49 protein-coding genes and 1 pseudogene (1 of these 50 running past the window's edge) are annotated in these 57,671 nt (G+C 49.1%); 37 read left to right on the forward strand and 13 right to left on the reverse strand.

What is annotated here, in order from left to right; all coding sequences use genetic code 11:
* From KP806_RS00005 to KP806_RS27895, 3 genes are all read left to right on the forward strand, one after another.
* On the forward strand, window positions 1–427 hold a 427-nt coding region (locus KP806_RS00005; RefSeq protein WP_224721514.1), incomplete at its 5' end, for an S-layer homology domain-containing protein.
* Between the two features lie 260 nt (window positions 428–687).
* On the forward strand, window positions 688–927 hold the full coding sequence (locus KP806_RS27890; protein ID WP_397376348.1) for a polysaccharide deacetylase family protein: 240 nt from the start codon (window positions 688–690) through the stop codon (window positions 925–927).
* Complete coding sequence (locus KP806_RS27895; RefSeq protein ID WP_397376337.1) at window positions 917–1,288, forward strand: hypothetical protein; 372 nt, start codon at window positions 917–919, stop codon at window positions 1,286–1,288. Before KP806_RS27890 ends, KP806_RS27895 begins: the two co-directional genes overlap by 11 nt.
* Window positions 1,289–1,736: 448 nt before the next feature.
* Here the strand turns inward: KP806_RS27895 and KP806_RS00015 are convergent, their stop codons facing one another.
* The 3 genes from KP806_RS00015 to KP806_RS00025 form a co-directional block, all read right to left on the reverse strand.
* Window positions 1,737–3,404 (reverse strand): cellulase family glycosylhydrolase, encoded by a 1,668-nt coding sequence (locus KP806_RS00015; RefSeq protein WP_224721515.1) that lies wholly within the window; start codon window positions 3,402–3,404, stop codon window positions 1,737–1,739.
* A 502-nt stretch (window positions 3,405–3,906) separates the two neighbouring features.
* The gene (locus tag KP806_RS00020) at window positions 3,907–4,710 is read right to left on the reverse strand and encodes a rhodanese-like domain-containing protein (RefSeq protein ID WP_224721516.1); all 804 of its coding nucleotides are present in this window, start codon (window positions 4,708–4,710) and stop codon (window positions 3,907–3,909) included.
* Between the two features lie 35 nt (window positions 4,711–4,745).
* Window positions 4,746–6,560, reverse strand: coding sequence for an alpha-galactosidase (locus KP806_RS00025; RefSeq protein ID WP_224721517.1), 1,815 nt, complete (start codon window positions 6,558–6,560; stop codon window positions 4,746–4,748).
* A 124-nt stretch (window positions 6,561–6,684) separates the two neighbouring features.
* On the opposite strand from KP806_RS00025, the gene KP806_RS00030 reads away from it, so the two are divergent.
* Window positions 6,685–7,509, forward strand: a complete 825-nt coding sequence (locus tag KP806_RS00030; protein WP_224721518.1) for an AraC family transcriptional regulator — start codon at window positions 6,685–6,687, stop codon at window positions 7,507–7,509.
* A gap of 36 nt (window positions 7,510–7,545) precedes the next feature.
* Here KP806_RS00030 and KP806_RS00035 read toward each other — a convergent pair whose 3' ends face one another.
* Window positions 7,546–8,337, reverse strand: coding sequence for an AraC family transcriptional regulator (locus KP806_RS00035; RefSeq protein ID WP_224721519.1), 792 nt, complete (start codon window positions 8,335–8,337; stop codon window positions 7,546–7,548).
* Between the two features lie 205 nt (window positions 8,338–8,542).
* On the opposite strand from KP806_RS00035, the gene KP806_RS00040 reads away from it, so the two are divergent.
* The 3 genes from KP806_RS00040 (at window position 8,543) to KP806_RS00050 (ending at window position 13,557) form a co-directional block, all read left to right on the forward strand.
* The gene (locus KP806_RS00040) at window positions 8,543–9,664 is read left to right on the forward strand and encodes a glycoside hydrolase family 5 protein (protein ID WP_224721520.1); all 1,122 of its coding nucleotides are present in this window, start codon (window positions 8,543–8,545) and stop codon (window positions 9,662–9,664) included.
* Between the two features lie 169 nt (window positions 9,665–9,833).
* Window positions 9,834–11,840 carry a beta-galactosidase gene (locus tag KP806_RS00045; RefSeq protein WP_224722388.1) on the forward strand — a complete coding sequence of 669 codons (2,007 nt, stop codon included), beginning with the start codon at window positions 9,834–9,836 and terminating at the stop codon, window positions 11,838–11,840.
* Window positions 11,824–13,557: a glycoside hydrolase family 2 protein gene (locus KP806_RS00050; RefSeq protein WP_224721521.1), complete on the forward strand. Its 1,734-nt coding sequence runs from the start codon at window positions 11,824–11,826 to the stop codon at window positions 13,555–13,557. The genes KP806_RS00045 and KP806_RS00050 overlap by 17 nt, the downstream gene beginning before the upstream one ends.
* A 342-nt stretch (window positions 13,558–13,899) precedes the next feature.
* Here KP806_RS00050 and KP806_RS00055 read toward each other — a convergent pair whose 3' ends face one another.
* Window positions 13,900–14,772: an AraC family transcriptional regulator gene (locus KP806_RS00055; protein ID WP_224721522.1), complete on the reverse strand. Its 873-nt coding sequence runs from the start codon at window positions 14,770–14,772 to the stop codon at window positions 13,900–13,902.
* Between the two features lie 199 nt (window positions 14,773–14,971).
* Here KP806_RS00055 and KP806_RS00060 point away from each other — a divergent pair, with 199 nt between their 5' ends.
* The gene (locus KP806_RS00060) at window positions 14,972–17,686 is read left to right on the forward strand and encodes a glycosyl hydrolase family 95 catalytic domain-containing protein (RefSeq protein WP_224721523.1); all 2,715 of its coding nucleotides are present in this window, start codon (window positions 14,972–14,974) and stop codon (window positions 17,684–17,686) included.
* Window positions 17,687–17,786: 100 nt separating this feature from the next.
* Here the strand turns inward: KP806_RS00060 and KP806_RS00065 are convergent, their stop codons facing one another.
* From KP806_RS00065 to KP806_RS00075, 3 genes are all read right to left on the reverse strand, one after another.
* Window positions 17,787–19,283 (reverse strand): alpha-L-fucosidase, encoded by a 1,497-nt coding sequence (locus KP806_RS00065; RefSeq protein WP_224721524.1) that lies wholly within the window; start codon window positions 19,281–19,283, stop codon window positions 17,787–17,789.
* 131 nt (window positions 19,284–19,414) lie between these two features.
* Window positions 19,415–20,062: an SGNH/GDSL hydrolase family protein gene (locus tag KP806_RS00070; protein ID WP_224721525.1), complete on the reverse strand. Its 648-nt coding sequence runs from the start codon at window positions 20,060–20,062 to the stop codon at window positions 19,415–19,417.
* A 104-nt stretch (window positions 20,063–20,166) separates the two neighbouring features.
* Complete coding sequence (locus KP806_RS00075; RefSeq protein WP_224721526.1) at window positions 20,167–20,328, reverse strand: hypothetical protein; 162 nt, start codon at window positions 20,326–20,328, stop codon at window positions 20,167–20,169.
* 1,174 nt (window positions 20,329–21,502) lie between these two features.
* Here KP806_RS00075 and KP806_RS00080 point away from each other — a divergent pair.
* The 5 genes from KP806_RS00080 to KP806_RS00100 all read left to right on the forward strand — a co-directional run bounded on the left by KP806_RS00080 (window position 21,503) and on the right by KP806_RS00100 (window position 27,647).
* Complete coding sequence (locus KP806_RS00080; RefSeq protein WP_224721527.1) at window positions 21,503–22,453, forward strand: ABC transporter permease; 951 nt, start codon at window positions 21,503–21,505, stop codon at window positions 22,451–22,453.
* Window positions 22,454–22,485: 32 nt separating this feature from the next.
* On the forward strand, window positions 22,486–23,367 hold the full coding sequence (locus tag KP806_RS00085; protein WP_224721528.1) for a carbohydrate ABC transporter permease: 882 nt from the start codon (window positions 22,486–22,488) through the stop codon (window positions 23,365–23,367).
* 83 nt (window positions 23,368–23,450) lie between these two features.
* Window positions 23,451–25,016: an extracellular solute-binding protein gene (locus tag KP806_RS00090; RefSeq protein ID WP_224721529.1), complete on the forward strand. Its 1,566-nt coding sequence runs from the start codon at window positions 23,451–23,453 to the stop codon at window positions 25,014–25,016.
* 101 nt (window positions 25,017–25,117) lie between these two features.
* Complete coding sequence (locus KP806_RS27730; RefSeq protein ID WP_224721530.1) at window positions 25,118–26,881, forward strand: sensor histidine kinase; 1,764 nt, start codon at window positions 25,118–25,120, stop codon at window positions 26,879–26,881.
* On the forward strand, window positions 26,856–27,647 hold the full coding sequence (locus KP806_RS00100) for a response regulator transcription factor (protein WP_224721531.1): 792 nt from the start codon (window positions 26,856–26,858) through the stop codon (window positions 27,645–27,647). The genes KP806_RS27730 and KP806_RS00100 overlap by 26 nt, the downstream gene beginning before the upstream one ends.
* On the opposite strand, the gene KP806_RS00105 is transcribed toward KP806_RS00100, so the two are convergent.
* Complete coding sequence (locus KP806_RS00105; RefSeq protein ID WP_224721532.1) at window positions 27,632–28,525, reverse strand: helix-turn-helix domain-containing protein; 894 nt, start codon at window positions 28,523–28,525, stop codon at window positions 27,632–27,634. The genes KP806_RS00100 and KP806_RS00105 overlap by 16 nt on opposite strands.
* A 574-nt stretch (window positions 28,526–29,099) precedes the next feature.
* On the opposite strand from KP806_RS00105, the gene KP806_RS00110 reads away from it, so the two are divergent.
* Window positions 29,100–29,612: a response regulator gene (locus KP806_RS00110; protein ID WP_224722389.1), complete on the forward strand. Its 513-nt coding sequence runs from the start codon at window positions 29,100–29,102 to the stop codon at window positions 29,610–29,612.
* Between the two features lie 204 nt (window positions 29,613–29,816).
* Here the strand turns inward: KP806_RS00110 and KP806_RS00115 are convergent, their stop codons facing one another.
* Window positions 29,817–31,352, reverse strand: a complete 1,536-nt coding sequence (locus tag KP806_RS00115; protein ID WP_224721533.1) for a sulfatase family protein — start codon at window positions 31,350–31,352, stop codon at window positions 29,817–29,819.
* Window positions 31,353–31,457: 105 nt separating this feature from the next.
* On the opposite strand from KP806_RS00115, the gene KP806_RS00120 reads away from it, so the two are divergent.
* Window positions 31,458–32,345 carry an AraC family transcriptional regulator gene (locus tag KP806_RS00120; RefSeq protein ID WP_224721534.1) on the forward strand — a complete coding sequence of 296 codons (888 nt, stop codon included), beginning with the start codon at window positions 31,458–31,460 and terminating at the stop codon, window positions 32,343–32,345.
* Here KP806_RS00120 and KP806_RS00125 read toward each other — a convergent pair.
* The 3 genes from KP806_RS00125 to KP806_RS00135 are packed head-to-tail and all read right to left on the reverse strand — an operon-like array spanning window position 32,340 to window position 33,217.
* Entirely contained in the window at window positions 32,340–32,834 is a 495-nt protein-coding gene (locus KP806_RS00125) for a response regulator transcription factor (RefSeq protein ID WP_224721535.1), read from the reverse strand. The genes KP806_RS00120 and KP806_RS00125 overlap by 6 nt on opposite strands.
* Window positions 32,758–32,961: a response regulator gene (locus tag KP806_RS27900; protein WP_397376349.1), complete on the reverse strand. Its 204-nt coding sequence runs from the start codon at window positions 32,959–32,961 to the stop codon at window positions 32,758–32,760. The genes KP806_RS00125 and KP806_RS27900 overlap by 77 nt, the downstream gene beginning before the upstream one ends.
* A complete protein-coding gene (locus KP806_RS00135; RefSeq protein ID WP_318153453.1) occupies window positions 32,870–33,217 on the reverse strand; it encodes a sulfatase-like hydrolase/transferase in 348 nt (115 codons plus the stop codon). The genes KP806_RS27900 and KP806_RS00135 overlap by 92 nt, the downstream gene beginning before the upstream one ends.
* Window positions 33,218–33,410: 193 nt before the next feature.
* Between KP806_RS00135 and KP806_RS00140 the strand changes: the two genes are divergently transcribed.
* The 22 genes and pseudogenes from KP806_RS00140 to KP806_RS00245 form a co-directional block, all read left to right on the forward strand.
* Window positions 33,411–34,019, forward strand: a complete 609-nt coding sequence (locus tag KP806_RS00140; RefSeq protein WP_224722391.1) for a helix-turn-helix transcriptional regulator — start codon at window positions 33,411–33,413, stop codon at window positions 34,017–34,019.
* A 233-nt stretch (window positions 34,020–34,252) separates the two neighbouring features.
* A complete protein-coding gene (locus KP806_RS00145; protein ID WP_224721536.1) occupies window positions 34,253–36,019 on the forward strand; it encodes a sensor histidine kinase in 1,767 nt (588 codons plus the stop codon).
* A gap of 217 nt (window positions 36,020–36,236) precedes the next feature.
* Window positions 36,237–37,229, forward strand: a complete 993-nt coding sequence (locus tag KP806_RS00150) for an ABC transporter permease (protein WP_224721537.1) — start codon at window positions 36,237–36,239, stop codon at window positions 37,227–37,229.
* A gap of 19 nt (window positions 37,230–37,248) precedes the next feature.
* Window positions 37,249–38,130 carry a carbohydrate ABC transporter permease gene (locus KP806_RS00155; RefSeq protein WP_224721538.1) on the forward strand — a complete coding sequence of 294 codons (882 nt, stop codon included), beginning with the start codon at window positions 37,249–37,251 and terminating at the stop codon, window positions 38,128–38,130.
* Between the two features lie 132 nt (window positions 38,131–38,262).
* Window positions 38,263–39,837 (forward strand): extracellular solute-binding protein, encoded by a 1,575-nt coding sequence (locus KP806_RS00160; RefSeq protein WP_224721539.1) that lies wholly within the window; start codon window positions 38,263–38,265, stop codon window positions 39,835–39,837.
* Window positions 39,838–39,939: 102 nt separating this feature from the next.
* Window positions 39,940–40,896: a response regulator transcription factor gene (locus tag KP806_RS00165; RefSeq protein WP_224721540.1), complete on the forward strand. Its 957-nt coding sequence runs from the start codon at window positions 39,940–39,942 to the stop codon at window positions 40,894–40,896.
* 272 nt (window positions 40,897–41,168) lie between these two features.
* Window positions 41,169–41,438: pseudogene (locus KP806_RS00170) on the forward strand (oxidoreductase C-terminal domain-containing protein); the annotation flags it as partial.
* 315 nt (window positions 41,439–41,753) lie between these two features.
* The gene (gene iolD / locus KP806_RS00175) at window positions 41,754–43,619 is read left to right on the forward strand and encodes a 3D-(3,5/4)-trihydroxycyclohexane-1,2-dione acylhydrolase (decyclizing) (protein ID WP_224721542.1); all 1,866 of its coding nucleotides are present in this window, start codon (window positions 41,754–41,756) and stop codon (window positions 43,617–43,619) included.
* A gap of 12 nt (window positions 43,620–43,631) precedes the next feature.
* Complete coding sequence (iolE, locus tag KP806_RS00180) at window positions 43,632–44,543, forward strand: myo-inosose-2 dehydratase (RefSeq protein WP_224721543.1); 912 nt, start codon at window positions 43,632–43,634, stop codon at window positions 44,541–44,543.
* Between the two features lies 1 nt (window position 44,544).
* Window positions 44,545–45,555: a 5-dehydro-2-deoxygluconokinase gene (gene iolC, locus KP806_RS00185; RefSeq protein WP_224721544.1), complete on the forward strand. Its 1,011-nt coding sequence runs from the start codon at window positions 44,545–44,547 to the stop codon at window positions 45,553–45,555.
* 52 nt (window positions 45,556–45,607) lie between these two features.
* On the forward strand, window positions 45,608–47,053 hold the full coding sequence (locus tag KP806_RS00190; protein WP_224721545.1) for a CoA-acylating methylmalonate-semialdehyde dehydrogenase: 1,446 nt from the start codon (window positions 45,608–45,610) through the stop codon (window positions 47,051–47,053).
* Window positions 47,054–47,082: 29 nt separating this feature from the next.
* On the forward strand, window positions 47,083–47,205 hold the full coding sequence (locus KP806_RS00195) for a hypothetical protein (protein WP_397376338.1): 123 nt from the start codon (window positions 47,083–47,085) through the stop codon (window positions 47,203–47,205).
* Window positions 47,202–48,233: an inositol 2-dehydrogenase gene (gene iolG, locus KP806_RS00200; protein WP_224721546.1), complete on the forward strand. Its 1,032-nt coding sequence runs from the start codon at window positions 47,202–47,204 to the stop codon at window positions 48,231–48,233. The genes KP806_RS00195 and iolG overlap by 4 nt, the downstream gene beginning before the upstream one ends.
* A 4-nt stretch (window positions 48,234–48,237) precedes the next feature.
* Window positions 48,238–49,053, forward strand: coding sequence for a 5-deoxy-glucuronate isomerase (gene iolB, locus KP806_RS00205; RefSeq protein WP_224721547.1), 816 nt, complete (start codon window positions 48,238–48,240; stop codon window positions 49,051–49,053).
* A gap of 111 nt (window positions 49,054–49,164) precedes the next feature.
* Window positions 49,165–50,169: a LacI family DNA-binding transcriptional regulator gene (locus KP806_RS00210; RefSeq protein WP_224722392.1), complete on the forward strand. Its 1,005-nt coding sequence runs from the start codon at window positions 49,165–49,167 to the stop codon at window positions 50,167–50,169.
* A gap of 312 nt (window positions 50,170–50,481) precedes the next feature.
* A complete protein-coding gene (locus KP806_RS00215; RefSeq protein ID WP_224721548.1) occupies window positions 50,482–51,414 on the forward strand; it encodes a nucleoside hydrolase in 933 nt (310 codons plus the stop codon).
* An 81-nt stretch (window positions 51,415–51,495) separates the two neighbouring features.
* Window positions 51,496–53,628 carry a GMC family oxidoreductase gene (locus KP806_RS00220; RefSeq protein ID WP_224721549.1) on the forward strand — a complete coding sequence of 711 codons (2,133 nt, stop codon included), beginning with the start codon at window positions 51,496–51,498 and terminating at the stop codon, window positions 53,626–53,628.
* A gap of 333 nt (window positions 53,629–53,961) precedes the next feature.
* Window positions 53,962–54,531 carry an SF0329 family protein gene (locus KP806_RS00225; protein ID WP_224721550.1) on the forward strand — a complete coding sequence of 190 codons (570 nt, stop codon included), beginning with the start codon at window positions 53,962–53,964 and terminating at the stop codon, window positions 54,529–54,531.
* Between the two features lie 116 nt (window positions 54,532–54,647).
* A complete protein-coding gene (locus KP806_RS00230) occupies window positions 54,648–55,073 on the forward strand; it encodes a MarR family winged helix-turn-helix transcriptional regulator (RefSeq protein WP_224721551.1) in 426 nt (141 codons plus the stop codon).
* A 58-nt stretch (window positions 55,074–55,131) separates the two neighbouring features.
* The gene (locus KP806_RS00235) at window positions 55,132–56,388 is read left to right on the forward strand and encodes an MFS transporter (RefSeq protein WP_224721552.1); all 1,257 of its coding nucleotides are present in this window, start codon (window positions 55,132–55,134) and stop codon (window positions 56,386–56,388) included.
* Between the two features lie 231 nt (window positions 56,389–56,619).
* On the forward strand, window positions 56,620–56,982 hold the full coding sequence (locus KP806_RS00240; protein WP_224721553.1) for a hypothetical protein: 363 nt from the start codon (window positions 56,620–56,622) through the stop codon (window positions 56,980–56,982).
* Between the two features lie 37 nt (window positions 56,983–57,019).
* On the forward strand, window positions 57,020–57,671 hold the 5' portion of the coding sequence (locus KP806_RS00245; protein ID WP_224721554.1) for an electron transfer flavoprotein subunit beta/FixA family protein. It continues 182 nt past the right edge of the window; the window shows 652 of its 834 coding nt (coding positions 1–652); it begins with the start codon at window positions 57,020–57,022; its stop codon lies beyond the right edge, outside the window.

Consider the following 57,671-nt stretch of genomic DNA (forward strand, 5'->3'; position numbering starts at 1 on the left):
TTATTTGCTGATGCTGATGCGCGCCCTGGAGCTGGATAACGCTGCAGAGGGCCAAGAGGCAACAGCGGCGGCATTCGTAGATACGAATACGGAGTCGTATTACAGCGAAGCGCTTGCGTTGGCGAAAGCGCTTGGGATCGTGAAAGGCGACCTGAACAATCGGTTCCGCCCGGATGATTCTATAACGCGTCAGGAAGCGATCGTAATGGCGCAGCGGGCAATGGCGGCAGCAGGTATTGAATTGCCGCCGGGCGATGCGGCAAACATGCAATTCCGCGATAGCCAGGACATTTCATCCTATGCTAAGGACGGCGTCGCTGCATTGGTGGAAGCGGGAGTTATCCGCGGATATGATGGCTACCTCCATCCAAATCAGCTGCTGACACGCGCGCAAGCTGCTGTCATGATTCGCAAAGTAATGAACTAGGCTGCTATACCTTAAACCGTGATACCTCCGGCCGGAATGGTCCGGAGGTATTTCGGGTGAAATGTCTATATCATGCTATTTCATGTCTTGAAAATCAAGGTCTACTATTGGTAGTGTGTTATTATCGTTGTAATGCAGTACTCGCTCGAGGAGGATTCATAGTGGGAAACGTGAGCATTGGATTTGACCGGTTTCCGGGAGGGCTTGGCAAGGCGGTCGTGTTTAGTTTTGACGATGGCCGCGAGCAAGACAGGAGGCTGGTGCAGGCATTTAACCGATATGGCCTCAAAGGAACGTTCCATCTGAATTCCGGCAAATTAGGCCAGGAAGGATACATCAGTGCCGAAGAAGCGGCGGACTTATTTCGCGGCCACGAGATTTCGGCCCATACCGTCACGCATCCATTCCTGGAACGACCGCGTTGTGCGTTCGCTGCCGGCGATCGGTATCGAATATGCCCGCACCGTCCAGAGCCATGGCGGCTTCCACATGCCGGATGATCCGCTGAGATGGCATCCGACCTGCCACCACAAGGACATGTTGGAGAAAATCGAACAGTTGCTGGCTTCTAATAGCTGGTTTAGCCGCATGGAGCTATTGTTCATCTGGGGCCACAGCTACGAATTCGACAACGATGATAACTGGGAGCTGGTGGACAGGGCAGGCGAACTGCTCGGCGGCGAGAAGTCGATCTGGAAAGCGTCGATGACGGACATTGTATCCTATCAAAATGCGCTCAAATCGCTCCGCTTCACGGTTGATCGAAGCATGGTGCATAATCCGAATGCCCTTGAGGTTTGGTTTAGCGCAGACGGAGAAGCCGTCCGTATTGCGGCAGGCGAAACGAAGAGGCTGCGATAGCAAGTGATAGTTTTCTAAATATAACAAAAATCTTGGTAAGGTACCGGGTCGCTTCATTATGAAGCCCTGGTGCCTTTTTCGATTTCACCCGGACAAAACACCGTTGAACAAGGGCGAAGCAAGTAAGCGTCAAACCAGCTAATACTTGTCAAGCTTAATGTCTTGGAATGACTAATAACCTCCATGGCAATGGAGGGTTTTTGGTTAAATATGGTTTATTGGTGATAGTGGGAGAACAGTTTGACGTACGGAGTCAATGCCCCTAATAGCCCTACGTTCCCCCGGCCATCGCCACTATAGAACAGCCATAAAAATAGGCCAACCAGAAATCTCAGGCTGACCTAATAATACGAAATAGCCCCCACCTAGCCTAGCAATGGGAGCTATTTGACTCTTACGTTCACTACCGCTTCCACACTCGTTGTTTTTACGTTTCTTTGGGTTTTATTTAGTTAATCGGAACCAACTGCCATTGCTGATTAAAGTTATACTGATTGCCTAATGACCATTGACCAACGGGTGCACTATCATTAGTAGACCAACCTAATACTTCCAGATACTTGCCGCTTGCAGCATTTTTAAATTCGAAATAACCACCGCCTACATCAATCATCTGCCACTGTTGATTATAGCCGCCAAGACCGGAATGTGCCCATTGTTGAGCTGTAGCTCCGTCAGAAGAAGACCAACCCCCGATTTCCAGAACCTTGCCGCTATTACGATTTATAAGTTGATAATTGTTAAGTCCGACATTAAGCAATTCCCATTGCTGATTGTAGCCGCCAGAATACGTATACTGATTTACAGCGGCGCCATCAGCAGTTGAGTAGCCAGATACATCCAGAACCTTGCCGCTATTGCGGTTGACGATCCTATAATAATTACCTATTCCGCTCATGATGCCATCGATGATTCCTTGCTGTATTATTGTGAGGTTATTTCTGTTAATCAATCCAAAATTGGATCCATTATCCCACCATACAGGAACTAAGCTATACTTCTTCGCTGTTGAGACAACTGCTTTTGTCCAAATTGCACGATAGGTATTGTTGGACGAGTCAAGAGCCGACTTATCGATTGCGCCGTATTCTCCGATGACTACAGCATACCCTTGTGTTACGAACTTATCGTACATGGATTTGAATTGTGATTCCAAGTGAGCTTCCTGTCCCCCAGAGTCTTTTTTGGCAGGGTCGGCTGTTGCTCCCCATTGGGTAGCGCCTTCGTTTTCTACTAAAGAGAAGAAGTAAGGATCGTAATAATGTACAGAAATCATGATCCTCTTCTCCGAGCTAGGAACTGTACTTGATCTGTTATTGTCTGTTGGAAGCACAAAGCCCGTGTAACCATTGTTGCCTGCCGTGTAATCAATGTTCGTATTCCAACCTGGAATCAACAGCCATCTTGCCGCATTGTTTCCGCCGGTCAGTCTCACGGTGTCCACAAAGATTTGATTCAACGTATTAATGTTTGAATAAACCGTAAGGTTAGGCTGTGACCCGCTATAATTCACCCCATCGAATACTTCGTTCATAGATTCGAAGATCAAATGCTCGTTGTAATCGACGAATGTATTGGCAATCTGCTGCCAAACCTTTTTATATTTGTCTCGAATCGTATTCTGATCGCTTGCATTCGGTAACAACCAATTATCTGACGGGGTATTGGGGGTTGTAGAGTGAGCGCCATCATGGTGAATATTGAGAATGACAAACAGGCCCTCGCTGTAAGCATAATCAACAACTTCTTTCACTCTGGCCAGATACGCAGAATCAATGGTGTAATTCGGTGCAGGACCGATTTTTTTCATATACGTAACCGGGATCCTAATGGATTTAAACCCTGCTGCTTTTACCTTTTGAATTAACGCTTTTGTGATAACGGGATTACCCCAAGATGTTTCGTTAGGAACACCGTTAATATTAGCATCCAATGCGTTTCCTAAATTCCATCCTGCACCCATTGCCGAAGTAATCTGAGTGGCGCTATATTGTGTGAAATCCCATGTCATATTAGCCGCAGATGCTACAGAACCCAAGCTTGTAAAAACGGTTGTAAACATAAAAACAAATGCAATCATTAATAATTTGCCGGACTTGAACGTAAATTTTGACATTAAATCACCTCTTTATTTTTATATAGTTGGAAAAGAATAACACTTCGCCAATCGCCTCCTAATTCGCTTCTACAGAACGCTCTAGCAACCGCTTTCGGTAAGCGTTTTCAATACTGCGCAATTCAAATTATAATCGTGATCAGTTAGAACCCGCCTTGATTATCTAGCCATCCTTTAGCATATTATAGACTTATTTCGCCGATGTATATGAGGAAAACGGCGGAACAACGATCTATGGTAACTTTAATGTTTATATGAAATGGGAAGAAGCTTAAAGCTTCAGGAGGTGTACTATTTGGGAGCTAAAAAACATTACAGTTCCTGCAATAGCATTAATGCATGGATGAGTAGCACAAGACGCATTGCTGGTCAAAGTCAATTTAAAGTTGATTATTTCAAAACTGGGCTAGCTGACGACGATTCAAGAAATGCTATGTGGATTCGCGTGAACGTCAAACCAGCCCCCACCTTGTCATCAAGATGGGGGCTATTACGATGGATGTTATTCTTGTACTCGACAGATTGTATACGGATACCGCTCTATACCTGGAATCGTGTAGATTCTGCTATAGCCTGCATCTATAAGGGTTTGTGCCGCTAAAGAACTCTTATACCCCTTTTGACAGTAAAGGATTAATGGAGTAGCCTTTCTCGCACATACCGAGAACGGGTTATTGGAGATGTCCTGTACCGGTATACAAATGCTATCCTGGATATGCCCTGTTTGGTAATCCTCATGAGTCCGCACATCTATTAGCATGGCAGCAGGATCATTTACCATCAGCGCCCATGCTTCATCGGGGGTCAGACATTTACTTTGAAATACTCTGCCCTCCTTCTGAGGAATACGCTGCTCCCTATCAAGCATTCTTACAACAACTGCTGCAGCTTCCGCATGAGTTAAGCCGCCCACAACATCGAACAGGTTAGGGTCACGCCCAAGCATTATCCCTTTCACATACACCTGCGCTATATGCATAACGCAGGTATGGCAGGAATATAAGTCCCTAAGATGTTCTGCCGCCGACCATTCGTACTCATCTCTTTCTCCGAATTCTGTTAAAAGCGCCTCATGAACGATTCTTGCAGCGGAACGGCGCTCAATGGGTTTGCTTATGTTTGTTAGATCATAGTCCTCGATTATTCCCTTATGCAACGCGTAATCCATATACCCTGATGACCAGCTGCCGCGCGTTGGCTCTATATGGCCTTTATTGCTTCTAATGACCATGGTCACAAACTGTTCAGTAGTAATAGGATCCTCGGGATGAGGTTTGGCTTCCGCATCAAAGTCTACTGTTTCCATTCCTTTTCTCCTATTATTCGGGTGAAGTTCTCAGGTTATACAGGAGTAACTCTTATGGTAACATTGTCATAGGCGTCAATGCCTGTAACAGAGAAGGTCTTTGAAATGCTCGTTGTAATCTCGCCTGTCCACAAATCCTTTAAGCGATAGCTTGCAGCATTTTTAAATTTTTCGGCATCCATCATTTTATGCCCAACATAATCGATAATGCGGCTTACATCAACGGAATGCTCCTTCGTATCTCTTGAGTCGCTGAGATTAATAAAGGATATGGCAATATCTCCGTTCGCAAGGGGCTTGACAAGAATATCAATACGGTTGGTATTGGCAATATAGGCCGTATCGGGATTAGTATTATCGATAGAGCAGTAAATTCTTTTGGCCTGAATACCAAGGGGATCCTGATTCAATGCGATTACATCTTTGTTCGCAATAATCATCCATAGCTCGTCACCCTTTGCAACCCGTCTTAAATCCATTCCTAGCATAATCGGAGAATTCATCATACACCACATCGTCATATGCGTTTTACTCATGGTAGTTGTAATTCCGTTCATACCGATTACGAGCATATCGGGATCGTTCCACCCCTTGTCAAGTCCGGCAAACTCGTCCATAATAACCGCCTTGCTGTACTGCGAGGTAATGCTTGCGGTATGGTTTGAACTCCATTCGGCGGAGCCCGGATTGCCATCGGAGCCGACACTGAAGGTTATATCATTAAGAATACGCCAGGAGTCTCCAACCTTATATCCCCAGTTATGAGGCTGCGTTTTACCCCATTCACAGATTGAGAAAACAATATCATGATTAGGGTCAGCCATGTTCAAGCCCTCGAGCAAAGCCGCATAGGAATTAAGGGTATTTTCCTGCCTTCTGTGGTTCATAAGACGTATGATATTTTCTCCCTCATTTAAGAATACCGTTATTTCTTCCGAATCTGCAAAGGCAGCTGTACTTTGGGTAAGAGGGAGCAGATTATCAAAATATCGGGTTTCATGATCTGCGTTTCCTACGGCAAGCTGAAGCCAGCGTCCAGTGCCATTCTCCTCACCGCTTGCGTAATTTACGGTTATGGCGTATTTTCCGCTTGCCGGCGCGTTCACGGTAAACTCAAGCTCGCTCCAGCGGTCGCCCACAGGTGTTGTACCCACGTTTGTTCCGTCGAATGTACCGATATTTGTCACATAGTCGCCCCTGTTTTTTGATGCGCCCTGGCCTCGAAGCACACCGTCCTTTACAGCACTTAATGTTATCTCCAGTTCTTCACCCGTAACCGTTATGCTTCTGATATTCGGGGCATAGGAATATTTGGCATTTGTTGAGTCTGAGAACGTTGCATTGTCCCAAAGGTAGTAGCAGTTATCAACCTTTATAAAGTCAACCCCCCAGTCTATATAAGACCTCGTGTCGACATCCTCAAAGCCGCAAGTGCCTACCGCAGAGCCTGCACAAAGATGAGTACCTATATCGTTGTACATGCCGAATTTAAGTCCCTTGCTGCGGATGAAATCGGATAATGCCTTAAAGCCGCTTGGAAATTTAATCGTTTCATTAGAAAGCAATCCGTTTACGCGTTCGGACTTATAGCAGCCGTCATCGAGCACGACATACTTGTATCCCAGATCCGCAAGTCCCAAATCAACCATTGCTTCTGCCATTGCCTTTGTAAGTGCCTCGTTGTTCTTGCTGCCAAAAGCGTTCCAACTGTTCCAGCCCATGGCAGGAAGGCGTCCCTGCTTTTTATTTAAAAGCACCTTACCGTTTGAGAACGCCGGAAACATATAGTCAGGATCCGTGATCTCGTCCGGCGCAGTCCTTGATGTAGCTCTAGCCGATACTTTTACCATAAGAAATCCTCCTCGTAAGTCGCATTTTGATTGTTATGATAGGACAAATTAATGTGTTAATAAATATGTTTTTATCGAGTGATTATGGGGAAATGTGATATATTATCTTCGGGAGCTGATTTCAATGAAACTCTATTATGCAAAAAGCCCTTTAATCTCATCCGATATTTATCCCATGCAATATGGTGAACAGCAGTGTGATAACGGATATTCCTTCGGACCTGCAGTGCGTAACTTCTATTTAATCCATTACATATACAGCGGGCAAGGCGAATTGCATATTAATAACAAAGCTTATAAAGTACATGCAGGACAGTTTTTTCTGATTTATCCGAAACAAACGGCCTATTATAAGGCGGATGACAATGAGCCGTGGCTGTATCGCTGGATTGAGTTTGACGGCAGCTTTTCGGAAAAGATAATGGCTGTGACAGGTTTCTCACACGAAAACCACGTTATAAATGACGATAATGGCGTCGGAAACGCACTTAAAAATATAATCGATTTAGGCTGGTCTGATTTTGAAACAATCATGAGCCATTTTTGGCCATTTATTGCGGCACTTACGAAGGGTAAATTATTAAAGAAAGATGAGAATACGGCAGAAACATATGTCTCGAATGCAAAAAACTATATAAGAAGCAATGTTCACAAAAGGATATCCGTTTTTGAAATTGCACATTTTTTAAACATAGACCGCAGCCATCTGGCACGTATCTTCAAAAGCATTTGCGGCATAAGCACACAGCAGTTTATCATTTCTCTTAAAATGGAGACGGCTTCACAGTCACTCAAAAAAAGCAGTATGACCATTAAAGAAGTTGCGGGTAGTGTCGGATATGACAATCAGATGGAATTTTCGAAGCTGTTTAAAAAACACTTTAATATGACTCCCACACAATGGAGAGAACAAGAATTCTTTCAACAGTCCATAAATAACTATGAATGAATGGTGCTGAAAAAAGCCCCGTCAAATTGACGGGGCTTATTTGTGCTGCTTCCTATATTCTGTTGGTGTAAGCCCGAATTTCTCTTTAAATTGTCTCATAAGATGGAAGGCATTGCTGTATCCGCTTTGCACAGCAATCGAGTCCAGCGTTAAATCTGTTGTTGCCAGCAGAGCTTTGGCACATTGAAGGCGGCTATGAATAATGTCGGTCATCACATTGACGCCGAACATTTTTTTGTAGGTGTGCTGGAAACTCGACAAGCTCATGGATAGTTCATAAGCCAACTCTTTTACAGAGGGGATTGACACAGGGTTGCTGCGAATTCGGATGCGAACGTTAATCATATTTGTATATTTTGCAGAAATCTTTACCGATGGAAAGTGAAGCCCCATATGAAGTTTGCGGCTGAGCATAATAAAGAAAATATTCAAATAATGCTTGACAGCATCCATACTGTAAGGACCCGCCGTATAAAATTCATAAGTCATTTTCTGTACAATTGATGATATCTCAGAAATATCCCCTAACCACGTAATCGTGTTGTAGGGAATATTAAGTTTGCCGATAAATTCCTTATCCTCGTCGTCAACACTGAAATAGAACCAGTCGTCCACGTACTTATCACCATATGTACGATAATGCTGGGGGGCATCGCCGGTATACAGAATAAAGGAATTTTCCTTCGTGATTACTTCTTTATCGTTTTGCATAAAGACGGCTGGCGTTTTGATTAGTAATAGAATCCAACAGCTTCCAATGCCATTTGGGCGATCGATCGCAAAGGTTTTGTCATGGGAATGATTATATCCGATTACGTGTAATTCCATGAAATCTGCTTCCTTTCATCCTATTTATTTAGCATAACATCGATTTGCACGTTCCGCTATGACGAACTTAGTCAAAAGCAACAATGATAGGCATTATAAATTCATAGGTTTGCAGAAAATGATACCCTAATATGCGCGTTTAGCTATCGGGCTTACAAACGACGTATATTATAATTTTAAAAAAAGTTGGGGAAAAGGAGTGCAAATGAAAAAGAATTTAATCATTCTATTAATTACAGTGCTTTCAATGCTAGCGGCTTGCTCCAAGGATGAACAAGGCGCGCCAATGCGGGAGATCACAACAATGGAGCTTGTCAAGGAAATGGGAATCGGCATTAATTTGGGCAACACGTTTGAGTCCACAGGCGACTGGATTAGCGGCATCAGTGTTACAAGTTATGAAACGGCCTGGGGAAGTCCCATTATTACGGAGGAAATGATTAAAGGTTATGCCAACGAAGGTTTTGGCGTCCTTCGAATTCCCGTTTCGTGGTCCAATATGATGGGCGAGGATTACACGATCCATCCCGACTATCTGGCCCGGGTAAAAGAAGTTGTAGATTGGGCACTGGACAGCGGTTTGTATATTATACTGAATCTTCACTGGGACGGCGGCTGGTTTGAGAAATTTCCGACAGAAAAAGAAGAATCGATGTACAGATATACACGTATATGGACACAGCTGGCGGATTCATTTAAAAGCTATGACGATTATCTGATGCTCGAGTCTTTCAATGAGGAAGGTAATTGGCTTAATTTATGGAATTATTACGCCGGCACTAACGGCAAAGAAGAAGCTTATTCGCTGGTGAATGAGATCAATCAGACATTTGTAGATATTGTGCGCGGTTCCGGAGGCAACAATAACCGACGCCACCTGTTGATTGCCGGTTATATAACGGATATCGAGAAGACCGTTGATGAACTTTATAAGATGCCAAACGATCCCCAAAATCGCAGTGCGGTATCGATCCATTATTACACGCCTCCAACATTCGCCATCCTGGATGAGGATGCGGATTGGGGAAAAGCGGATCCGGAATGGGGGACGAATGAAGACTTCGCCGAGCTGAACAAGCTCATGGACATGGTGAAAACACGTTTCATCGACGAAGGCATCCCCGTTATTATGGGGGAGTTTGGTGTAGCTACAAAAAATAAGACGCAAGAAATGATACGGCTCTATCTCACGTCGGTGAACGAGGCCGCTTATTCCCGAGGAATTACCCCGGTTCTATGGGATGTTACAAATGTATTTTACAACCGAGATATATCTGAAATGAATGATAAGGTGCTGCTTGAGCAGCTTATGGCTGTCAAACGGTAGAAAATTACGAAACCGTCAAATTATTTGACGGTTTCCTTCAATTCGGCGCTCTACATCATAGAGGCTATATCATGCTATTCCATGACCTGAAAATGATGGTTCATTATGATCCAGTGCTCTATAATTTGATGTGAAAGTATTGGGATATAGGGGTGGATATGAATTGAGAATGGGTGTTGACTATTATCCGGAGCACTGGGAGCGCTCGATGTGGAAGCAGGATGCAAGGCTGATGCGGGAGACGGGAGTCAGCCTGATTCGTGTGGCCGAATTCGCTTGGTCACGTCTGGAGCCGGAGGAAGGCCGGTATGAGTTCGGCTGGCTCGATGATGCAATCGATGTCTTCTATAAATACGGTATCCATGTCGTCATCGGCACGCCATCCTGCACGCCTCCTAATTGGCTCGTGGAGCGCTTTCCGGATGTGCTTCCCCGCGACGCTATGCTGAATTCGCGTTATCCGGGCATTCGCGGTCATCGCTGCTACAACAGTCCTTCCATGCGTTTATTTTCGGCGAAAATCGTGGAGAAGCTGGCCTCTCATTATGCCAATCACCCGGCGGTGATCGGTTGGCAGATCGATAATGAGTTCAGCCTGAACGAGTGTCATTGCGAGAATTGCAACAACCGGTTTCGCGAATGGCTGTCGAAGAAGTACGGTACTTTGGATGCCTTGAATCAGGATTGGGGTACGGTTGTCTGGAGCGGTGAATATAGCTCCTGGGAGCAAATCACTACACCGCTTGGCGGCACAAAATTCAGGAATCCGTCTTTTTTGCTCGACTGGAAGCGGTTCGAAACCGAATCCGTAGTGGAATTTCAACGATTGCAATTAAATATTCTGCGAAAATATTGCCCGGACCATTTTGTCACGCATAATATTTGGAGCTATCCGATGTCTCTCGACTATTACAAGCTTTGCGAGGAATTGGACTTTGCTTCCCTTGATTATTACCCGGGCACGAGCCCGGAGAAAGCGGTTTCAGGCGGATACAACGGCGCATTAACGCTCGATTTAACCCGGGGTATCAAGAGACAAAATTTCTGGATCATGGAAACGATAAGCGGTCCTCCCGGATGCTGGTTTCCGATGTGGCGGACCCCGCAGCCCGGATTTATTCGGGCCTTCGCTTGGCAATGTTTGGCCCGCGGCGCCGACACGCTCGTCCATTTCCGTTGGCGAAGCGCTCCGTTTGGCGCCGAACAGTTTTGGCACGGATTAATCGACCATAGCAATGTACCCGGCAGACGATTCGAGGAATACCGGATGTTATGCGATGAAGTGAACCGGCTTTCTCCTGTCCTGGCTGAATCAGAGGTGCTCGGCGAGGCTGCCGTTCTCCATTCGCATGATTTGTACAATGCGTTCGAGATTCAACCTCAGGCAGAAGGCATGAATTATTTCGACAATCTGAAGCTTTATCACCGGGCTCTGACCAAATCGGGCATTCTGACGGATGTGGTGAATACAACGGACGATCTGGACAAGTATCGCCTTATTGTTGCGCCGTCGCTCTATTTGATGGATGAAAAACTGGCGGATAAGCTGAAGAATTGCGTGAAGAACGGAGCCACCTTAATTTTGACGAATCGTACCGGCGTAAAAAATATGAGCAACGTATGTTGGATTCATCCGCTGCCTGCTCATCTAGCCGAGGCTGCGGGCGTAACCGTATCGGAATACGACCCCGTCGGCCATGACGTGCATACGATCCGCATGCTGGACGGAAAGACGTATTCGTGCAGTCAATGGTGCGATGTTCTGGAGCCTGCGGGCGCTGAGACGGTTGCTTGGTATGAGGACGATTTCTATGCGGGTAAACCGGCTGTGACGGTTCATTCCTATGGGAAGGGCAAAGTATACTATATGGGTATCGTTGCCGAGGAAAGCTTCTACCTGGAGTTGTTCGGGAAGGCTGCGGATAGCGCGGGTCTATCCCGACTTACCGGTTTGCCGGAGGGCGTGCAAATTTCGATTCGCCGGAAAGGAAACTCGAATTATTTGTTCCTGTTGAATTTGACGCAAAAGCAGCAAACAGTTGAGCTGAAGGGCACGTATAGGAGCCTTCTGCAGGAGACAAGCGTTGGTCCTGATTTATGCATGGACCCCTATGCGGTTGAAATCGTTGAGTTAGATCAAGAGTTTGGAGGAATATCCAATGCTGCGACTGTTTAGAACGAATGAAATACGCGATGTTCAGGAACTGGAAGGCGATTGGGATTTCCAACCGATTAACGGAATTGAGGGATTGCCGTCGTGCTACGAATACCGGATGCCCGTGCCCGGGTGTTGGGAGATGCATCCACAGTTTGCGACCTATCAGGGGAAAGGCGTATACCGGCGCACCGTAGAAATATCGCGGAAAGGCCCCATTCGGCTTGTTTTCAAAGGCGTGAGCCATACAGCTAACGTATTCTTTGACGGAATTCCGGTAGGGGACCATTATAATGCCTATACGCCGTTTGCCGTTGTCATTCCGGATGTCGAACCGGGAACGCATGAGGTTGCAGTGATCGTGGACAATTCGTTCGGCGAATCATCCGCGCTCCATGTTCCGAACGATTATTATACGTATGGCGGCTTGATCCGCCCTGCGGCCATTGAGCTGCTGCAAGAGTTGTTCATCGAACGAATCGCGTTTACGCCGATTCGTTCGGCTGATGGCTGGCAGGGCTCGATCAGCCTCTATGTACGGAATATCGGACAACGAGCTCGCCGCGCACGGCTGCAGCTCAGTCTGGCGGGTTGGGACATTGCCGCAGGCGAGGCAAGCGTGATGCCGGGTGAAACTGTCGAGATTCCGATTACGGAACCGTTCCCTGGCGTTACTCCGTGGTCGGCGGGTGATCCTAAGCTTTATCTGCTGAAGGTGCGTCTGTATGAAGAAGGGGAGGAAGCTCCCGTGGATGATTTGATAGAGCGGGTCGGATTTCGCACGGTGACAACGGAGAGCGGGCGCATCCAGGTTAACGGCGAGGACGTTGTTCTGAAGGGCTTCAACCGGCACGAGGATCATGCGCTGGCAGGAGCCGCTATTCCTTACCAGCTTATGGTGCACGACATCGAATTGATGCTGGACATGGGAGCCAACACCGTACGGACCAGCCACTATCCGAACGACGAACGGTTTCTTGATTTGTGCGATGAGCGGGGCTTGTTCGTATGGGAAGAAAATCATGCGCGGGGCCTAAGTCTGGAGCAAATGAAGCATCCTTTGTTCGCCAAGCAATGCGAGGATTGCAACCGGGAGATGGTGGAGAACCATTTCAACCATCCGAGCATCATCATCTGGGCTATACTGAACGAATGTGCAAGCGATTCGCCGGAAGGCCGGGAGATGTACCGGACGCAGCTTGAGCAAATCCGGGCGATGGATTCGTCAAGGCTGCTAAGCTTTGCTTCGCATCACCGCGATCGCGAGCTTTGCTTCGATCTTGCGGATATCGTCTCGTTCAACTTGTATCCGCTCTGGTACGGAGATGAGGATCCGCTGGAGCTTGTCAAGCAGGCGAGACTTTGGGCGGATGAGGCCGGCGGATTTGGAAAGCCGATGATTATGAGCGAATTCGGCGGTGACGGCTATTACGGTTATCGCGACCCGAGCCGGGTGAAAGGAACCGAGGAGCGTCATGCCGATATTATCGAAAGCAATTTGGCGGCGTATACGTCCGTCCCGTTCTTGTCCGGCATGCTGATCTGGCAATTTTGCGATTGCAGGGTAACGGAAGGTACGGGGTGGCTGCTGACCCGCGCGGGAACGCAGAACAGCAAGGGGATCGTCGACCGGTACCGCAGACCGAAGCTGGCTTATTCCGTTGTGAAGAAGTATTTTGCAGGACGGCAACTGAGCTCCACAAACCCTCGTGATTTGGCAGAAGTGGAGGATGCTTGAAGAGCACCATAGCAATCAAATATAAACCTTCATTAATCGGCCTTAGCTTCGAACGTTATCGGAGCGAGGCTGGTTTTTGTGTTGACCAAGTTCAGCGGCTCAATCTATAAACCAAAGGAGAAAGTGCGTACACTATAGACTATCGATCGAGGGCCGTATGATTTCTTCTGAATTCACCCGGTGTCAGTTCCTCGGAGGCAGGCAAACCTATCTCATAAAGGTAATTTAATGGACCGCGTTTGCTTAAACTCCGCTCATCCTTCTTCGCCTTCTCGGAACTTTCTCGGTTCTCGGTCCTGAAATTCCGGCTTTTTTGAACACGCACTTAGAGGTCTGACAAAGTTAGCCTCGATTTAAGGTGCGAAAATCCCCTGCCGAGACGCTGTGGTACTTCTTGAACGCGTTACAAAAAGATTCCAATGAAGAAAAGCCGGCATGCTCCGCGATTTCACTAACGGACATGGAGGTCGTATGAAGAAGATGGGCAGCAGCCGTCATTCTAGCCTTTGTCAGCATCTGTGTAAACGACATGCCAAAATAATGATGAATGATTCTCTCCGTCTGTCTCACGCTTAGGCCAAGCTTCTGCGCGAGTGTCCGAACGGTTATATCATGAAAACCGGTCCGAAAGCTGTTTTCAATGATGACGACTCTCTCGTCATCTAGCGTTTTTAGCGGCATGATAGTGGTTGTCGGATAATTATTCGTATAGTTTCTGACCAGCTTGATGACGATCTGTTCGATAATATTCTGAACGGTCCTATACCAGCCGATATACCGGTTGGAGGTTTCGCTGGAGAGCTGTTCGAACAGCTGCAGCAAATTCTGCTTGTCCTGACCGAACCAGAAGCTCGTATGAACGAATTGTTCTGCAATGTAGGAAAGATCCGGATCATCGCCAGCCGTATGGGCCAGCACTTCAAAGCAAATACAGTATTCTGCCATTGGGTCGGAGAGATCCGTAATTTGCTCATGAACAATATCTGGACCGGTCATGTAAAGCGTGCCGGGCAAGATCGGATATTTATGGCCGTTTGCTGCAAGGATTCCCTGGCCGCAAGGAATATAATGCAGCTCGTAGCTTTTCATGCTGTGGCTGTGTTCCACATAGGATTGATGGAAGTACCCGTAATGGACATACAAAACATTTAATAATAAACCGCCTAAAGAAAGCTTGACATTCATGTTTTCAACATTTATTTTTGGGAGCTCCATTCGGGCTTTCCCCCATTCGATATTGTTGGTTTTATTCATTTATTTTCATATTAAAGGTGTTATATTCTTAACGCAATACGACGCCTGCGCGATTGCGACATCTTGCTGTTTATGATGTCGCTTTGAACGATTCATGAACCTACTGCCGCCGGATATAATTAGGTCCAAAGCTATTAATTTCAGATAGGGGAGTAGTGGAATGGCTAAAGCGGCTGATGTTAAACGAGTGTACGATAAAGGAAATTATTCTCGTACCTATACAGAGGTGCCAAGCTCAGATCCCGGACGGGCATGGCGGGAAGGGATGGTTAGCGGAAACGGCGAGAATGGTTACATCATGTCAGGATCGCCGTATACGGATAGCATTATTTTCCAATTTATGTGGTTCAACTTCCCGTCCCCGGATCCAAGGGAGATCCCGGAAGAATTGACGGGACAGCTTGCCGATGCGAGACAAAATGTATTTCAGCTGAACGATCAATGGAAGATAACCCACGCGGACGGAAGGACAAGGCGGAGAACCTTCTTCTATGGCTATCATCCGGGTCATCAACTCAGACTAAACATGACGAATAAAGGCACCGTAACCGAATATGAGCGATGGACGAATTATGAGACGGCCGAGACTGGTGTGCGTTATGCCGACGAATTCGGCGAGTGGATTCGAACTTCATTTACTTCCAGAGAAGACAATATCTCGATTATGAAGATTGAACGATCCTCTGCCGGCGCTAAGCTTAACATGACGATTTCTATCGATGACATTTCGAGCATGTACAAAGCCCAGGACGGGATGTCTGAGATCACGGCGCTCCAATACAAAAAGCTGGTGGACCCGAATGCCGACTATATCGCACAGGTTGCCCATTATCCGTCTTATCCGGGCAGCGAGCTGATCGACGGAGGATACGCAGGTCTTACGCAGGTTATTGTCGTTAATGGAAGCAAGAAGCGGGTGCAGCTCGCTGACACGAATGAACCGATGAACGTCGGCGCGGTACAGAACCCGGCCATTGAAGTGGCCTGCGCCGACGCCGTCTATCTCATCACGCAATCGAACAGGACATTCGATATGGGGAAGATCGAAGATTTTGCCGGAATGACGCAATACGCGCTAATTCACGAACTTTTCAAAAATACGAATGCCGCAGCCGAGAAATATAAGGATTCTTCCGGTCAATTCGATTATGACGCCGCCCTCGCGCCGCATGCCGTGAAGCATGCCGCAGAATTTAACGCCGTACGTTTTACGCTTGAAGGCGACGAGGATTTCAAGGGCGCGGACAACGAGGCGCTTATCAACGCGCAGAAGACATCGAAATCCAGAATCAATCATGCTTTTATGGAGCAGATATACAATCAGGGACGATATGCCTTGATTTGCTGCAGCGGTTCAAGCGCGCCGCGGTTGTATGGGATGTGGACCGGAGAGTGGAACCCCGGCTGGCGTGCGATTTATACGCTGGATGCCAACGTGAATTTGCAGGTTTCTCCTATGAACACGGGCCATCTCACATTCGCGCAGCTTGGGTATATCGCATTCTTCCTAAGGAACACATTGGATTTCGAATACAATGCGCGAATGTCTTATGGGATGCATGATGCGATTCAGGTGTCGGTCAACTCGGACGGCGACCGCGGGATGCAAGTGGAATACGACAATGCCTATCCTTTCCAATATTGGAATGCCGGGGCAAGCTGGTGCCTGCTTCCGATCTTCGAGTATTGGCAATGTTACGGCAACCGGCAAATTCCGATTCAACCCAATATGAGGATTCAAGATTTGAAGAAGATTCTTAGCGTAAGGGACGGGGGACTGACGGATGAGGAATTCACACAGTTGGTAGGCAAGGGATATCTGGATTTGGAGCAGGATATTTTGCTGCCGCTGCTTACAAAGCAGGCCAATTTCTGGGAACAGCTTTGTATGCCGGAGTACTACACGGATCCAAGCGGCAATGCATGTTATGAGAAAGGCAAAACAGCGCTGAAGCCAGGCGAAAAATATTTGTTGATCCCTACCTATTCGCCGGAAAATCACCCGATCGGTTACAATAGTACGATCACGGCTAATGCCACCATGGATATTTCAGCAGCCCGGGATGGACTGCATATGGTCATCGCCATAGAAAAAGCGATAAAACGCGAAGGCTATGAAGCTGCGGTTGCCAAATGGGAGACTTTGCTGGCGCTGCTGCCGGATTATAAGGTAGACAAGGACGGCGCGCTGCGCGAGTGGGCAATGAATGAGTATACGGAAAACAACGATCACCGCCATTTGAGCCATCTCTACCCGGCATGGCCTGCGTATGAAACGCAGAACAATTTGGAATTGAGGAAGGCTGCAATTAACGCTGTAGAGAATAGGAATAAATACAATACATCGGACGCGACAGCGGGTCACGGCTGGATGCACAAGGCATTGGTCTGCGCCAGATTAAAGGACGGCGATGGTGTTGTCTCTTCCCTTCTGCCGATGATGACGGATTCCGGCTATTACTCATCCTTGATGACAGACCATGACACGAACAGAAGAAACGACTGCTATTGCACGGATACCTTATTTGGCACATTAGGAGCCGTAAATGAAGCGCTGCTTTTCTCGAATACCGGTGAAATCGAGGTTCTTCCGGCGCTGCCTTCCGAATGGAAATCGGGGTCGATCAACGGACTGATGGCAAGGGCCGGGGTGGAGGTTAAAGAGCTGATTTGGGACAACAACACCGTAACATTTACCTTGCAATCCGCTTCGGACCATAACGAAATTAAAGTGAAAGCCGGTCTTCTTTGGATAAAAGGAATGGTGAACGGGAAGGAAGCTGAGGTACATGACGATGAATTTGGCAAATATCTTCGTATACCGCTGAATGCCGGTATGAACGTTAAAGTTGTATTGATTTTGTCCAATCGATAAGAAGACCTGAGTTATAATAGGACTGAAAGCTAACATCGATAAATGAACAACAAAGCCGGTTGCGTGGATAACGCCAGCCGGCTTTGCTTGTAAATTAAGATTAACCATTTAATTCAATCGCCAAGCAGTTAACGTACGGCGTCGGGCGACTGTCCGGCAGCGAGACGATCAGTGCTCCGTACGACTGTTCGAATGGAACTTCACCCGCTCCAAGCAGCCGGACGGACTTCACTTGGTCTGCCGGAGTCAACGTGCGAATGACGGCGCGATGATCTTCAGGCCACCGCATTTGGAAAGCATACAGAGTATTTCCTTTTTGTGTGAAACGGAAGTCGCCGGCATTCCAAGCTACCCTGTCCTCGGTGAAATGGTCGATGACGACGCGGGAAAGACCTTCGCCCGATACGCGGAACGGCCTTGTGCCGTATACGCCTTCCTCGCAAACCCTAATCCACTTGGCCATCTCTTGCAGGATATGCTTGCATTCGTCATCAATCGTACCGTCCGGCTTCTGCGGAATATTGAGGAGCAGGTTGCCGTTCTTGGCAATGATATCGACCAGAATTTCGATGACGTGCCCCGGTTTCTTGTATTCGGTTTTTACATGGTAGAACCAATCCCCGACACAAGTATCCGTCTGCCACGGCTCAGGCTTGATGTCAGGCTCCTGGCTGCGCTCAATGTCAAGGATTCCGATGCGGTAAACGTCCTGCCTGCGGTCCTTCTGGTTATAAATCGCACGATTCACCCCGCCGTTTGCCGCTGCATTTGTATTGTACAGATGCGCGACCGCTTGCAGTCCGGCTGAGAACTGAGGGTCATCCAGGGGAGCCCACGCTCTATCCCATGCGCTGGCGAACGGCAGCCCGCCGTCGGAGTACAGCAGATCCGGCTGATACAGATCGATGACTTCCTTCATCACGTCGAACCAGCGCTGATGCCACCAAGTATTATCCGTATACCAAGGCTTTAGCTCAGACGACAGATTATTTGGGTCGTAATGCTCGTGGTTCGGCAAATACAAATCTTCGAATGCAGGGTCGTTGCCGTCATAAGGGATGCCCGCGTAAGGGCCTTCCTTGTCCTGACCTTTATTGAATTTATACCAGCTGAACGTTGCTCCCATATGCTCGGTTAGCCCGAAAGGAAGTCCCCGACTGGATGCGGCGGCTTTCCATAGCGCTACAATATCTTTTTTCGGTCCCATGTTGACCGAGTTCCAGCGGTGGATTTTCGAATCGTAGTTAAAGAAGTTGTCGTGGTGCATCGCCTGCGCGACGAAATACTTGGCGCCTGCAGCCACGTACAAATCCATAAGCGATTCCGGATCGAACTTTTCCGCTTTCCACAGCTGAACGATATCTTTATAGCCGAATTTCGACGGATGTCCGTAATGGCGAATATGGTACCGGTATTGCTCGGAATCCTCGCAATACATGTTCCTGGCGTACCAGTCCCCGTACATCGGAACCGATTGTGCGCCCCAGTGCGACCATATGCCCAGCTTCGCGTCGCGGAACCAATCCGGACACTCGAATTTCCAGAGCGATTCAAATGTGGGTTCGAAAGGACCCTTGGCGATTTGCGCTTTAACCATGTATAATTGGCCTCCTGTTTATTGAATATAGCTTTTATTGTAGCAAACAGTTGAAAGTAAAATCCTAACTTCCTCTAGTATATTATTATCTATTATCCCGGAGGCTTTGCGGCAAAACGGCTGACCCTGCTTCAACGAATAGCCAAGGGACTGTTCTGGACGACGGACAGCCATTCGAGGGCAATGAGTTTATGGCCGACAGCCGTCGGATGAACGCCGTCCCATATCCAATAGGCGGCATCCATGCCGGATGAGACCTTGTCGAACGCATCCTGCAAGGGAACGAATACCGCATCGTAATCCTCGGCCAACTGGCGAACAATACGGCTGTAGTCATCGATCCTTTTTCGCCACTCCTCCCATTTTTCCTCAGTGACCCCGGCTTTCAATATAAACGGCTCGCATAACACCAACCCCGCGGAAGGCAACATATCCTTCGTTTCCGCAAGCAAATGCCGGTACGCTCTCTCGAAACGGTCGCCCGATTGACCTGTTATATTCCTCCAAACATCATTGACTCCGATCATGATACTGATCAGATCCGGGTTCAAGTTAATTGCGTCCTCGTCCCAGCGGGCGTACAAATCCGCTACCCGATTACCGCTTACGCCTCTGTTGATGAAATGCGGCCGGTAGGAGGCCAGTTCGAAGCCGAGCTTGCTGGCAATGGTAAATGCGTAGCCGTGCCCCAAAATGTGGTTCGGATCCTCGTTGCGGTCACGGTTGCCATCGGTAATGGAATCGCCTTGAAACAAAATCTTTTGGCGTCTTGGATTCATGTTGCTTTTCCTTTCGTTATTGGATATTTTTTGGAAGTAAGAAGGGAGTCCTGCCCTACGCACGGGCGCAAGGCAGGACTCTTTCATCCCCGAAACGAATCCGGCTAACGATCTTCAAGCTTCGGGAAACCCGCAAAGTTTACGCTGAACGGCCAGAAGCCGTAATAATGAATGGCGGCGATCAAATTCGGATCGTTCAGACCAGAAATCGTGCTTGCAAGCGAATCCACATGCTCTTGCGGGTTATTCGTAAGTAACGTCGGCAATACTAGCGGACGAACATCATTACGAGCGATTTAAAACGAAAGCGACGTTCTCAGCCGATTAGCCATCCGATAACGAGATACTGAAGGATGCGATGGGTAGGAATTAAAGTGTTGGCCGCTTTTGAAAGTCCGAGGGTTTGAAAAGTTTGGCTCAAGCCGATCGTTTCCGGAAAGCCAGGATCACCTTACTACCTGCAAAGTTTGCACCGCGATTTTTGAAGTAGACTTTACCATAAAGATACTCCTGTCTTAGGTAGCGACACATGTAACAGGCTTCAATGTAGTTTTTCACTCACCACCTAAGAAAGCGGTATCAAATTTATTTTAACCGTCCGACCTTACAGATAATAGAACAAAAAATGAACCAAAAATCATATTAAAATTCGTTTCTGCAGCTTACACCTTTCGCATCGCTGAAGATCTGATTTACTCACTTTTATCAGGGATTAAGTTGGGTATATTACAAATTATCCAACATTCATCGATACAGGTTTAACGTCGGTTACGTTCTAGGATACGACGAAATATAGGCAGATCATAAAACTAATCGGTCCATCTGAAAACGGATCAGTCCAAAATCTTAATTCCAGTTGGCCTTTTATGAATACAGCTGATATCAAAACCAATTCGTTTCAACTACTATTTACTTAACGGGGTACTAGAGAAAATCTCCGTTAGCATCGTTATGCTGAAGCGGTCTAGGTGTTAAAGATTAAGCGTTCTCTCTGCGAAAATACGACATCTATTACTATTCATTAGTCGTCTTTACACATAGCATACGGACGTTTGTATTTATATGATTATGTTTATAGACCACATCTAACAGATTAGGGGGATAACCATTTTGTTTTCTGTGATGCAAAATACACGTATGTACAGAAAAGGAAATTACGCTCTCAAAATATGTGGTTTAACTTTCCTTCCAACCATCCCAGAGAGACCGTTATATTTCATCTGACTTAAACCTTTGTGAAGTCATACGTATCTCTAAAAGAGCCCAGCTCTGGAATTCCGGCAGCAAGGGCTCTTTGAATTGAAAAAGATAAAGTAGAACCATCTTGAAAAAGGACACCAAAACCTGCGAAATGAACCGTTTTTTCGAATTGTATGCGCTTTTATAATGTGAGTTAGGAAGGCGGCAGACGCAGCATATCTAAAAAGATCGAAAGATGAGGTGGGATTTATTCAAAACAATCTATTTATAAAGCGGTTTCAAAAACAGCTTCCCTTCCAGCTGTTTGTATGGGCCGGACTCGCGTTTCTGCTGGTTTTCAGTTACATTCCGATGTTCGGGATCATTATTGCATTTAAAAATTATAAAATCTCGACCGGCATCGACGGCATATTTACCAGCTCTTGGGCAGGGCTGGCGCACTTCAAAGAACTGATCAACGATTATAACTTCCCGATGCTGGTACGCAATACGCTCGTTTTGAGCCTATTGAAAATTGTTTTTTCGTACCCGATACCAATTTTGTTCGCCATCCTGCTTAGCGAAGTGAGACACATGTTCCTAAAGCGGTTTGTCCAAACCGTCAGTTATTTGCCTCATTTCATCTCTTGGGTTGTCGTAACCGGCATCTCGTATGCTTTTTTTTCATCAGGGTTTGGTATCTTTAACGATCTGCTGTTGTCTTTGAACCTGATCAAGGAGCCTCTCAATCTATTGACAGATCCGGACTCGTTCTGGGGGCTCGCGGTAACGACTGCGATCTGGAAGGAAGCAGGGTGGTGGACGATTATTTTCCTGGCGGCGCTTGCCGGTATCGATCCTTCCCTGTACGAGGCGGCGGAGATGGACGGTGCAAGCCGGCTCAGGCGTATTTACCACATCACGCTGCCAGGGCTGAAGGGCGCAAGCATCGTCGTGTTGATTTTGACGATCGGAAGCATGCTGGGCGGCGGGCTGGTCGGATCGAACTTTGAGCAGTCCATGCTGCTGGGGAATGCCTTAAACAGCGAAACATCGCAGATCATTCAGACCTATGCGTTTACAATTGGCTTAGCGCAAGGACGTTTCTCCTTTGCGACTGCCATTGATCTCATGCAATCTGTCATCTCCGTTTTCTTGATCTTCACTAGCAACGCCATTGCGAAGCGCGTTTCGGGAACCGGGTTGTTCTAGCATCATAAGAAACAGGAGAGTGAGAAACCATCATGCGCCGTAAAAAAACGACCGAAGACCGAATACTGGACGCGATTATTTCCGTTATTCTTTTTATCGTTGTCTTCGCGACGCTCTATCCTTTCTATTATATTCTATTGATTACGTTTAACGCGGGTACCGACACCGCGGCCGGCGGCATGTATTTGTGGCCGCGGCAGTTCACACTTGGTAACTATTTATATTTTCTTGAGGATCCCAAGTGGATCAGCTCATTCGGCGTTTCGGTACTGCGAACAATCACAGGTACCGTGCTTGGCGTCCTGTTCACAGGTATTGTTGCCTATGGATTGTCCAAGCGCGATTTGATCTTCCGTAAAAGCTACTTCATGATCGTCGTTGTGGCGATGAATTTCTCCGGTGGGCTCATTGCATTCTATGTCGTGCTGAAAAGCTTGGGCTTAATTAATACGTTCGGCGTCTATGTCATTCCTGGCATGCTTAACTTGTTTTTCCTATTGATTGCGATTACGTTCTTCACTGACATTCCTGAGGAGCTGGGTGAATCGGCAAGGATTGACGGAGCCTCGGAGGTTCGCATTTTCGTAAAAATCATTTTACCTGTCTCCATGCCGCTTCTGGCGACGATGAGTTTGTTCATTGGCTCCGGGCAATGGAACGCATGGCTCGATTCCGCTTATTTCGTCCAAGAGGAAGGACTGAGAACGCTAACCTACCGCATGATGCAAGTGATTAATCAGTCGATGGTTCCGTCGGGCGAAGCCCAGTCGGCAGCGATGTCCAGGTCCAGTGTTACGCCCTTTTCCATTCAGGCGACGGCCATGGTTGTTTCCATAGTCCCGATCCTTGGTGTTTATCCGTTTTTGCAAAAATATTTTGTATCCGGCATGATGCTCGGTTCGGTCAAAGGTTGATATGTTTTTGATTCCGATTTTTGGGTTGTCCGGTGGAAATCAGCCGGCATCCTTAAAATAATAAATATCGTGGGGGAATAAAAATGAACAAAAGCTCTAGATTGCTTATTATTCTGGTCGCGGCATTATCGTTGGTTCTGTCGGCATGCAGCGGCGGCAATGCGCCTGCCAACAACGGCTCGGCCAATAGCGGAGAGGATAGCGCAGCAGGGAATGGGAGCAGCAACGGCTCCAAGGCTCCTGTTGAGCTGTCGATGTTCGTGGATGCCAGCTGGTATCCATTCCAGGACTGGACGGGCGAAATACCGGAAGCGATTACGAAGGCGACCGGCGTCAAGCCAAAGGTGACAGTGGCTACCGACGATAAACAGCTCGCATTGATGGTCGCCTCGGGAGATTTGCCCGACATTGTCGTTTCCTTTAACTTCAAGCTGATGTCGGACGGCAATTTGAGCTTGCCCTATAATGAAATCTTTCCGAAATATGCACCAAACGTGAAGTTTGACCCGGTCAAAGAGCTAGTCAACACCGTGAGCGACGGCAATTATTACGCAATCCGAAATGATTTCTCTTCCGAAGCGGAGTGGAAGGCGAATCCTTACGCCCACATGATGGTGCCGGGACTTACGATGCGAAAGGACATTTTGGAGGAGCTGGGAAACCCGTCAATCAAGACGCTTGAGGAACTTGATAACGTGTTCGCCGCAGTGAAGGAGAAGCATCCCGATATGGTGCCGCTTATTTTGAACCCAAACTGGCAGCGCCCATACTTTGATACTCAATTCGGCGCTGCGGGAGGTTTTGTCGACAAGGACGGCAAAATCGAATATTACCTCAGGCAGGATGACACTCGCGATTCAATGCTCTATATGAACAGCTTGTATCGCAACGGTTTTGTTACATCCGAGAATTTTGCCTACAAAAATGAATCGGAAACTGAGCAAATGATGTTGTCCGGCAAGGGTTTTGCTTATACATGGACGTATTCAGGCGCGGATCGATTGAACGCAAGTGGAAAGGACAGCGGCCTTGAGTTCGTGCAGCTGGCAGAACCGCTCGGCGATAAGGCATCTGTCATCAGTACGGGAACTGGCGGACTCGGCGTTTATGTGACAAAGGATAACAAGGACGTGGAGGCGACGGTTAAGTTCCTGGAGTATTTGTATTCGGAGGAAGGCTGGCGGCTAGCGGAATGGGGAATAGAGGGGAAAGACTGGACGTGGAATGAAGCGGGATATCCGGAGTTCAATTATAATGTTCAGGATCTGGAAGTTCTAAAGCAGAAAGGCGTTTATTGGTGGGGTGTGCCGACGGAAACCGGCGTCGGTATGGCTCTCGGTTCTTATAAAAGCGGATCGGAGACGACGCGCCAAGGGGAGGCCTACTCTAGAATTACGACTTTTAACCCGGCAATCGGGATGATTAATCCGGATACCGATTCACCCGAGCAGATCATTCGGACTAACATCGACAATATGGTAAAGACCGAGATAACGAAGGTGTATTTGGCTCCGACGGAGGAGGAAGCTTTGAAAGCTTATGCGGACATGCTGGAGAAAGCAGAAAAAATTGGCATGGTTAAGCTGGAGTCATGGGCGACCGAGCAATACGGTCCGTTAAAAGAAAAGTATGATGCTTTAACGAAGTAGAGACTGCCTTTTAAGCTCATAGGAGAAGCAATCCCGTTTGAGGGCTGCTTTCCTATGAGCTCCTTCAATTTTATACCTATTCGTCAAGGGAGTGACAGTACGTGCGCATCGGAACCAAAATGATCATCGGCTATCTTTTTCTCGTCGTGCTCCCGTTTCTTGCCTTTGCGTTATTTATTTATTATCAACTGCATGAACGATTAATGACGCAGTATCAACTAACCAATCAGCAAAATATGGAGCAGCAGGTTGCAAACCTCGAAGAAGGCATGGCTAAAATCGAATCGTTGTATTCCATTTACCAGAACAATACCGCGTTAATTGAATTTTTGCGCGGCGATTATGCGGATGATCGAGAGCTTATTTATTCGTTTTTGAAAGAAATTAGTCCCGCTTTCTCCTTCGCAGCTCTCGGCGAGCCGATGGTTAAACAAATTATTGCGTACACGAAAACCGAGAAGCGCCTGCTTGCCGTACCTGAGTTTGGGGATTATTCGGAGCTTAACGGCGTACTAAGCACAGAGGAGATGGCAAAGCTCCGTCCTGCCAAAGGATTGTGGAAGAAATCGTTCGACTCGGCGTCCGGTCCCTCTCTGACCTATTACCACAAGCTTTACAGCGATACGTATAGCAGCGAGCTCGGAATCCTCCAAATGATGGTGAAACCAGCAATCATCGAGGAGTTTATTCAAGCGCTTAGCGCCATGCATCCGAATAATACGATTTTAATGATCGACTCTGAAGGTGCAATTGTCTACAAAGTTAGGGACAGGCTGCTAAGCTCCGGGCAGCTAGTGGATATTCAATCGACTGTTATGCAAGGGAAAGAGAAGTTGTTCAGGGCAGACCACGGAAATCTGTTGGTGAATTCAGTGCAGGCTCCGCGTCTTGATCTAACCATCGTTGAGGTGAACCGGCAGGACATCTTATTTCAATCGATGTGGACGAAGCTGTGGTGGGCAGGAGCGGGAGCTTCATTGCTCATTGTACTGTCTGTTTTTTATTATGTACTTTTATCGTCATTGACGAAACGGATCTTGTTATTGTCCCGGCACATGAGAAGGGTCGGACAGGATTTTCTCGGCAACCCCTATGCCGGCAAACCCGGCAAGGATGAGATCGGATTCCTTATTTCGAACTATAACGCGATGATCGGCCGAATTGATGAACTGGTCAACCGTGTCCAGAAGGTGGAACTACTGAAGAAGGAAGCGGATTTTAAAATGCTTCAAGCGCAAATTCAGCCCCATTTTCTGTATAATACATTAGAAACGATGCGAATGCTGGCCAGGTCTAATCGGGATCATAAGGTTGCGGAGATGGCCTTTTCACTAGGAAATCTTCTGAGGTACAGCTTATCCAAAAATAACGATACGACACTGATGGAAGAGGTGGAACATATCCGCTCGTATATCGCGATTCACCAAATCCGGATGCAGGATTTGAGGTTTGCATTCGAGTCGGATGATCGTCTGTTAACGATTCGATGTCCGAGATTTATTTTGCAGCCGCTTGTGGAAAATGCTTTGCTCCATGGAGTGTCCGGCAAAAAAGGCGGAAAAGAAATCGTCGTCAGGTTGAAGCAAGGCAAAGGTTGCGCGGTCATTGAGGTATGGGACAACGGGAAAGGCCTTGAACAGGATCATCTCTTGCTGTTGAGAAGAATGATAGATGGAGAAGCGGCTGCAGCTTTAACTCATAAAGGTACAGGTATAGGGCTTAACAATGTTACGGAAAGAGTCAAAGCCTATTTCGGCCAAGAATCTGGAATGTCTATCGAAAGCAAGGCTGGTGAATGGACGAAATGCTCACTTAAACTGATGTTGGAGGAAAATGGCCATGCTCAGACTGATGATTGTAGATGACGAGCCTATTATTCTGTCGGGGATACGAGATATGGTCGAGCAAGCGAATACGGCATTTACAAGAATTGTAACAGCTTGCGACGGAACAGAAGCGATGGATAAGTTGGCTTATTTTCGTCCGGATTTAATTATTACCGACATCCAGATGCCCGATATGGACGGGCTCACTTTTATTCGCCATGCAAAAGCTAATCATGTTACGCGCTTCATCATTCTTTCGGGCTATGACGTTTTTCAATACGCGCAGGATGCTATACGTTTACAAGTTGCGGAATATTTGCTGAAGCCGATTGACGAGAGGCAGCTCATTGCACTATTGAAGCGTATGGCACTTGAGATTATTGAACAGCAGCATACCCTTGCAGCAACCATTAGCGGGCAGGAACCGGGTGAAGAGCAAGATTCCACTAGCGAGCATGTTAAAATGCTAAAGGACTACATTCACAATAACTTTATGAAAGATATTTCGCTTTCTGACGCCGCGGCTTATTTAAATCTACATCCGGCTTACACCGGCCAATTATTTAAGAAGGAGACGGGCAATTCATTTGTGCACTATATTAATCAATGCCGCATTGACAAAGCAAAAGAATTGCTTGCTGGCAAAAACCAAGTCACTCTCGAGAAGATCGCAGCTTGCGTAGGCTTCGAAAACCGCCGCACGTTTTATAAAGTATTCCGCAAATATGTTGGCCAGACACCCGGGGAGTATAGGGCGGGCATTCGGCCAACACAGCCTATAGATGATGATTATGAAGGGTTTTGATGATCCCTATATGCAGTTGGGGTTATACCGTAATGCTTTTTAAAAGTTTGATTGAAGTGTTCAAGCGTCTTAAAACCTGTTTGCTCTGCAATACGACTTACGGACATCTGGGTTGTTACTAGAAAATAAGCTGCTGCACTCATTCTAGCCTGCTGCCGCTTCTTCGTAAAAGAGACCCCGTAGTGGCTTTGTAACGTTCGTTCCGTCTGCCTCACGCTGAGACCAAGCTTATCAGCTAGCGAATGAAGCGTAATCGATGCGTAATCACCTAGAAAACTGCTCTCGATAATCACAAGCCGGTTATCGTCGAGTGTTTTTAGGTTTACGGGATGAATCGAAGGCTGATTGCTGGTATAATTACGGACCAGCTTAATAATGATCTGCTCAATGATCCCGGCTATGATCGAATAATACCCTATATATTGATATTTAGTTTCATGCGCAAGCTGCTCGAATAACGGCAGCATTTGCTGGGTATCTTGTCCGATCCAAAAAGGCGTCCGGGTTAATATTCCCGCCAGGTGGGCGAGGTCTTGGCCCTTCGCGGTCTTGTCCGCCATGCTGGCGATGTTTCCAATTACTTCGAAGCAAATGCAATATTCGGCCATAGGGTCTTCAGGATTTGTAATCTGCTCGTGGGCCACATCTGGACCGGTCATGAATAGGGTGTTAGCCGATATCGGATAACGCTTGCCGTTTGCGACCAAGGTGCCTTGCCCTTGCGGAATGAAATGCATCTCGTAGCTTTTATTGCTATGCACATGCTCCTGCATCGAACAATAGAAATAGCCGAAGCGTACGTAAAGGATGTTCAACATAAGATCGCCGAAAGGGATCTTCACGTCCATATGGTCCATGCGTATGGGAGGAAAGATCATGGGGTAACCTCCGTTTCCTATATCTATCATAGCTTTGCCAGCATGTATACGCAACGTATGCACAGCGAAAATACGAGATCTTGTTGCGACCGGGAGCGGGCCTCGTGACGGATATTATCGCACTGGTTCGGACTGTAAGAGAAGGTTGAGGACAAGAATAAATTCATACATGGTTAATTTTAGGACAGATTTTGGTGAAAATGAGTTTAATCTGTTTGCTGGCTGCGGTCAATCGGATCGGGAGCGCTTCTTTTTCCGGTTAACGAGGGAGCGCTCCTTGGTCTCTTAACCAGCAATCGAGAAGATGAAGCGGATGTTTTCGGACGCCACGATTGAAAATAATTTCATGCAGACTCCTCCTGCGTTAAACGTTCTTAATATCTCACAATCACCTACGCTTAAAGTTTAATTTTTTACCGACTCTCAGATGTGATACGTTCATATAAAACAGTATTGGTACCAACAAACGTTAGACTGTATCCATCAGATTATCGATCAGGTTAAAGCACATACTCTCGCAGAACCGGATCTCGTTTTCAGAACGGTCGTAGATTGGGAAACCATTGGCATTGAACTGGCCGGCGAGGCGGAGGATGGCGTCGGCGCGCTTGAGTTGATCCAGCGTGTGCGCCCGGACATCGTAATGGCAGACATTCAAATGCCCCAAATGGATGGAATCACGCTGCTCGCCGAATTGGAACGTTTGGACATTTCCACACGCGTCATCATCATTAGCGCTTATCGAGATTTCGAATATGCCCAGAAAGCGGTTAAATACGGCGCATACGATTATTTGCTGAAGCCGATTTATGAAGACCAGCTGCTCGAAGTTGTCAGCCGATGCATCGCTGACATCACTCGGGAGTCGAGGCAGCTGACGGAATGGAACAAGATGGCCGAATACATGAAGGAAGGCTTGCCGTTAGCAAGGCGGAAATACCTGGAGTCACTGACAATCGGCAAGGGATACGACTTTTTGTTTCTCCCCGCTCTTCTGAAGCAACCGATTGCGAAGCACGGTTTCTCCAGGACGCGGGCCGCAACATTTTGCGTGCGTATCGTAATCAGGAAGTGCTCGACGCGGTGATTCGGTCCAATGAAACGAAAGCGTACGTGCGGTTGAACGGATAGCCGGGATACTTCTGAGACTGTGATAAACGTAAGAAATCTCAAGGGAGTGGGCGAAGAAATACGCATCTTTCCCAATGGTGGAGAAGTACACCCATTTCCGAAACAATTTGAGGCAAAATAAAGAGAGCGCAATCAAGCTCTCTTTATTTTGCCTCTTTATTTAAGCGCCGGTAATACGCGGCATTGCCAGCGATTCCTTGCCAAGCTCGGCCCAAATGTACTTGAGCAGAAGCTGGGATTTCAGGCCTGCGCTGGCCGGGTCGTTCCATAAATTACGGAGCTCCTTCGGGTCCTCCTGCAGATCGAACAGCTCTCCGTACGTTTGGTTGTAGTACACCGTTATTTTGTATCTCGCATCGACGTACGTTTTCTGATGAATCGTCGTCGGCTCGTGACGGAATTCGCAGATCGCATGGTCGCGGGCGCTGAACTTCGTTCCGCGCCACACGTCCTTTTGGTCGACGCCGGTCATGGCGCTTGGAATCGGAAGGTCGCAGAACGACAAGAAAGTTGGCGCCAAATCGACAAGTGATTGAATCGCCTCCGACGTGCTGTTCGCCGGAACCTGTCCCGGATAACGCACGATGAACGGCAGTTTGAGCAAATCCTCGTAGTGGAAGCCGCCCTTCGCCTGCAAGCCATGCTGGCCGAAGAAATGGCCGTGGTCTGTCGTGAACACAACAATCGTGTTGTCGGCTATGTCCAGCTCGTCCAGCTTGTCGAGAATGCGTCCGATATATTTGTCCATCATGCTGACCATGCCGTAATAAACGCCGACAAGCTTTTTCTTGTCGTAATCGGTCAGCCTTTTGCGTTCCCCGTACTCGTAGTAATGGTGCGAGCGGTAGCCGTGGATACCTTCTCCGGTTTCGCTCCAAGCCGAAAAGTCAGGGTTTTCCTCCTGGGTCATGCCGAAGTGCGGCGGGTTCTGGTCATGCTCGCCCGGTACGATCGACGGAATGGTCAGAAGATCCGGATCGTACATCGAATCCCAAGGCTCCGGCACCAAATATTCCGGATGCGGATCGAAGAAGCTGGCCCAGTGGAAGAAGCTTTCACCCTTCTTCGCATATTGCTCCAGCTGATCGTTTGTCCGCTCGGCAATCCAGGTGTTGTAGTGGTACTCCTCGGGTATCGGCCATTTGTAAGTGATGGAGCGGTCCATGTTACCTGTCGGTGGAAGGAAATAGTCGCGCCAGTTGCTGCACCCCTTTTCTTCCATCCATAGCGCGTAATGCTGCCCGACATGGGCTTCGTTCGTATGGTTGCGCGTAATCTCGATATGCTCAAAGCCGTAGAAAGGACCGTTGAAGCTGCGCCAGAAATCCAGATCCTGTAATACCGGATAGGATTCCAACGAAGGGTATCCCTCGGCAGACCGCAGCGGCTGGAAATGGGCTTTGCCGACTAGCGACGTTCGGTAACCGGCTTGTTGAAAGTCCTCACCTACCGTGTGTCGGTCTTCAAGCAGTTTCGTTCCAAGCGTCCATGCGCCATGCTGACTCGGGTACATGCCCGTAATCATCGAGGCGCGGCTAGGCGTGCAGGTTGGATTCGGGCAGTAGGCGCGGTTGAAAGTCGTGCCTTCCTTGACGAGACGGTCTAAATTAGGCGTATGAATTTCTTTATTAAAGGCTCCGATCGTGTTCCAGTGCTGCTGGTCGCTTGTAATGAGCAAAATATTCGGTTTGTTCATTCGCTCGCCTCCTTTTTCACCCATTATAAGCTTGCAGGTATCGCAGATGAATAGCTTCGTGTATGATGATTTTAACGATTTGTTCGTTTTAAGGAGGGGATATGGATGGAAACCGGCAGCATGAAAGAGTATGAGTATGAATATGCGGAATATTTGTATGCGACTTCACCCATTTCAGATAAAGAAAATCCGATACGGATCGTACGTGGCGGAATCAGCGACGCTAAATACAACTACCGTTCGGGACCCAAAAGGATTGAATGCATCAGTATACATTTTGTTCGTCAGGGGAGCTTGGTTCTCGAATTCAAGGATCAGCGCCTGCGTCTCGAGGCAGGGGATTTGTTCTGTCTGTATCCGAACGTTGCTTACACTTATTACCGACCGAAAGAGGAGGACGCGGATCCTCTTAAGCTGTGCTGGCTTGCGGTCGACGGTTCGGAAGCGGAATTGATGCTGAAATTGTCCGGCTTCCACCCGCAGCATCCGATTGTGCGCGGCGGTTGGAGTGATCAGGTCGAAGAGGGGCTGAACGAAATTTATAAAATGCTTCGCGAACGGCAGTTCATGACGGTCTACGGACATTTGGATTTGAGGGGCCGTTTGTATCTGCTTTTTGCCTTATTAATCAGGCAGCACGGCGAGCCGGAAGCGACGGAGCCCGCCGGTTCGGTCCGATTATGGGCGGAGTACATGGAGCGTCACGCCGCGGAGGGCATTACCGTGCAGCAGGTGGCGCGAATGGCGGGTCATAACCGAACATATTTCTCCACCAAATTTACCAATACGTTCGGCATGCCTCCGGCCGAATACATCTACAAGGTACGGATGAACCGCGCCAAGGAGCTGCTGATCGGTGAGGAGGCCTCTATTACGGAAGTCGCGTTTTCTTTAGGGTATCCGAATTTGTACACCTTCTCGCGAGCGTTTACCAAATACTTTGCGATGTCGCCGTCGGAATATCGGCGCAGGTATCGCGAAGAGCCCTTATAGGTCACGATATTCCGAGGGCCTTAGGCCGACATGGCGCTTGAACGTTTCGGAGAAGTGGCGATTGTCCAAGTAGACGACCATGCGACCAATCTCATGCACCTTCAGCACCGGATTTCGCAGAAGCCGCTTGGCCTGTTCCATGCGCTGCTCTGTAATGAAATGGATGAACGTTTGTCCGGTTTCGGCGCGGAACTTGCGGCTGAATGAGACGGGATGCATGTTCGCGATTTCGGCGGCGCGCTCGAGCGAAGCCTCCTCCAGATTGTCGGTTACCCACTGAATGCTGACCTGCAGCACGGTTTGCGGAGCGGCCGGAGCGGCGGCTTCTTCATCCTTCGCCTGTTGGTCATGAAGCTGCAGCTGCTCGCGTACTTTATCCAGACAAGCACGGAACTCCGCGTCGTCCAGCGGCTTAGTTAAGTAGTCGAAGGCGCCCCAGCGAAGTGCCTTGCGGGCATAATCGAAATGAATAACCCGATATGAATACAAACAGCATCCGCTTGCCGTGATCCTTATGGATTTGCTCAAGGAAGGTGAGCCCGTCCATGCCGGGCATGCGAATGTCGCAAAGAATTAGATCGGGGTCTACATGCCGAAGCGCCAGCTCGGCGTCGATACCGTTCTCCGTTTCGATCGGTCACTAAATGGGTATAAACTCCATTCGTCTTTAATAGCTCCGGCATGGAATCATCGAACGGTTCAATCGGTCCCCAGCTTCGATGCAGAAAATTATGCCTGCTTGTATGAAGCTCTCTTCTGGCCGGCATACAAGCCATGCTGCCAATGTAGGCCGTATCGAAGGTGACCGATTTTTCGGACAGCCTTCGGAAATTGGGCGCTTTTACCCAGTCGCAGCCGTAGTTAGGCATCATCAGCCGATTAACGAATCAAACATGATCATTATCGTTTTCATCCCTTGTCCACTCCCCGGAACATCGAAATTACGCACTAATTTTGTGTGTTACAACTCTTATATTATTCAATTAAGTTGCTAAATAACATGCTATATTAGGAGATAATCATATTATAATGCGAACAAATGAAAGGGGTTGTCGATTGCTGTTGATGAATGAATCCGCTATTCAAGGACTAAAGGAAATTATTCATCTTGTACCTGTAAAGCATTCGATCCGGCTGCATGGAAGCTACAGGTTTGCCTCTATCCGGGTTGGAAAAGCGGGCTGCGATTATCCCTACTTTGAAGCAATTTCCGACAAGCTTCACTCGATCTATCACGGGGATTACGAACCGGAAATCAAGCAGATGACGGCGGTTTATGTGCACCAGTTGATAAATGAGCTCTATTTGCTCCTTTCAGGGACGAATATTGCCAAGATGAAGTCGGCCACCAAAGCTCAATTAGCCAAACAATATATCGAGGCTCATGCGGACAAGAAGATCAACATGCAGGAAATTGCCGATCAGGTAGGCGTGTCGGTCAGATACTTGCAGAAGATGTTCAGGGCCGAGGTGGGCTATTCGCCCAAGGAATATCATCTGTCCGTTCAGATGGACAAGGCCTATAGATCACTGGTGGAATACGGTATGTCTGTGGCCCAGGCGGCCGAGGGGCTAGGATACAGCGATCCGTATACTTTCTCCCATCAGTTCAAGAAGCATTACGGCGTCCCTCCTCAGACGGTTAAGAACAGGGGCGGAAGGGATATCAGATGAAGTGAAGCAGAGCATTTGCGAAATTTTTGATGGTAAGTAGCTTATAAAAGGATAGAATTCACTCCAAACATAAGAGGAGAAGACGGCAAAAGCGAAGGCCGTCGGCCATAGCGAAGCAGCATAATCTATCGAAACACATATTGTCTGCTGCCGAAGTTCGCTCGTATAATGGTTGCAACAATAATGGAACCGCTTCAAAACGAAGCTGCCCGCTGCGAAGGAAGGCTGTTGCAATGAAGAATATGAGGATCGTCCAGAAAATGGCGCTAGGTTACTTGCTGCTCGTGCTTTTGCCGATTATTGTGTTCGGCGGCTACTTGTACAATCAGTTTTATATGGACGTCATGTCGGAGTATTCGGAAGGAAAGCAGAAGCTGGTCGTTCAAGCCGGCGAAGGGTTCCGTTCGAGTTTGAATCAGGTGGAATCGCTTCATGCCCTGCTCCTGAACAATCAGCAGCTAATCGAATATCTCAGCGGCTATTATCGTACGGAGCTGCAGCATGTGTACAACTATCTCAAAGACATTCGTCCGCTGTTTATTTACGCGCAATCGCGCGATAACGGGATCTCATCTATTAAACTGTACAAAACGCTTCCCAAAGTCCATTCGGTCAAGGGCGAGCTCGAGGACTTGAATCAAATGGACGGGAAACCGCTGGCTCTGCTTAGCGAAGTCAACGTAGACGAAGGCGTATGGCTGCGCCATAGAGGAGCCGAAACCTCGGCGCTTCCAAGCTTGAGCTATTATCAATATGTGTATAACAACAGCTATACGAAACCGTTGGCCGTGCTGGAGATTAATACAAACGATTCATTGCTGCACAATTTTCTGAAGGCGGTCGACGTCAATCGGAATATGCAAATGCTAATCGTGCAAGACGGCGAGACCGTGTACCGGAACGAAGGGAACCTGCTGGACGACGAGCAGACGGAAGCTTTGCTGGCTATGGCCGATGAAAGCGAACAAGGCTACGCATACTTGCGCAAGCAGAGGATGCTCGTGAACTCGTTGTCGGTCCCCGAGCTGTCCACTACGTTCTACTTCTTCAGTCAGATGGACGAAGTATTCGTGGATATCCGGACGAAGGTCATTGTGCTCGGGCTCACGCTGCTAGTATCGCTGGTTGTGCTAACGGGGATCTATTACGCGACGGCCTCGTCCCTCGTTCGCCGGATTCTTGGTTTGGCAAAGCATATGCGGCATGTGGACGAAAGCAAGCTTACCTATTATAAGGTCGGGAAATCCAACGACGAAATCGACTTTCTGACGCGTTCCTACAATTCGCTTGTGAGCCGCATCGACGAGCTGCTCAATACGGTGCATAAAGCCGAGCTTATGAAGAAGGAAGCGGACTATCTGGTGCTGCAAGCGCAGATCAAACCTCATTTTCTATACAATACGCTCGAATCGATCCGCATGCTGGCCGAGATCAATAACGACCAGGAAGTGGTCGACGCGACCTATACGTTCGGCCGGCTGCTTCGCTATACGCTGAATGCCGGCGAAAATGAGACGGAGCTGCGGCACGAAATCGATAATGTTCGGCACTATTTGGAGATGCATAAGCTGCGCATGCTGGACCGTCTAAGCTTCTCCATTCAGGTCATGACGAACATCGACGATTTTCGCTGTCCGCGATTCATCTTGCAGCCGCTCGTGGAAAACTGCATCCAGCACGGCATCGGGCGCAGCCGCAAGCCCGGGGTAATCGATATCGTCATCAAACGGGAAAACAGAGAGCTTCTAATCGTGATCGCCGACAATGGACCGGGCATCCCGCAAGATCGTCTGGTCTTGATTCGAGACGTGCTCGGCAACGAGCGGGATCGGCAGGATCTGCAAAGCGAAAATTCCGGTTATGGCTTGTACAATGTCAACGAGCGGATTCGCGCATTCTACGGCGGACAGACGCGATTGCTTATCGATAGCCGTGAAGGAGAAGGCGCAGCATTTACGTTGAAGCTTGCGATGCCGGAGAGAAGACATAGTAAAGATTAAAAGGAAGAGATTGATAGAATGGGACTCTCTTTTTGCGGGAGTCTCTCTGTCTGCCGGCTTCAGCGCTGGAAGATGGAATATTCGGATAACTCACAAAATGGTTGCGCTTTCAAAGTTCTTAAAATCGATCGCTGTTTTTTAAGTTTTCAACACTATCCAGGCTAAGCCATCTACTATACAATTTTACCCAAGGAGAAGAGGGAGGAGTGAACATAGTTTGGAGCAGCTAACGGAAATAAACGCATTAGAGGAGACGAAGCGGCTCCCTGCGGTAAAACGATCGATCTGGCGTGAAATTGTAAAGCAGAAATATGCTCATATGTTCATTTTAACGGGAATGCTGATCGTCTTCGTGTTCCATTACTTACCGATGTTCGGCATACTGATGGCATTCGAGGATTATTCCATCTCGAGCGGCATTAAAGGGATTTTTACGAGCGAATGGGTAGGGCTCAAATATTTTAAGGAATTTGTTAGCGCTTACAATTTTAATCTCATTGTAACGAATACGCTGGCAATCAGCCTATTGAAGCTGCTCTTCACCTTCCCGATGCCAATTTTATTGGCCATCATGTTCAACGAAGTCCGGCATCAGCTCTTTAAGCGTTTCGCGCAGACCGTCAGCTACTTTCCGCATTTTATTTCGTGGGTCGTCGTTTCCGGCTTGCTCGTTATCTTCTTATCCACAAACTCCGGAATTGTAAACGATTTACTGAAGGGGTTGGGCCTTACCGAAAAATCGCTTCCTTTCCTGTCGAGTCCGAACTACTTTTGGGGACTGGCCGTTACGACTGCGATGTGGAAGGAGGCGGGCTGGTGGGCGATTATATTCCTCGCGGCGATCAGCGGTCTCAATCCTTCGCTGTATGACGCGGCGGAGATGGACGGGGCGGGCCGCCTGCGCCGCATCTGGCATATTACGCTGCCGGGCATCCGCGGCACGATCGTCGTCGTTCTCATACTGGCTGTCGGAAGCCTGCTTGGCGGGGGTCTTGTGGGATCCAACTTCGAGCAATCGTACTTGCTCGGCAACGCGATGAACAGCGAACGATCCGAGATTTTGCAAACGTACGCCTTTAAGATGGGCTTGGCCCAAGGGAGATACGCGTACGCGACGGCAATCGATCTGCTTCAATCGATCATCGCGATCATTCTCGTATTCGGAAGCAATTATTTATCCAAAAAAATAACGAAAAACAGCTTGTTCTAGCAGCGGAAAGGAGTCGCTTATGCATCGCAGAACCGTCGAGGACCGCATCGTGGATACGTTAAATATCAGCTTGCTTGTCATCATTGCGCTCGTTACGATGTACCCCTTTTTTTATCTGATTATTGTTTCGTTCAATAACGGACTTGACACGTCGCTCGGCGGCATCTATTTTTGGCCAAGAGACTTTACGCTTAACAATTACGCGAAGTTTCTGAGCGATCCGAAGTGGCTGATGGCCTTTGGCGTCTCAGGGCTGAGGACGGCTGTAGGCGCGGCTGTCACGATCTTTTTTACATGCTTGACGGCATACGGTCTGGCGTATCGCAATCTGGTGTTTCACAAATTTTACTTTTCGTTTTTTATCGTTGCCATGTACATGTCAGGCGGACTTATCCCTTATTACGTCGTATTGCGCAGCTTAGGATTGCTCAATTCGTTTGCGGTCTATATTGTTCCCGGCGCGGTGACGATCTTCTTCTTGATCATTGCGGTCTCGTTCTTCCGCGAAATACCGGCGGAGATGGAGGAGTCGGCGCGAATCGACGGGGCATCGGATTTAACCATTTTCTTCAAAATGATCCTGCCGGTCTCTAAACCGCTCATTGCGGCAATGGGATTGTTCATAGGCGTAGGCCAATGGAATTCATGGATGGATTCGGCTTACTTCGTCAACAAAGACTCGCTTCGCACGTTAACCTACCGGATGATGGAGGTTATCAATCAAGGCATGATTCCGACTGACCTCGCATCTGCGGAGCGGGCTGCGGCCATTACAGGCGTAACGACATTCTCGATACAGGTTACGGCGATGGTGATTGCGGTCATACCGATTCTTCTCGTGTATCCTTTTTTGCAAAAGTATTTCGTGCAAGGGATTATGATCGGCTCTGTAAAGGGTTAAACGGCAGAGTTGCCGGCACCTTGCATATTACGCTGGTGGAGCACGGAAATAACCGAAATTTCAAGCGCGTTATATTCCGTTTTCCGTTTTCGCATGAATGAGATGCAGCAACAACAAAAGGAGGCAATTTCAATGATCAAGGTGATGAAATCGACATGGTTGTTAGCGCTTGCATTGATGCTGTTGCTGACAGCCTGCTCGGCGAGCAATAACGGTAAACAAGGGGGCCAAGCGACTAACGCTGCCAGCTCAGGAACTGAAAACGACGTAAAGCCTGTCGATGATTCCACCGAACAAGAAATCGTAGAGCTGGACTTATTCGTTAATATGTCATGGTGGCCTCTGAAGGACTGGAGCGGCAAAATACCGGAAGAAATTACAAAGAAAACGGGCGTTAAGCTGAACATCCAGGTTGCAGCCGACGATAAGCAGCTTCCGCTTCTGATCGCTTCAGGCGACCTGCCTGATTTGGTGTACACGGCTACCGATCTGACGCGCATGGCCGATCCCGATGTTTCCTATCCGCTCGGCGAATTAATCGAGAAGTATGTGCCGGATTTCAAAATCAGCCAAGAGCGCATCGGCGTCAACACAATGCCTGACGGCAACTTCTATACGATACGCAATGCATTCTCCACGGAGCAGGAATGGATTGATAATCCGAAAGCGCTGCCGGGCGCGAACGGCATGACGTTACGTCAAGACATTATGGAGGAGCTGGGCAACCCGGAGCTGAACAACTTGGAGGATCTCATTTCGATACTGGCCTCGGTGAAAGCGAAGTACCCGGATATGGTGCCGCTCGTTTGGGACAAAGATCAAATCGGCCAAAATCTGCGCATCAACTTCGGCTTGAAGAAAAGCAACGGCTTCGTGGACATCGACGGCGCAGCGCGCTATTACCTGAAAGACGAGAATTATTTGGATTACTACCTGTACATGAACCGTCTGTACCGCGAAGGCTACATGCTTGCCGAGAACTTCACCTTCAAGGACGCGCAGCAGGACGATCAATACGTATTGAACGGACAAGCCTTTGCCCACGGTGCCGGCAACGCCGATATGACCAATCCTCAATTGGAGGAGCTCGGAAAGCCGTTCAAAATGATGCAGGTGACGAAGCTGCTGAGCGGCAAGGCAGGTATTCCGATGGGCGGCTCCGGCTGGGCAGGCATGTATATTACGAAAAACAACAAAAATCCGGAAGCGGCGATCAAATTTCTGCAGTACATGTACAGCGAGGAAGGGCAAAAGCTCGGACTTTACGGCATCGAGGGCGAAGATTGGGAATGGAATGACGCGGAGAAATATCCGGTTATGAAATATGATTTCAACAATACTGACATTCAAACGCAAATGGGCGCCGTTTGGTGGGGGCTGATCGGCAGCAGCGGCGTTAACGAAGCGCTCCAGCGGTACAACCCGGATTCTCAAATGACGCAATGGGGTCTGGCCGCCAGGGAGGCGCTCGAATTTAACCCGGCTCTCGGTCTCGTCTCTACAGAGCCGGATACGGAAGAGCAAACGATCGAAGCGCAAATTCGCAACATGGTCACAACCGAGGAGCTGAAAATCTATATGGCGGCGTCCGAAGAAGAAGCGAGGGCTCAATACGAAGCGTTGCTGCAGAAGGCCGAAAGCCTTGGGCTCGCGAAGCTGGAAGAATGGGCTACGGCGAAGTACAAGGAATATCAGAAAAATTTCTAATCGTATATTGATGGCAGTCGCCGTAAAGGGGATGATCGCAGGCATGGCCGAAATGCTCAAGCATTTCGGCCATTTCCCGCACAAATTTAGGAGGAACCTTACATGAATGTCAACCGTCTGCGAGAGAGATTTGCTTCTCCGGATCCGGATTTCGGCCCGGTGCCGTTTTGGTGGTGGAGCGCGGAGGAAGTAACGGCGGAACGCGTACGCTGGCAATTGCAGATTGAGCTAAACGATGACTTTCGGAAACAACCAGCCGTAACGGATAAGGAGGGTTATAGCATGCTGAACCTGATGATCGTAGATGACGAGCCCTTCATGCTAAAGGGGCTTATTAATATTATTGAGAAAGGGCAAACGCCATGCTCGGAGATCGTCAGCGCTCACGATGGAATCGATGCGCTTGAGAAGCTGGAGAACTACCGTCCCGATTTGCTTATTACGGATATTCAGATGCCGGAGATGAATGGGCTGGAACTGATTCGAAAAGTGCGCGAGCGGGGCTTGTGCAATCGCTTCATCATTTTGACCGGATACGACGATCCCGTCTACCTGCACCAAGCGATACGCTGCAAAGTGATCGATTATTTGTTGAAGCCGATTAATAAGACGGAGCTTTATGACATAATGTCGAATCTGTCGCTTGAGCTGCTGGGTGGCGAGGAGGAGGTATTTTCCCGGACTTCTTCGGACTGGGAAGAATCGGTCCCGGGCGTCGACTACGATCAAATGTCCAAAAACGTCAAAAAAATTATCCGCCATATCGAAACGCATTATACGGAAAATATTTCGCTGGACCAAATTGCCGAGCATGTATACCTGCATCCGAACTATATCAGTTCGCTCTTTCGCAAGGAGACGGGGCTTACGCTGATCCATTATTTACACCTTTACCGCATCAAGAAGGCTAAGGCATTGATACTCGGCGATTCGGAGGATTCCATGCACCGCATATCGGAGCAAGTCGGATACGAGAGCGTTCGGCACTTCTTCAGCGTTTTCAAAAAATATTGCGGCGTCACGCCGAGCGAATACCGGCAGCACTACAAAATGCATTGATCATTGCTTAACAAGAGAAGCTTGAGCGGATTGCGCGTGGCGCTGGCCATCCGTACAGCAGATTACATTTCTCTGTTATGACATGCCAGGAAGCGGTTCAAGCGATCCGAATGTTCGTGGAAGAGGGAGTAAAAAGTAGAAGTTGAAGGAGAAGGTGTGGCGGTCATTCTGGCTGACGGCAGCCGGATTACTTCAGGGATAGGCGCAGTGCCGGAAACGTCGCTTGCGGAGTCCTGTGGCTTAGAGGTCGACAATGATATTGGTTCTGGTCTGACCAGTATGATATGACGCTTCAGGTGACTGGGCTGGCAGACGCCGCGGTCTCTTTAATCGAACGAGATCAGGGAGAATCAGACAAATTGTTCTTTCACCTGTCAGCTGACGGTCAACTGTCGGCAGCCAGCGGTATGGGTACAGGCGGAGGGATTTCCAAAGAGATCAGGCTGGCAGAAATGCTGATCGAGAAGAGGGCGAATCCGGATCCGGCAGCACTTGCCAATCCAGGTGTGCGATTAAAGGCTCTTTTACGGGAGTGCGAATAAAAAAGATGTAGTCGGATAAATCGTTGCTTAAATAGTATACCCTAAACGGTTTCGTCGGAGCGTTCTAATCATTATCGGTCGTTCATTGAGCTTACCCCGAAAGGGCTCTACGAGTCGATCAATTGAACCTCCGGCGATTCTTTGCTTTTTTGCGAATTGTGCTGCTTCAGAATTTATCCATAAAATAATGATTGATTTGCTTAGCACTTATTTGTAAGATGTAGTTAAGCGCTTCACCAATTATTTTAATGGCATTATCATATTATATATTTTTATTAGAGAATAAAGCGCTTAACGTCAGTCGAGGAGGATACTATGAGTACAATCCGTTTAACAATGTCACAGGCCTTACTGAAATTTTTAGACAACCAGTACATTTCCATTGACGGTGTAGAATCAAAGTTCGTTGCAGGGGTTATGGGGATTTTTGGCCACGGCAACGTGACGGGAATCGGTGAAGCGTTGGAACGGAGCCCGGGCAGCCTGATTTTTGTGCAAGGCAAAAACGAACAAGGAATGGCGCACGCGGCGACCGCTTATGCCAAGCAAACGAACCGCACCAGTATCTATGCATGTACGACCTCAATCGGACCAGGCGCTTTGAATATGGTTACTGCAGCCGGAACGGCGACGGTTAACCGCATTCCGCTGTTGCTCCTCCCGGGAGACAACTTTGCATCCAGACAGCCTGATCCGGTATTGCAGCAACTGGAAGCCGGACATGACTATACGATTGCGGCAACCGACTGCTTTAAACCAGTGAGCAAATATTGGGACCGCATCGTGCGGCCGGAGCAATTGATGAGTGCCGCTCTTCAAGCGATGCGGGTGTTAACGGATCCGGCGGATACTGGAACAGTGACACTTGCTCTGCCACAGGATGTGCAGGCGGAAGCTTACGATTACCCGACATCGTTCTTTGAGAAAAAGGTACATGTCGTGGAGCGCCTGCGTCCTTCGACTGATGCGATAAAACGAGCGGTCGGGCTCGTTTCCTCGAAGCGTAGACCTTTAATCATAGCAGGCGGAGGCGTGCAATATTCCTTCGCGACGGAGACGCTTGCCGCCTTCGCCGAAAAATTCGGCATTCCGGTCGCCGAGACGCAAGCGGGCAAGGGCTCCTTGCCTTGGAATCATCCGTTAAACGTCGGGGGCATTGGCGTAACCGGAGGATTGGCTGCAAACACGCTGGCAAAAGAAGCAGACCTGATTATAGGTATAGGGACGCGATATTCCGACTTTACGACGTCCTCCAAATCAGCGTTCCCGCATCAGGACGTCCAATTTTTGAATATCAACATCAATCGTATGGACGCGGCAAAGCTGGAAGGAACGGCATTGGCCGGAGATGCGAAGGAAGTGATCCGCCTGCTTACCGAAGGGCTAGCGGAAGCGGGATATGCATCTGCCTATAAGGACGGGGAGATTGCTGGCGTCAATGCGGAGTGGAATGCTGAAATAGACCGGCTGTATATGCTGGAACGGGAAGATGGCTTTGCTCAAACGCGGGCACTTGGTGTAATTAATGAAACGATAGACGAAGATGCCGTAATCGTCTGCGCTGCAGGCAGCCTGCCGGGTGATCTTCAACGGTTGTGGCGGGTTGGTTCGCCAGGCGGATACCATATGGAATACGGATTTTCCTGCATGGGTTACGAGGTGAGCGGTGCGTTCGGCGCAGCGCTGGCGGAACAAGACCGTGAAGTTTATGCCCTCGTAGGAGACGGTAGTTATTTGATGCTTCACTCTGAGCTGGTGACGAGCTTGCAGGAAGGAAAGAAACTGACAGTGTTGCTGTTCGATAACCACGGTTACCAATGCATTCATAATCTGCAGCGCGGACATGGCAGCGACGGCTTTGGCAACGAATTCCGCTATCGCGAGTCTGAGACCGGCCACTATACCGGCAGGCCATTGCCCATTGACTTTGCGGGACATGCCCGCAGTCTGGGGCTTGCCGCGTACAAAGCGTCTAATGCGGAGGAGCTTCGCCAAGCGCTTAAGCAAGCTAAGGAAGAGACGCGCTCAACGCTAATCGAAATTCCCGTTTTGGCCGGTACGAATACAGGCGGATACGAGTCGTGGTGGAATGTCGGCGTTCCAGCCGTGTCGGAGAGCGCAAAGGTCGTTTCGGCGCATCAAGAAATGAACAACAAGCTGGCACAGGCCAAACCTTATTAGGAGGAGTTATAGATGGCGTTGTTTCCTTTTCAATTAGGCATTCATCCGATCAACTGGGTCGGGGAGGACGTAAAGGAGCATGGCGAGCATACGACCTGCGAGCAAATTTTGGATGACATTCAAGCACTCGGTTTGACTGGGACGGAGATGGGCAGAAAGTTTCCGAACGATATCGAGCTGCTTAAGAAAGAGCTTTCGAAACGAAATATTCAGCTTGTTTCCCAATGGAAGTCAGTGCTGTTCTCCGATCCCGCTTACCGGGTATCGGAGCTGGAAGCTTTCCGTAAGCATGCCGGGTTTTTACAGCAGATGGGAAGCAAGGTCATCAGTACCTGCGAAGTGGGCGGATCGCTGCATTTCGATCCCCGGCGAACGCCGAACGAGACCGAAGTGATCCGTCTGGATGAAGCCGGCTGGGAGAGCCTGGCCGAAGGCTTGAATGCTGCCGGAAAAATCGCGCTGGAATACGGGCTTAAGCTGACGTATCACCATCATGGCGGGACTGTGATTGAAAGCCCGGAGGAAATCGACAAGCTGATGGCATTAACAGATCCGGAATCCGTTTTTCTGCTGTTTGATTCAGGCCATGCGTTGTACGGCGGAGCGGAACCAGCGGAGCTGCTTCGCAAGCATTATAACCGGGTCGCTTATATTCACCTGAAGGATGTACGTGTAAATCGGCTTGAAGAAGCGAAAGCATCCGGTGCCGATTTTGTTACTTGCATCCGCAACGGCGTGTTCACCGTTCCGGGTGACGGGAATATCGATTTTCGTCCTATCTTAAATGAGCTTCTAGCTCGTAAATACGACGGCTGGGCATTACTGGAGGGCGAGCAGGATCCAGGTGAGCATCCGGCACGCGAATATGCGGAAAAAGCTATTGAATACCTTAGCTCTTTAATTGGTGAGAAGGAGAGTGCGTAAGTTGGCTGCCATTTCTTTTCCTTCCGATAGGAAGTTCGATTTTACAGCGATTGGCCGTCTATGTATCGATCTCAATGCGAATGAAATCAATCGTCCGATGGAGCAGACTATGACGTTTACGAAATATGTAGGCGGTTCACCGGCGAATATTGCAATCGGGATGAGCCGGCTGGGCAACAAAACAGCATTCATCGGCAAAATCGCGGACGATCAGATGGGCAGATTTATCCGGAGCTACCTCGACAATGAGGGGATCGACACAAGCAATGTCGTAACAGACAAGACAGGGGCCGTTACCGGCCTGGCGTTTACCGAGATCAAAAGCCCATCGGAATGCAGCATTCTCATGTACCGGGATAACGCTGCCGATTTGCTGCTGAATCCGCTGGAAGTGAGCGAGTCGATCATCGCGAACAGTAAAGCGCTGCTCGTTTCCGGCACGGCGCTGGCGGCAAGTCCTTCACGCGAAGCCGTGTTTCTGGCGTTGGATTACGCCCGCAAGCATGGTACAACCGTTATTTTTGATATCGATTTCCGTCCTTATACCTGGGTGACACCCGAAGAAACGGCTGTCTATTACAACCTGGCAGCTGAAAAAAGCGACATTATCATTGGAACACGTGAAGAGTTTGACAGCATGGAGCGGTTCGAGCAAAACGCGGAAAACAGCGACCGGTTCACTGCTTCCAAATGGTTCAACCATTTCGCAAAAATCGTCATCATTAAGCATGGTAAAGAAGGTTCTATCGCCTATACAACGGACGGTTTGGAGCATCGGGCGAAATCGTACCCGGCCCAAGTCGTCAAAACCTTCGGGGCGGGAGATTCCTACGCGGCCGGCTTTATTTATGGAATGATGTCAGGAATGACGATTGAAACAAGCATGGAGTTCGGAAGCGCAGCAGCTTGTATCGTCATCTCCAGCCACAGCTGCTCGGATGCGATGCCAACGGCAGAGCAAGTCAAGGATTACATCGAACGCTGCAATCGTGGTGAAATTATCGCAAGTTAGACTACGGAGTCATCACATATGAACGTACAACTTGAAGAAACGAGGGAATCACATGACGACTACACTTAAAAACTGGATTGGCGGACAATGGGTCGAGGCCTCTGCCGAGAAGTATGACAACGTATATAATCCTGCAACCGAGGAAATCTTGGCACTAGTTCCGCTCTCTTCCGAAGCAGACGTGGATGCTGCCGTTCAAACGGCAGGAATTGCCTTCAAGAGCTGGAGCAAGACGCCGGTTCCTAAACGTGCCCGCGTATTATTTAAATACCAGCAGCTTCTTGTTGAACATTGGGAAGAGCTTGCACGCCTCATTACGGCAGAGAATGGCAAAAGCTATGCCGAAGCGTACGGCGAAGTGCTTCGCGGTATCGAATGCGTTGAATTCGCAGCAGGTGCTCCTACACTTATGATGGGCAAGCAGCTCCCTGATATTGCAACGAATTTGGAATCCGGTATGTACCGCTATCCGATCGGTGTTGTTGGAGGCATTTCGCCGTTCAATTTTCCAATGATGGTTCCTTGCTGGATGTTCCCGCTTGCGATCGCTTGCGGCAACACCTTCGTGCTGAAGCCTTCTGAGCGTACGCCGCTGCTGGCTAACCGCCTTGCCGAGCTATTCCATGAAGCAGGTTTGCCTGCGGGCGTGCTCAATATTGTCCATGGTGCACATGACGTAGTTAACGGCATTTTGAAGCATCCGAACGTGCAGGCTATTTCTTTCGTTGGTTCGCAGCCTGTTGCCGAATATGTATACAAAACGGGCACTTCTTACGGCAAACGTGTTCAAGCGCTGGCCGGCGCTAAAAACCATTCGATCGTCATGCCGGACGCAGATCTTAACCTCGCGGTAAAAGAAATCGTCAGCGCGGCATTCGGCTCGGCGGGCGAGCGCTGCATGGCTTGTGCCGTCGTCATTGCTGTCGGAGAAGCAGGCGATGAGCTGGTACGCAGATTGTCCGAAGCGGCGGACAACATTACGATCGGAAACGGGCTGGATGAAGGAACGTTCCTTGGTCCCGTTATTCGCAAGCCGCATAAAGAAAGAACGATTGGCTACATTGAATCCGGCGAGAGCGAGGGCGGCTTGCTGGTGCGTGACGGCCGCAAAGATGCTGCCGCTCAATCTTCCGGTTATTTCGTAGGACCGACCATTTTCGATCAAGTCAGCTGCGAGATGAAAATCTGGAAAGACGAGATTTTTGCTCCTGTCCTCTCCGTCATGCGAGCAGAAACGCTGGAAGAGGCGATTGCGATCGCCAACCGTTCGGAATTCGCCAACGGCGCTTGTCTGTTCACAAGCAGCGGCAGCAGCGTAAGGCAGTTCCGCGAGACGATTGACGCAGGAATGCTTGGCATCAATCTTGGCGTACCCGCGCCAATGGCATTTTTCCCGTTCTCGGGCTGGAAAAAATCATTCTACGGCGACCTTCATGCCAATGGCACAGACGGCGTAGAGTTCTACACCCGCAAAAAAATGGTAACCGCTCGCTGGTAATCGAATCCTGACTTGGATGGTAATCCAAAATGACTGAAACCTATGATCCAAGACATTATTTGAATCCGGCGCGCGAAGCGATCAGAGCTGCGGTAAGAGACAAAATGCGGATATTCGGAAGCTCGGGACAAGAGAAAGGCGGACGTGTATGAAAAAAATAAAAATTGGCATCATCGGTGCAGGCAGAATCGGCAAAATCCATGCCGACAATTTAAGAAGACATCCGCAAGCGGAAATCGTCGCAATCAGTGATCTGTTTGCCGGTCCAGAGCTGGCAGAGTGGGCGCAGGAAAGAGGCATTTCCATCGTGACAAAGGACACCGACGAGCTATTGGCTAATCCGGATATAGACGCCGTATTCATTTGCTCTTCAACGGATACGCATGTGCCGCTTATTAAGCGGGCGGCTCAGCAGGGCAAGCATATTTTTTGCGAAAAGCCGGTTAGCATGGACATTCGCCAGACAGAGGAAGCGCTGGAAGAGGTTCGCAGGGCCGGAGTTCAGCTTCAAGTCGGCTTCAACCGCCGGTTCGATCATAACTTCAAGCGGATCCGCGAGTATGTGAAAGCCGGAGCGATCGGGGATACTCATCTGATCAAGATTACCTCCCGCGATCCTGCTCCGCCGCCGGAATCCTACATTAAAGTATCGGGCGGTATCTTCATGGATATGATGATTCATGATTTCGACATGGCTCGTTTCCTCTCGGGCAGTGAAGTAGAAGAAGTATACGCACAAGGCAGCGTACTGATCGATCCGGTATTTGGTAAACACGGCGATGTCGATACGGCGATCGTAACACTCCGCTTCACAAACGGTGCGCTTGGCGTTATTGATTGCAGTCGCAAAGCCGTTTACGGCTATGACCAACGCGCCGAAGTATTTGGGTCGAAAGGCTCCGCAGCAGCAACGAACGATCACCCTAATACGGCCGTGCTTAGCACGGAAGATGGCGTCATCAGTGAGAAGCCGCTTCATTTCTTCCTGGAGCGTTATAATTCGGCCTATATTGATGAGACCGAGCAGTTTATCAATGTTTTGCTTCAAGGCGGCGACGTTTCGGTCAGCGGAGAGGATGCTTGCCAGGCCGAGAGAATTGCGTTGGCTGCGAAGCTGTCGCTTCGTTATAACCGCAGCGTGAAATTGTCTGAACTGAATGAATTAATAGAGGTGGTGTAATTAAATGAGCAAACTGATTGTGAGTCCGGAGCTACAAGCCTCAGGAGCGGATCCCGTACTTTCGGTAACTCCGGAATCGGCTGGCTGGAGCTATGTAGGGTTCAAAGTTTACCAATTGAATCCGGGAGAAAAGCTAAGCCGAGCAACCGCGGACAACGAAGTATGCCTTGTGCTTCTTAGCGGTTTAGCTAACGTGACGACGGCAAAATCCTCATGGACAAGTATTGGACAAAGAATGAACGTCTTTAAGCAGACGCCGCCCTATTCCGTCTATGTCCCTAATGACGACCGGTATGAGCTGGAGGCGCTTACGAAAGTGGAACTAGCCGTATGCGAAGCACCGGGCAAAGGGAATTATCCCGCACGCCTGATTTCGCCGGAAGATGTAGGGGTCGAGGTACGGGGAACGGGCACGACGCAACGGTATATTCACAATATTTTGCCCGAGCAAGATCCTGCTGACAGCCTGCTTGTCGTGGAAGTGTTTACGCCGGAAGGACATTGGTCTAGCTACCCGCCCCACAAGCATGATCGCGACGCGCTTCCCGAGGAGTCGCTGCTGGAGGAAACCTACTATTACCATGTGAAGCCTGAGCAGGGCTTCGCGATCCAACGCGTCTATTCGGATGACCGCTCGCTTGATGAGACTTTGGCGGTAAAAGACGGACAAGCTGTGCTTGTACCGAAAGGGTATCATCCCGTTTCGGCGCCTCCGGGCTATCAAGTCTACTATCTCAACGTTATGGCGGGTCCTAAGCGCATTTGGAAGTTCCGCAACGATCCGGATCATGCATGGATTGCAACAAGGCAACAGCCATAATCTCTATTCCTGTCTGCAAATAGTTTGCAAATCGCACGGATAAATCGGATAATATCCGAGTAGGGAGGGCTAATTCCCTCTTCCTAATATCCGATAATAATGAGGTTGGGCATTAACGTGAGCACAATATATGATGTTGCCAAGGAGGCAGGTGTGTCCATCGCAACCGTCTCCAATGTAATAAACGGCAAGGGAAAAGTTAGCAAGAAAAAGCGCGAAGAAATATTTCGGGTAATGGAACGCCTCCAGTACCGGCCAAGCGTGATCGCTTCTGCTTTGATGGGGAAGAAGACGTTCACTATTGGGCTTCTTATTCCCGATGTTTCAAACCCTTTTTTCTCAGAGATTGCTCGTTCTGTAGAGGATTTGGCTCATTCCGAAGGTTATAGCGTCATCGTCTGCAGTACGGACAACAAAGATGACCGAATAGAGAAATATATTCGGTTGTTGGAGCAAAAAAGCGTAGACGGAATTTTGATCGGAACCGGTGTGGAAAATGCGGATGTATTAAGGCATCTCGCTGAAAAATCACTATCTATCGTTATGATTGCAAGAGAAGCCGCCACAATGCCGGTTCACAGCGTATTGACGGACGATTTCAAAGGCGGGGCACTTGCCGCCGAGCATTTGATTGACAGAGGGCATCGCCGGATTGCGGTGTTGTCTGAAAACTTAAAGGTAAGCAGCAGCTTTGAGCGGGTTCGAGGTTTTCGTTTCACTTTGTTCGAGGCGGGAATTACGTTAGACGAGTCACATATCGTTTCGTGCGATTCCAGCATTAGAGATGGAAAACGTGCAGCCGCGGCACTAATTCACGGGGACAATCGCCCTTCGGCCATATTTTGCTGTAACGATTTACTGGCTGTAGGTGCATTGCAAGCCGCCAAAGATGCGAGAGTAAAGGTACCGGAGCAGCTGTCGATTATCGGCTTTGATGGCACGATTCTTTCGACTGTGACTAATCCGGAGCTTACGACGATCGCCCAGCCGATTAACCAAATGGTCAAGCTGGCATTCGACTTGCTGATCCACAAAGTGGAGAATGCAGATGAAATCAAGCAAAGGATTGTCATGCAGCCGGAGCTGATCATCAGGGAATCTACATGCTCGTTGTAAAAAACATTATAACTTGATTGAAAGCTGCATTTCCGGATAGCGACGGCATTCAAACTCAAACAGAGTCGTATAAGGGGGAAGTCATCCCTTTCGGGTACAGGGTACTCGGAAGGAGACATCCCCCTTATCTATATTACCCAAGTGAAAAATAGACAGCCAAAACGTATATAAAGTCAGCCAATTCGATAGAACTGCTAGGGCTGTAAAGAGCTTAAAATAGGAATGAAACCGTTTTTTCTGCCGAATTGAAAATCAAATCATAAAACGAATGGGAGAATCGGAAAAAGATTTCATTTCTAAGGAGGCACATGCATGCAATATCCTCAACTTAGTGAAACGTTCAGATTGGAAAGGCTTGCTCCCAGAAGCGGAAAAATCCGGATGGTGCTGGATACGGATACATTTAATGAAATCGACGACCAGTTCGCTCTATCCTACGCGATTCTATCGCCCGAGCGCATTCAGCTGGAGGCCGTATATGCCGCGCCTTTTTTTAACGAGTTATCGACGGGACCAAAAGACGGCATGGAAAAAAGCTATAAAGAGATTATTCATATTTTGAACCGATTCGAGATCCCGTCTGAAGGCTACGCGTTCCGCGGTTCGGAGAGCTATTTGCCCGGCCCGCATATGCCGGTTGACAGCGCAGCAGCGCGCGACCTTATCGCCAAAGCGCTCGCCATGCCGGACGACGAGCCGTTATACGTTGCAGCGATCGGAGCAATTACAAATGTAGCGTCCGCCATTTTGATAGAGCCGTCCATTGTTCGCAAAATCGTCGTCGTATGGCTGGGCGGACACCAGCTGTCCTGGAGAGACGCGAACGAATTTAACCTGCAGCAAGATCTTCATGCCGTGCGCGTGTTGCTGGACAGCGGCGTACCTTTTGTCATGATCCCGTGTTTCGGCGTTGCCTCCCATTTGATTACGACACTGCCGGAGATCAACCATTTCGTAAAAGGGAAAGGGAAAATTGGCGACTTCCTGGCTGAGCGCTACGAAGCTTGCAGTAACGATCATATCGGTTATTCACGCGTTATCTGGGACCTCTCGGCTATCGCCTATATAATTGAACCGGAGCTGGTGCCGACGGATCTGGTTCACAGCCCGCTGCTGACGGATCAAATCACATGGAGCACCCACCCTGGCCGCCATTTGATCCGATGCGCGTATTTCGTTAACCGCAACGCCATCTTTCGGGATTTGTTCATGAAGCTGCAGGAGCATGCCGAGGGGAAACGATGATTGGGGCTGGAAATAAGGAAGGGTTTTCATGCGGATGAGTCAATATGAAGCTGCAGAATCTTAATGTGAGGTGGAGGTTAAATGAGGACGAGCGATCAGGAGTGTTTTTCAGGCGAAATCACCCAAATTTTGAAAGCGGTTGCGGACAGGATGATTCCGGAAGATGAGTGGCCATCGGCGACCGATGGAGGAGTGTTAAATTACCTGAAACGAAGAGCCTCTCAGGATGCCGCTGTCTGGACGGATGTGATAGAACCTGGACTTCACGCATCAAATGCGGAAGCATTAGCCCGCCATGGCCATCCATTCCCGGAACTGCCGGATCATGAGAAAGATAGACTGCTGCATGATGCCGAGCTCGATTCTTTTCGGGATTGGCCTGTTTCGTCTAAACGCTTCTTTGACACTTTATTATGCCTCGTCATAGAAGGTTACTATGGAAGTCCTGAGTCCGGCGGGAATCGTGAGGGCAGGTCATGGGACATGATCGGTTTTCGACCGGGCCCCGTGTCCAAAAGCGATGCACTGGCACCAGAAACAGATTTGCCGCAAAAACGCTTCGATCAACTTCGAGACCAGTATGATGTGATTATCGCAGGGGCTGGAGCCGGAGGCTCTGCAGCGGCCGCTGTATTAGCCGAATCCGGACTTCGCGTTCTTGTCGTTGAGCGCGGAAGCTGGCTTCGATACAGTCAGATAGGCAGCGATCATTTGCGTAACCATCGTTTTAGCAAGTACGGCCATAATACAGGTCCAGATTTGGAAGGTAACCCTCGTACAATTCTATTGGAGGGCGGAGAAGAGCGGATCACCGCGCCTTTTGAAGGCGACTATCATAATAACGCAATGACGGTCGGAGGAGGAACTCGAATCTACGGGGCGCAGGCATGGCGATTTCATCCGGATGACTTCCGCATGGCGAGTCGCTATGGGGTGCCGGAAGGGAGTTCGCTAAGCGATTGGCCGATTGGATATGAGGATCTCGAACCTTATTACATGCGGGCCGAGTGGGAAGTCGGCGTCTCCGGTGACGGGAATGCCCACCTTGAACGCGGGAAGCGGCAACGCTCTTACCCAATGCCGGCGCTGCCAAGTACGCTGGAAGCTGAACGATTGGCACTGGCGGCAAAAAAACTCGGATGGGAAGCCGGGCCGGTACCTCTCCTCATCAACTCCATCGATCGGGATGGACGACCGGCTTGTGGACGGTGCGGCCAGTGTGTCGGATTCGCCTGCCCGACGAACAGTAAAAATGGCGGGCATAATACGATGTTAGTGAGGGCCATCGCTACCGGCAACTGCGATCTGATCTGCGATACAACGGTGGAACGCATCGATACCGAGGGAGGAGAACATGCCACCGGAGTTCGTCTTGTGCAGCAATTGGAAGGCTCTATCCAGCGGCGGCAGGTGCGGGCCGGGCACGTTGTGGTTGCTGCAGGAGCCATCGAAAGCGCCCGGCTTCTTCTCAACTCCGCAACCGATATTGAACCGTATGGAATTGGCAATCGAAGCGGACAAGTAGGAAGAAACCTTCAAGGCCATGTCTATTCCGGTGCATACGGTCTCTTTGATGAGCCGGTTCAAGATGGCCTTGGTCCGGGAGTGAGTATTGCCACCTTCCGTTTTGAGCACAGCCGCGAAAGCGGAATAATCGGAGGAGGGCTGCTTGCTAACGAATTCACCAGGCTTCCGCTCATTCACTGGTATCGCGCACTTGCACCGGATGCGGCTCGATGGGGGAGCGCAGGCAAGGCAACGATGCGCGAGAGTTACTTGCGCACCAGCCAAATTCAAGGCCCGATCCAGGAGATCCCGAGCGCCGAGTCCAGAGTCAGGTTATCGACAACGGTCAAAGACCGCTTTGGCATGCCTGCAGCTCAGCTCTCCGGAAGTGTCCATCCTGAGTCACTTCGAGCCTCGGCACTGCTGGCTGAGCAAGCGGAAAAGTGGCTTTGGGCCGCCGGTGCGCGTGAGGTATGGCGAACCCGGCCAGGCGCCGGGCTTAGTGCCGGGCAGCATCAAGCGGGTACGCTGCGTATGGGAAATGATCCTTCAACATCCGTAACAGATCCTCTAGGCCGCATACATGGTTATGATAATCTCTGGGTGAGCGACGGGTCTGTGCATGTGACGAATGGCGGCGTTAATCCGGTGCTGACGATTCTAGCCTTGGCTTTCCGCACGGCGGAAAACCTGGTGAAGCAAGGGTAGACGTTAAAAATCGAGCAGCTGCTGAAGTTAATCAGCAAGGTGAATGCCGGTCAATCACGCAATCATGCGGGGGTGGCGGTCGAGGGGAAGCAGGTGGCGGTAGAGGAGTGCGCCAATCGTTTAGGAACAAGCAAAAAAACTCCGACCCTGCTTCAACCGGCCGTTTAACTGCTTGAACTAGCTAGGTCTGCTGAGAAAGCAGGCTTTTTTTGAACTATCCTAAAAAGTTGTATTTTCATGCAAGCATAGAGAATTGGGTGTTGGTTATTGTATTATGGATAGCAGAGCAACTGCCGCAATAGGCAGTTATTAATATAGAACAAGGAGTAATATATGGCCTGGAGCAAATTGAAACAAAATCTGGAGAGTTTTCTCTGTCCTGTGTTAGATGGAAGGGTCGAATACCGTGCAACGAGCTACCGTTATTTACCCGATAAAGCAGGGCTTTGCTATATTGCGGTCGATAAAAAGAACGTATTTAATATGAGTGATACAACTAACTTAATCAGATGGTATCAGACGGAGTTGGAAATTAAGAATGATTTGAATATCCAAATTCCTGTTAACAACGAAGAAATTGAAGCAGTCAGAAAAGATACCAAGGGGACAGTTCCGGAGGATCGTCTAAAAGTAATTGCAAGCAGCAGAAAGAAATCAGAATATGCAAAGGAGCTTTTGTCGGCACAGTCATCATTAAGTAAATCAAATTTTATCGTTATTGCTAATAAGTTTTTATCTATTTCTATAGAGGAAAGCATCGAGAGCAATGATATCTTATTGAATATTCTAGCTTTGGTGGACAGACGAGTTGGAAAAAAACGAATTTTAAATATGAGCGAGAAGATGAAGTTAAAGCATCCAATTGTGCAGTATTTTTATGAACTACGGCGTAGTACGTTATGAAGATAAATGACTCATTCACCGTTAACGGGGCTGCTTTTTCTTTTACGGTGATTGACAAAATCATTCGGCCGGCTTATATTCGTTGTACATACAAAATAGAGGGAGGGGGACGCCTCATGGATCAGAGCTTCCTGCACAACTGCTTATTTTTCACGACAAACCGACTCAGCCGCGCCATTACGAAGATGGCCGAAGAAGAATTTGCTCCAACAGGATTGACCCCTATGTACGGCTATATCATTCGGTTGGCTAACGGCGAGCCGGGCATATCCCAAAAGGAATTATCCGAAAAGCTGTACGTCACCCCGTCCACCCTCACCCGCTTCATCGATAAGCTGGAGGCGAAGCGGCTTGTTGAACGCAAGGTTCATGGAAAGACGGTCCTCATCTATCCTACTTCAAAAGGGGCGGACCTGGAGGACGCCTTACGTTTGGCTTCGAAAAGCCTGCATCGGCGATATGTCACTCTCTTGGGAGAAGATTTAGCCGAACAACTAACCGTCCGATTAGAGTCGGCAAGCGAACGGCTGGAGAAGCCGTAAGCTTATTATTCGATATTTTGTATGTACAACAAAATTAGAGAATGGGATGTGCCTCGATATGAATGCTTCTTTGTTTCGAAGCAAGCTGCATTACGGTTGGATTGTCGTACTCATTACCTTCATCACGCTGCTAACGTCAGCAGGCATTCGCTCAATGCCGAGCGTACTCATGCTTCCGTTCGAGGCCGAATTCGGCTGGAGCCGGGCCGGCATCTCAAGCGTCGTTTCCGTCGGCATCTTCCTGTACGGACTTGTCGGCCCCTTCTCCGCCGCACTGCTGGAAAGGTTCGGCATCCGTAAAACGATCGCGGTATCTCTCTCAGTGCTGGCGGTCGGTCTAGCGATCACACCGCTTATGACTAGATTATGGCAATTCGAGCTGCTGTGGGGCGCTGTCGCAGGGCTTTCCACCGGAATGATGGCGAACGTACTCGGCGTAACGGTTGCGAACCGTTGGTTCGCCAAGCGCAAGGGGCTGGTCGTCGGCATGCTTACGGCTAGCGCGGCGACGGGACAGCTGCTGTTTCTGCCTCTCTTCGCCCGCATCTCTGAACAGATCGGCTGGAGAACCGCCGTCTACGCCACTGTTGGAGTGATCGCCGTTCTCTTCTTGATCGTCGTTCTCTGGATGCGCGATCATCCTTACGAAGTAGGGGCCGCTCCGTATGGCGGGGAGGAGCCTGTCAAGCCAGCGCCATTTCGGGGCCATATCTTTCTGGCCCCGCTGATCGCGCTGCGTGACGGCATGCGAAGCAAAACCTTTTGGCTGCTTGCCGGCACGTTCTTTTTTTGCGGTTTTTCCACCAACGGCCTGATCGGTACCCACTTGATTCCGGCATGCGGAGACGCCGGCATTATGCCGTTCGTAGCTGCGGGCCTGCTCGCTCTAATGGGGTTGTTCGACCTTGTCGGCACGACGCTCTCGGGCTGGCTATCCGACCGGTTCGACAGCCGCTGGCTGCTATTCTGGTATTACGGATTGCGCGGCTTATCTCTTTTATTCCTGCCGTATGCGCTGAATGCAGGTCCGACCGAGCTGTTGATCTTCAGCGTATTTTACGGTCTCGACTGGATCGCTACCGTTCCGCCGACCGTCAAGCTGACCTCGCAGGCGTTCGGGAAGGAGAAGGCGGGCATGATCTTCGGCTGGATCGTCGTGGCCCATCAGCTGGGTGCCTCGACCGCAGCTTATGGCGCGGGACTGCTGCGCGACGGCTTCGGAACGTATACCATTCCTTTCATCGGCGCAGGCTTCGTCTGCGTGCTGGCTGCGCTCATGTCCATTCGAATTTCCAAGACGTTAAGGGCGGCCTAACGAAGCATTCATTCAGATGCCGCCCCTTTGGGAAGTATTGGAATTGCATGCATAGCTTTTATGGAAGACACCTTTGCGGGTGTCTTTTTTACGTTATGGAAGAACGAAAGAAAGATTTCCGGTGTCCCGCATATAATGAACCGTAACCTTTACCGCGCCATGGTAAATTTGAAAGCGTTTAATAGCCTTAATCGATAAGCTTGTAATAAAAAGGGCGAGGGGGCTGTAAGCATGGGCCAGTTCCTGAATCTGGAGCGCTTTTTCCAAAGACCGGATGTTCCGATCGGGCAGCGCGACAAGGAACAGCTGAGCGATATCTACATCGGCAATGACGGGAAGCGCCATACATTCGTGAACTGGCTTATCGCCTTGATGTGGGAAGAGGATGAATTCGGCGCCGGCTGGAAAACGGTCGTTTACCCGGTGGCGAAAGGGAGGGTGTTTTGGCTCGTTCCTCCTCTCTTCTACACGACGTTCCCTTCCACCTTTGACAAAGCCTGGAGACTTTCGGAAGCGATCAAAGCAAGCTCCCGCAACGATGAGCTGACCGAGAAGTACGTTCATCCGTACTGGGACGACTGGGCGAAGATTTGACTTATGCTTTTTGTAAACCTTAGGAGGTGTAAGGCGAGTGCTTCATATTATCGTTTGCATCAAGCAAGTTCCCGACAGCCGGGAAATCCGGATCGATCCCGTCAACAATACGTTAATCCGCCAGGGCGTGCCGAGCATCGTCAATTTCTACGATCTGCACGGCTTGGAAGAGGCGCTGCGCATCAAGGATGAGCATAACGCCAGAGTGACGGTCGTTACCATGGGGCCGCCTCCTGCCGAAAAGTCGCTGAAAGAATGTATTTCGCTCGGCGCTGACGAGGCCGTTCTAGTTACCGACCGGAAGTTTGCCGGCGCGGATACGCTTGCGACATCTTATGTGGTGGCGCGGACGATCCGTAAGGTGGAGGAGCTGTGGGGGAAGGCGGATATCGTGTTTTGCGGCAAGCAAACGTTGGACGGGGACACCGGGCAGGTCGGACCCGGCATAGCGTGCCGTTTGGATCTGGAACAGCTGACGTATGTAGGAAAGGTCGTCGATGTGAACCCCGTCAGAAGGACCGTAACCGTTCACCGGTATTTGGAGGACGGGCTTGAGGTCGTCGAGTCTTCGATGCCGCTGCTTATTACCGCGCTTAAGGAGCTTAACAAAGTCCGCAGAGCCTCGCTGCCGGGCATGATCCGGGCTGCCGGATACAAACCGTACATATGGACGACGGCCGATTTTCCCG

The organism is Paenibacillus vietnamensis (assembly GCF_020169515.1).
Lineage (GTDB): Bacteria > Bacillota > Bacilli > Paenibacillales > Paenibacillaceae > Pristimantibacillus > Pristimantibacillus vietnamensis.

Coding starts and splice junctions, on each gene's coding strand:
- KP806_RS00215 (WP_224721548.1), top strand. CDS start 50,482: ATGCAATATCCTCAACTTAGTGAAACGTTCAGATTGGAAAGGCTTGCT.
- KP806_RS00030 (WP_224721518.1), top strand. CDS start 6,685: ATGAAACTCTATTATGCAAAAAGCCCTTTAATCTCATCCGATATTTAT.
- KP806_RS00235 (WP_224721552.1), top strand. CDS start 55,132: ATGAATGCTTCTTTGTTTCGAAGCAAGCTGCATTACGGTTGGATTGTC.
- KP806_RS00195 (WP_397376338.1), top strand. CDS start 47,083: ATGACTGAAACCTATGATCCAAGACATTATTTGAATCCGGCGCGCGAA.
- KP806_RS00115 (WP_224721533.1), bottom strand. CDS start 31,352: ATGAACAAACCGAATATTTTGCTCATTACAAGCGACCAGCAGCACTGG.
- KP806_RS00015 (WP_224721515.1), bottom strand. CDS start 3,404: ATGTCAAAATTTACGTTCAAGTCCGGCAAATTATTAATGATTGCATTT.
- KP806_RS00225 (WP_224721550.1), top strand. CDS start 53,962: ATGGCCTGGAGCAAATTGAAACAAAATCTGGAGAGTTTTCTCTGTCCT.
- KP806_RS00155 (WP_224721538.1), top strand. CDS start 37,249: ATGCATCGCAGAACCGTCGAGGACCGCATCGTGGATACGTTAAATATC.
- KP806_RS00135 (WP_318153453.1), bottom strand. CDS start 33,217: ATGATGCCTAACTACGGCTGCGACTGGGTAAAAGCGCCCAATTTCCGA.
- KP806_RS00050 (WP_224721521.1), top strand. CDS start 11,824: ATGCTGCGACTGTTTAGAACGAATGAAATACGCGATGTTCAGGAACTG.
- KP806_RS00035 (WP_224721519.1), bottom strand. CDS start 8,337: ATGGAATTACACGTAATCGGATATAATCATTCCCATGACAAAACCTTT.
- KP806_RS27895 (WP_397376337.1), top strand. CDS start 917: ATGCCGGATGATCCGCTGAGATGGCATCCGACCTGCCACCACAAGGAC.
- KP806_RS00090 (WP_224721529.1), top strand. CDS start 23,451: ATGAACAAAAGCTCTAGATTGCTTATTATTCTGGTCGCGGCATTATCG.
- KP806_RS00060 (WP_224721523.1), top strand. CDS start 14,972: ATGGCTAAAGCGGCTGATGTTAAACGAGTGTACGATAAAGGAAATTAT.
- KP806_RS00105 (WP_224721532.1), bottom strand. CDS start 28,525: ATGATCTTTCCTCCCATACGCATGGACCATATGGACGTGAAGATCCCT.
- KP806_RS00145 (WP_224721536.1), top strand. CDS start 34,253: ATGAAGAATATGAGGATCGTCCAGAAAATGGCGCTAGGTTACTTGCTG.
- KP806_RS00040 (WP_224721520.1), top strand. CDS start 8,543: ATGAAAAAGAATTTAATCATTCTATTAATTACAGTGCTTTCAATGCTA.
- iolE (WP_224721543.1), top strand. CDS start 43,632: ATGGCGTTGTTTCCTTTTCAATTAGGCATTCATCCGATCAACTGGGTC.
- KP806_RS00220 (WP_224721549.1), top strand. CDS start 51,496: ATGAGGACGAGCGATCAGGAGTGTTTTTCAGGCGAAATCACCCAAATT.
- KP806_RS00065 (WP_224721524.1), bottom strand. CDS start 19,283: ATGGTTAAAGCGCAAATCGCCAAGGGTCCTTTCGAACCCACATTTGAA.
- KP806_RS00045 (WP_224722388.1), top strand. CDS start 9,834: ATGGGTGTTGACTATTATCCGGAGCACTGGGAGCGCTCGATGTGGAAG.
- KP806_RS00165 (WP_224721540.1), top strand. CDS start 39,940: ATGAATGTCAACCGTCTGCGAGAGAGATTTGCTTCTCCGGATCCGGAT.
- KP806_RS00025 (WP_224721517.1), bottom strand. CDS start 6,560: ATGGTAAAAGTATCGGCTAGAGCTACATCAAGGACTGCGCCGGACGAG.
- KP806_RS00070 (WP_224721525.1), bottom strand. CDS start 20,062: ATGAATCCAAGACGCCAAAAGATTTTGTTTCAAGGCGATTCCATTACC.
- KP806_RS00240 (WP_224721553.1), top strand. CDS start 56,620: ATGGGCCAGTTCCTGAATCTGGAGCGCTTTTTCCAAAGACCGGATGTT.
- KP806_RS00100 (WP_224721531.1), top strand. CDS start 26,856: ATGCTCAGACTGATGATTGTAGATGACGAGCCTATTATTCTGTCGGGG.
- iolD (WP_224721542.1), top strand. CDS start 41,754: ATGAGTACAATCCGTTTAACAATGTCACAGGCCTTACTGAAATTTTTA.
- KP806_RS00230 (WP_224721551.1), top strand. CDS start 54,648: ATGGATCAGAGCTTCCTGCACAACTGCTTATTTTTCACGACAAACCGA.
- KP806_RS00055 (WP_224721522.1), bottom strand. CDS start 14,772: ATGGAGCTCCCAAAAATAAATGTTGAAAACATGAATGTCAAGCTTTCT.
- iolG (WP_224721546.1), top strand. CDS start 47,202: ATGAAAAAAATAAAAATTGGCATCATCGGTGCAGGCAGAATCGGCAAA.
- KP806_RS00160 (WP_224721539.1), top strand. CDS start 38,263: ATGATCAAGGTGATGAAATCGACATGGTTGTTAGCGCTTGCATTGATG.
- KP806_RS00120 (WP_224721534.1), top strand. CDS start 31,458: ATGGAAACCGGCAGCATGAAAGAGTATGAGTATGAATATGCGGAATAT.
- KP806_RS00085 (WP_224721528.1), top strand. CDS start 22,486: ATGCGCCGTAAAAAAACGACCGAAGACCGAATACTGGACGCGATTATT.
- KP806_RS00140 (WP_224722391.1), top strand. CDS start 33,411: ATGAATGAATCCGCTATTCAAGGACTAAAGGAAATTATTCATCTTGTA.
- iolB (WP_224721547.1), top strand. CDS start 48,238: ATGAGCAAACTGATTGTGAGTCCGGAGCTACAAGCCTCAGGAGCGGAT.
- KP806_RS00190 (WP_224721545.1), top strand. CDS start 45,608: ATGACGACTACACTTAAAAACTGGATTGGCGGACAATGGGTCGAGGCC.
- KP806_RS00020 (WP_224721516.1), bottom strand. CDS start 4,710: ATGGAAACAGTAGACTTTGATGCGGAAGCCAAACCTCATCCCGAGGAT.